Below are 53,982 nucleotides of genomic sequence, written 5' to 3'. Positions count from 1 at the left end.
GCACGTTGTTGGCCGGCCGGCCATCGACGAACTGGCGCGTGTTGCGCTCGATCTTGTCCTTCTGGCCGTCGATCTCCTTCAGATCGGCCAGCCGCATCGCGGCCAGATGGCGCACCGGCTCCAGCACGCCCATGCCCGAGGCGCGCTTGCGATAGCGCCAGGCCACAGCCCGGCTCCAGTCGGGGGCGCCCAGCGGCTGCGGCAGCACCGCCTCGATGCGGGTGATGAGTTGCTCCGCCCGTTCCATCAGGCGCGTCAGGTTTTCAGTCATTTTGGCCTCTGGCGCCCATGCAACAAGCGCCGACAGCTATCAAATCAGTAGTATTTATTCAAGACCGATAGTCGGCGTTGATGCTGACGTAGTCGTGGCTCAAATCGCAGGTCCACACGGTGTCGCTGGCCGCGCCGCGGCCCAGGCCCACGCGCACGGTGATCTCGGCCTGCTTCATCACGCGCTGGCCGTCTTCCTCGCGATACGCGGGGTGGCGCCCGCCGCCGGTGGCCACGTGCACGTCGTCCAGGTGCAGGTCGATGCGGGTCTGGTCGAGATCAAGAATGCCGGCGTAGCCCACCGCCGCCAGGATGCGGCCCAGGTTGGGATCGCTGGCGAAAAACGCCGTCTTGACCAGCGGCGAATGCGCGATGGCGTAGGCCACCTGGCGGCATTCGGCGGTGTCGCGCCCGCCTTCGACGCGCACGGTGATGAACTTGGTGGCGCCTTCGCCGTCGCGCACGATGGCCTGCGCCAGCCGGCGCGCCACGTCGAGCAGGGCCGCCTTCAGCGCCTGGCCTTCGGCCGAGGCCAGCGAGGTGATGGGCGCGTGGCCCGCGCGCTGGGTGGCGATCAGCAGGAAGCTGTCGTTGGTGGAGGTGTCGCCATCCACGGTGACGCGGTTGAACGAGCCCTCGGCCAGCTCGCGCGCCAGCGGCGTCAGCAGCGCCGGGGCGATGCAGGCGTCGGTGGCGACAAAGCCCAGCATGGTGGCCATGTTGGGGCGGATCATGCCGGCGCCCTTGCTGATGCCGGTGACGCTGACCTCGGCGCCGCCGATGCGCAGCTTGGTGCTGAAGGCCTTGGGCACCGTGTCGGTCGTCATGATGGCGCTGGCGGCGCGGCCCCATTGATCGGCGCCCGCCGCGGCGATGGCGGCCGGCAGCCCGGCCTCGATGCGCTCGACCGGCAGCGGCTCCATGATGACGCCGGTGGACAGCGGCAGCACCTGGCGCGGCTCGATGTGCAGCAGGCCGGCCAGCGCCGCGCAGGTGGCGCGCGCGCGCTGCAAGCCGTCCTCGCCGGTGCCGGCGTTGGCGTTGCCGGTGTTGACGACGATGGCGCGGATCGGCGCGCCGCCCGTCAGATGCTCGCGACACACCTGCACCGGCGCGGCGCAAAAGCGGTTTTGCGTGAACACGCCGCCCACGCTGGCGCCCTCGTCCAGCAGCAGCACCGTCAAATCGTCACGGCCGGCCTTGCGCACGCCGGCTTGCGTGACGCCCAGTCGCACGCCGGCGACCGGAAGGAGTTGCGCGGGATCGGTGGCGGTCAGGTTGACGGGCATGGCGGTGGGGTAGAAGAAAAAACGGGAGAAAAGGGCGAATCCTGCGGCTCAGCGGCACAAGGCGCCAGACCAGGGCTCGCCACCGCGCGATCCAATGGCCGCGGAGCAGGCCAGGTCAGCGATCGCCGTGGCCGGGGTCTCCCCGGCCAGAGGCGATGCCCCCTCGAGGGGGCTGAGGTCTGCGGCTCCAGACCTGCCTGCGCAGGTCTGGACAGACCGAAGGGCCGCCGCCTCCGGCGGCGAGCACCGGGCGAAACAACGCGCAGCGTGTGGAGACTGGGGGTGGGTCATGTCAGTGCGCCGTGGCAATGCTTGTATTTCTTGCCGCTGCCACAGGGGCAGGGATCGTTGCGGCCCACGCGCGGCACGGCGGCGGCGCCGGCCGCGGCGGCGGCCGCCGTCATGCCGCGTGCGGCGGCCTCGGGCACGCTTTCGGCCTCGCCGGTTTCGGTGGGCGCGGTGTAGGTGACGTTGCTCAAGCGCTCGCCGCGCGCCTCGAAGTCCTGCGCGGCCTGCTCGATCTGCTCGCTGGACTGGATGCGCACCGTCATCAGCGTGCGCGTGACATCGTTCTTGACCACGTCCAGCAACTGGCCGAACAGCTCGAAGGCCTCGCGCTTGTATTCCTGCTTGGGCTGCTTCTGACCGTAGCTGCGCAGGTGGATGCCCTGGCGCAGGTAGTCCAGCGCGGCCAGGTGCTCGCGCCAGTGCATGTCGATGCTTTGCAGCAGCACCGCGCGCTCGAAGGGATGGTAGTTGTCGGGCCCCACCAGCTCCAGCCGCTGGGCGTAGGCCTGGTTGGCGGCGGCCACCACCTTCTCGACGATGTCCTCGTCGGTGATGGCGCTGGAGGCCTCGACCTCCTGCGCCAGTGGCAGCGCGATCTGCCACTGCTCGGCCAGGGTCTTTTCCAGGCCGGGGATGTCCCACTGCTCCTCGACCGACTCGGCGGGCACGTACTGGCGCACCAGGTCGGTCATGCTGCCTTCGCGGAAGGCGTCGATCTGCTCGGTCAGGTCCTTGGCGTCCAGGATGTCGTTGCGCTCCTGGTAGATCACCTTGCGCTGGTCGTTGGAGACGTCGTCGTACTCCAGCAGCTGCTTGCGGATGTCGAAGTTGCGCGCCTCGACCTTGCGCTGCGCGCTCTCGATGCTGCGCGTGACGATGCCGGCCTCGATGGCCTCGCCCTCGGGCATCTTCAGGCGGTCCATGATGGCGCGCACGCGGTCACCGGCGAAGATGCGCATCAGCGGGTCGTCCAGGCTCAGGTAAAAGCGCGAGGATCCCGGGTCGCCCTGGCGGCCCGAGCGGCCGCGCAGCTGGTTGTCGATGCGACGGCTCTCGTGCCGCTCGGTGGCGATGATGCGCAGGCCGCCCAGGGCGACGACCTGCTCGTGGTCCTTTTGCCACTGCGCGCGCATGTCGGCGGCGCGGGCGGCGCGCGCGGCCTCGTCCAGGCTGGCGTCCTGCTGCAGCGCCTCGATGGCCTTCTCGACGTTGCCGCCCAGCACGATGTCGGTGCCGCGTCCGGCCATGTTGGTGGCGATGGTGATCATCTTCGAGTGGCCGGCCTGCGCCACGATGTCGGCCTCGCGCGCGTGCTGCTTGGCGTTGAGCACCTGGTGCGGCAGCTTGGCCTTGTCCAGCAGGTCGGCGATGATCTCGGAGTTCTCGATCGAGGAGGTGCCCACCAGCACCGGCTGGCCGCGCTCGTAGCATTCGCGGATGTCGGCAATGGCGGCGTTGTACTTCTCGGGCGTGGTCTTGTAGACGCGGTCGAGCTGGTCGTCGCGCTTGGGCGGCTTGTTGGGCGGAATGACCACGGTTTCCAGGCCGTAGATTTCCTGGAACTCGTAGGCCTCGGTGTCGGCCGTGCCCGTCATGCCCGCCAGCTTGCCGTAGAGGCGAAAGTAGTTCTGGAAGGTGATCGAGGCCAGGGTCTGGTTCTCGGCCTGAATCGGCACGCCTTCCTTGGCCTCCACCGCCTGGTGCAGGCCCTCGCTCCAGCGGCGCCCGCTCATCAGGCGGCCGGTGAACTCGTCGACGATCACGATCTCGGGCCCCTGCTCGCCGGGCTGCACCACGTAGTGCTGGTCGCGGTGGTACAGGTAATGCGCGCGCAGTGCCGCGTACAGGTGGTGCATCAGAGCGATGTTGGCCGCGTCGTACAGGCTCGCGCCCTCGGCGATCAGGCCGCGCTCGGCCAGCACGCGCTCGGCGGTCTCGTGGCCCTGCTCGGTCAGGTAGATCTGGTGCGCCTTCTCGTCGACCGTGAAGTCGCCCGGCTTGGTCACGCCCTCGCCGGTGCGCGGGTCGGCCTCGCCCTCCTGGCGCACCAGCAGCGGCGCCACCTGGTTCATCGCCACGTACATGGCGGTGTGGTCCTCGGCCTGGCCGCTGATGATCAGCGGCGTGCGCGCCTCGTCGATCAGGATCGAGTCCACCTCGTCGACGATGGCGTAGTGCAGCTTGCGCTGCACGCGGTCGGTGGTCTCATAGACCATGTTGTCGCGCAGGTAGTCGAAGCCGTATTCGTTGTTGGTGCCGTAGGTGATGTCGGCGTTGTAGGCGGCCTGCTTTTCCTCGCGCGGCATCTGCGGCAGGTTGACGCCCACCGACAGGCCCAGGAAGTTGTACAGCCGGCCCATCCACTGCGCGTCGCGGTTGGCCAGGTAGTCGTTGACGGTGACCACGTGCACGCCCTTGCCCTCCAGGGCATTCAGGTACACCGGCAGCGTGGCGGTCAGCGTCTTGCCCTCGCCGGTGCGCATCTCGCCGATCTTGCCGTCGTGCAGCGCCATGCCGCCCACCAGCTGCACGTCGAAGTGGCGCATCTTCATCACCCGCTTGGAGGCCTCGCGCACGGTGGCGAAGGCCTCGGGCAGGAGCTCATCCAGCGTCTCGCCGGCAGCCAGCCGGTCGCGATACTCCTGCGTCTTGCCGCGCAAGGCTTCGTCGTCGAGCTTCTCGAATTGCGGCTCCAGCGCGTTGATGCGGGCGGCGACTTTGCGATACTGCTTCAGCAGCCGGTCATTGCGGCTGCCGAAAATCTTGGTGAGAAAGGTCGTGGCCATGCGTAAGCGGTCGCCGCCGCGCGCGCAGCGCCCGGGCAGTGGCGACCAGCGGTCCCAGTGAGTTCAAGATGGTGCGAAGATTGGGGCGAAACCGCCGTATACAACATCGGGCAGCGCCCGCCGGCCATCGTCGCGACAAGCTCCCCATTCTACCCATCGGCGACCGCCCGCCCGGGCGCCGCACCCCGACCATGCCCATGCCTCCCAAGTCCCATCGCAGCGCCTCGGTGGGACAAGCCCTGGACGCCGCCGCGGCCCTGCAGCCGCTGCGCGCGCGCCTGGCGGCCTCGGCCGCGCGACTGGACACCATCCGCCCGCTGCTGCCCGCCGCCCTGCGCCGCGCCGTGCTGGCCGGGCCGATCGACGACGAGGAATGGTGCCTGCTGGTGCCGCATTCGGCCGCCGCGGCCAAGATCCGGCAGCTGCTGCCGGCCTTGCGCACGGCGCTGGAGGCCGCCGGCCACCCGCGGCGCGACATCCGCATCCGGGTGCATCAGGACGCGGCGGGACGTTAGTGCGAAAAGATGGTGCCGCCTGTCCGAATCGAACGGACGACCTACCGCTTACAAGGCGGTTGCTCTACCAACTGAGCTAAGGCGGCAAACGGGCGAAATTCTAGAGGACGGGCGCCCGCATCCCGGGCGGCACCCTCACTTGATGCGCTTGAGCGCGGGGCGCTTGCGCGCGTCGGGCGCGGCGGGCCCGGGCGGCTCGGTGTCGTCGGGCCCGCCCTCGGGCGCGCTGGCCTCGACCACGCCGAGCGGGCTGGCGGCGGGCGCGGGCGGCACGCCGGGCGCGGCGGCGGCGCGCGCCTGCAGCGGGAAGGCCATGCCCTGGCCGTTTTCGCGCGCGTAGATGGCCATCACGCGGTCGATGGGCACGATGATCTCGCGCGGCACGCCGCCGAAGCGGGCGCGGAACTCGATGAACTCGTTGCCGATCTTCAGGCCGCTGGTGGCATCGGTGCTGACGTTCAGCACGATCTCACCGTTCTGCACGTACTCGCGCGGCACCTGCACACTGTCGTCGGCAAACACGGCGACGTAGGGCGTGAGCGCGTTGTCCGCGCACCATTCGTACAGCGCGCGGATGAGATACGGGCGGGTGGAGGCGGATTCGAGGGCGTTCATCGTCGTTGCCGCGGCGGGGACCTTACTTGCGCATCACCTTTTCGGAGGGCGTGAGCGCCTCGATGTAGGCCGGGCGCGAGAAGATGCGCTCGGCGTACTTGAGCAGGGGCGCGGCGTTCTTGGACAGGTCGATGCCGTAGTAGTCCAGGCGCCACAGCAGGGGCGCCAGCGCCACGTCCAGCATCGAGAAGTTGTCGCCCAGGATGAACTTGTTCTTCAGGAACACCGGGGCCATCTGGGTGAGCCGGTCGCGGATGTTGCCGCGCGCCTTCTCCAGCGCCTTTTCGTTGCTGCGCGCGGCGCGGTTTTCCAGCACGCTGACGTGCGTGAACAGCTCCTTCTCGAAATTGAGCAGGAACAGGCGCACGCGCGCGCGGTCCACCGGGTCGCCCGGCATCAGCTGCGGGTGCGGGAAGCGCTCGTCGATGTACTCGTTGATGATGTTCGACTCGTACAGGATCAGGTCGCGCTCGACCAGGATCGGCACCTGCCCGTAGGGGTTCATCACGCTGATGTCCTCGGGCTTGTTGTAGAGATCGACGTCGCGGATCTCGAAGTCCATGCCCTTCTCGAACAGCACGAAGCGGCAGCGATGCGAGAACGGGCAGGTGGTTCCTGAATACAGCACCATCATGGCAGGTCAACTCCTTAAAACCGAAGGAGTGGAAGCGCACCGACAGCCGGGCGCGCCCCACTCCGAAAAAATGCCCGGGCGCGGGCGCCCGGATGATTGATGTGCTTTATTTGACGTCTTTCCAGTACGCCGCATTCAGGCGCCACGAAATCAGCGTGAACAGGGCCAGGAAGATCAGCACCCACACCCCGATCTGCACGCGCTTGGACTGGGCCGGCTCGCTCATCCACTTGAGGAAGTTGACCAGGTCGGCCACGGTCTGGTCGTACTGCAGCGGCGTCAGGGTGCCGGGCGTGACCTGCTCCCAGCGGCCGCTGAAGCTGTGCTCTTCCTTGCCGTGCGACTCGACCGTGTGGTAGATCGGCTTGCGCTCGCCCTGCAGCTGCCACAGCGGGTGCGGCATGCCGATGTTGGGGAAAGCCAGGTTGTTCCAGCCCGTGGGGCGCGAGTCGTCGCGGTAGTAGGTGCGAAACAGCGTGTAGAGGTAGTCGGCGCCGGTGCCGCCCGCGCCCGAGCGCGAGCGCGCGACCAGGGTCAGGTCGGGCGGGTTGGCGCCGAAAAAGGCCTTTGCCTCGACCGGGTCGATGGCGGCCTTCATCATGTCGCCGACCTTGCTGCCCACGAACAGCAGGTTGTCCTTGATTTCATCGTCGGTCAGGCCGATGTCCTGCAGGCGGTTGAAGCGCATGAAGGCCGCCGAGTGGCAGCTCAGGCAGTAGTTGACGAAGATTTTGGCGCCGCGCTGCAGCGAGGCGTTGTCGTCCAGCTTGCCGGGCGCCTTGTCCCACGAAATGCCGCCGGTGGACGCCTGCGCGGCGGCGCCAAGTCCCAGCGCCAGAGTCAGCCCGAGGATGATCTTTTTCCACATGGTCATGGTTGTTGTACTCCGGCCGGCATCAATGGGGCTTGAAGGTCACGCGATCGGGCACCGGCTTGGGCGTGCCCAGCTGGCTCCACCACGGCATCAGCAGGAAGAAGCCGAAATACACCAGCGTGCCCACCAGCGCCACGCGCTCGTTGGTCAGCCATTCGAGCGAGGGCTGCGAAAAGATCGGGCCCGGCACCATGATGCCCAGAATCATCAGCACGATGAACCAGATGATGAAGACCGCGTACACCGTCTTGTGCCAGTCGGGGCGATAGCGGATCGAGCGCGCGGGACTGCGGTCCAGCCAGGGCAGGAAGAACAGGATGATGACCGAGCCGCCCATGACGATCACGCCCCAGAACTTGGGATCGAAGGTCTTGAGCAGGACGATGCCGACGATGGCCGCCACGGTCAGGATGATCTTGGACTTCATCGAGCCGCGGCCCTTGAGCCAGGCCAGCACGGTGGCCAGCGCCACGATCAGGCTCAGCACGTTGACCATGGTGTCGGTGGTGGCGCGCAGCATCGAATAGAAGGGCGTGAAATACCACACCGGCGCGATGTGCGCGGGCGTGACCAGCGGATCGGCCGGGATGAAGTTGTTGTACTCCAGGAAGTAGCCGCCCATCTCCGGCGCGAAGAACAGCACCGCGAAGTAGATCATCAGGAACACGCCCACGCCCACAATGTCGTGCACGCTGTAGTAGGGGTGGAACGGAACGCCGTCGGTCGGCGCGTCGGGCGACCAGCGGTTGCCCTTGGGGCCCTTCTTGATCTCGATGCCGTCGGGGTTGTTGGAGCCCACGTCGTGCAGCGCCAGCAGGTGCGCCACCACCAGGCCGATCAGCACCAGCGGCACGGCGATGACGTGGAAGCTGAAGAAGCGGTTGAGCGTGGCATCGCCCACCACGTAGTCGCCGCGGATCAGCAGCGACAGGTCGGGCCCGATGAACGGTATGGCCGAGAACAGGTTGACGATCACCTGCGCGCCCCAGTAGGACATCTGGCCCCAGGGAAGCAGGTAGCCCATGAAGGCCTCGGCCATCAGGCACAGGAAGATGGCGCAGCCGAACACCCACACCAGCTCGCGCGGCTTGCGGTAGCTGCCGTAGATCAGGCCGCGGTACATGTGCAGGTACACCACGATGAAGAAGGCCGAGGCCCCCGTCGAGTGCATGTAGCGGATGAACCAGCCGCCCGGCACGTCGCGCATGATGTATTCGACCGACTCGAAGGCCTTGGCCGCGTCGGGCTTGTAGTGCATCACCAGGAAGATGCCGGTGACCACCTGGATCACCAGCACCAGCAGCGCCAGCGAGCCGAAGAAATACCAGAAGTTGAAGTTCTTGGGCGCGTAGTACTCCGACATGTGCTTGCGGTATTCCGCAAACAGGGTCGGGAAGCGGTTGTCCAGCCAGTTGTACAGCTTGGCACCGGCGGATGCGTTCGGGGAGATTTCCTTGAATTCAGCCATGACCGCCTCTTATGCTTTCTTGTCTTCGCCGATCAGCAAGCGGGTGTCGGACAGGTAGGTGTAGGGCGGCACCAGCAGGTTGGCCGGAGCCGGCTTGTTCTTGAACACGCGCGCCGAGAAGTCGAAGGTCGAGCCGTGGCAGGGGCAGAAGAAGCCGCCCACCCAGTTGTCGGGCAGCGAGGGCTGGGGGCCGGCCTTGAACTTCTCGACCGGCGAGCAGCCCAGGTGCGTGCAGATGCCCACCACTACCAGGATGTCCTTGTGGGCCTCGGGCGCACGGTCTTCGTTTTGCGCCCACACCGGCGTCGGAAAGTCGGTGCGCTTGGACAGCGGGTCGGCCACCTCGCTGTCGGTGGTCTTGAGCGTGGCCAGCATCTCGGGCGTGCGCTTGAACACCCACACCGGCTGGCCGCGCCATTCGACGATCATGCGCTCGCCCGGCTGCAGGGCGGAGATGTCCACCTCAACGGGCGCGCCGGCGGCCTTGGCACGCTCGGACGGCGAAAAGCTCTCGACAAACGGGGTGGCCAGGGCCACGGTACCCACAGCGCCAGCGCAACCCGAAGCAATCAGCCAGGTGCGTTTGCTGCTGTCCATGGGCGCAGGGGTGAAATTGCTGGGTGGAGCGTCACTCATGGCTGTCCTCTGAATCGGCAGGGATGTGTTTTTTTATGCGAACCAGCCAAGGATTGTAGCGGAGCAACTTGGCCCCCCGTGCGGTGTGGCGGCCACATGCGCCGCGCCGGGCCGCCCGGATTGACATTCCCTGACGGCGCGCAATACTGGCCATCCGTTCAACAACTCAGGAGGTTTCACCATGGGCATGATGCAAGAGTTTCGCGAGTTCGCCGTCAAGGGCAACGCCATGGACCTGGCGGTCGGCGTGATCATCGGCGGCGCATTCGGCAAGATCGTCGACTCGATCGTCGGCGACCTGATCATGCCGGTGGTCGGCAAGCTGTTCGGCGGGCTGGACTTTTCCAGCTACTACATCCCCTTGTCGGGCCAGCCCGCAGGCCTGGCGCTGGCCGAGGCCAAGAAGGCCGGCGCGGTGTTCGCCTACGGCAACTTCATCACCATCCTGGTCAACTTCATCATCCTGGCCTTCATCATCTTCATGATGGTCAAGCAGATGAACCGCCTGAAGAAGGAAGAACCCGCGCCCGCGCCCGCCGCGCCGCCGGAGGACATCCAGTTGCTGCGCGAAATCCGCGACAGCCTGAAGCGCTGACAAGGCAAGAGTCAGTCGCCCCTTTATTCATAGCTGCCGGCGCCCGTCCGCTCTGCGCGACGGGCGTTTTTCATTCGACCAGCTGGCGCGCCATGCGCAGCGCCGCCAGCAGGCTGCCGGCATCGGCGCGGCCCGTGCCGGCCAGATCGAAGGCCGTGCCGTGATCGGGGCTGGTGCGCACCAGCGGCAGCCCCAGGGTGACGTTGACGCCGCGCTCCACGCCCAGGTATTTCACCGGGATCAGGCCCTGGTCGTGGTACATCGCCAGCACCAGGTCGAACTCGGCGCCGCCGCGCGCGCGCATGAACACGGTGTCGGGCGCGAAGGGTCCCTGCGCGTCGATGCCCTCGGCGCGGGCGCGGGCGATGGCCGGCGCGATGGCCTCGATCTCCTCGCGCCCGAACAGCCCGCCCTCGCCCGCATGCGGGTTCAGCCCGGCCACCGCGATGCGCGGCGCCCGGTGTAGCGCGGCACCAACAGATTGGTGCGCAATCCGCAGGCTCTGCAGGACGTTGCTTTCGGTTACGAGGGCGATCGCCTCGTGCAGCGACACGTGGATGCTCACCAGCACGGTACGCAGCTCGTCGTTGGCCAGCATCATGCGCACCGGCATGGCCGACACCGGCACGCCCGCGTGCTCGGCCGCCAGCGCCTGCAGCAGCTCGGTGTGGCCGGGGTAGCGTGCATACGGCTCGCCGGCGGCGGCCAGCGCCTCCTTGTGCAGCGGCGCCGTCACCAGGGCCGACACCTCGCCGCGCAGCGCGGCGCGCGCCGCCCACACCACGCAGTCGCCCGCCAGCCGGCCGGCCGCGGCGCTGATGCGGCCGGGCTCGGGCAGGGCCACGGGCGGCCCCGGCTGCAGCACGGGCACGCAGCGCGGCGGCGCCTGCAGGGCCTGCCGCGGCTCGGTGATCTGCGCCACCGGCAGGCTCACGCCGCCGGCCTGCACCCAGCCGGCGGCGCGGCGCAGCAGCGCCACGTCGCCGACCACGAAGCAGCCCGCCAGCAGCTCGGGCGCATCGCGAAAGGCCTTGGCGATGATTTCGGGGCCGATGCCGGCGGCGTCGCCCAGGGTGATGGCGATCGGCCGGGCGAAGCCGGGGGCGGAAGAAGCGGCGCGAGACATGTCCGAAGAAAAAAATCAGGCGGGGTTGTCGATGTCGATGAAGCGATGGGCGATGCCCAACTGCGCCGCCACGTGCGCGCCCAGCGCAGGCGCGCCGTAGCGCTCGGTGGCGTGGTGGCCGCCCGCGTAGAACAGCACCCCGCACTCGCGTGCCAGGTGCGCCTGCGGCTCGGAGATTTCGCCGGTGATGAAGGCTTGCGCGCCGGCGGCAATGGCAGCCTCGAAGTAGCCCTGCGCGCCGCCGCTGCACCAAGCTATTGTTTCAATAGCTGCTTGCGCCTGTCCCACCTGCGTAACAGGCCGATTCAACACGGATTCCAGGCGACGGGCCAGGGCCGCCGCATCCTGCAGCGGCACGCCGTCGGCGGGCCGGCCGATGAAGCCCAGCTCCTGCTCGCCGAAGCGCCCCGTGGCCTGCAGGCCCAGGCGCGCGCCCAGCTGCGCGTTGTTGCCCAGCGTGGGGTGCGCGTCCAGCGGCAGGTGGTAGGCGAACAGGTTGATGTCGTGCGCCAGCAGGCGCTGCAGGCGCTGCTTCATCCAGCCGGTGACGGTGCCGTCCTGGCCGCGCCAGAACAGGCCGTGGTGCACCAGGATGGCGTCGGCGCCGGCCGCGATGGCGGCGTCGATCAGCGCGCGGCTGGCGGTGACGCCGCTGACCAGCGTGCCGATCTCCGCGCGCCCTTCCACCTGCAGGCCGTTGGGGCCGTAGTCGCGAAAGCGCTCGGGCTGCAGTTCGGCGTTCAGGGTGGCGAGCAATTGCGAGCGGGAGACGGTCATGTCGAAGCGGGGCGCGGGCACGGGCGATGCGGGCATTGTCGGCCATGGTGCCCCAGCTTGTGCAGATCGGCGTGGCGGCCCGCGGCCATGCCCCACAATGGCGGCCATGAAACGTCTGTGGCTCCTGTTCGCGCAAGTGGTGACCGTGCTGCTGGCCGCCTTCTTCGTGGTGCTCACGCTCAAGCCGCAGTGGCTGGGCCGCGCGGGACCGATGGCGGGCAGCCTGGGCACCATCTCGATCCTGCAGGCGCCCGAGACGCCGGTGGGCGTGACGGCGCCGGGCAGCCTGAACGCGGCCGTGCGGCGCGCGGCGCCGGCGGTGGTCAGCATCAACACCAGCACCACCACGCACAACCCGCAAAGCAACGACCCCTGGTTTCGCTTTTTCTTCGGCGACCGCGGCGCCGAGCAGCAGCAAAACGGCCTGGGCTCGGGCGTGATCATGAGCCCCGAGGGCTACATCCTGACCAACAACCACGTGGTCGAGGGCGCCGACGCCATCGAGGTGGTGCTGGCCGACGGCCGCAGCGCGCCGGCCAAGGTGATCGGCACCGACCCGGAAAGCGACCTGGCGGTGCTCAAGATCGGGCTGGACAAGCTGCCGGTGATGGTGCTGGGCAACTCCGACCAGCTGCAGGTGGGCGACCGCGTGCTGGCCATCGGCAACCCCTTCGGCGTCGGCCAGACGGTGACCAGCGGCATCGTCAGCGCGCTGGGGCGCAACCAGCTGGGCATCAACACCTTCGAGAACTTCATCCAGACCGACGCCGCCATCAACCCCGGCAACTCGGGCGGCGCGCTGGTCGACGTCGAGGGCAACCTGATGGGCGTCAACACCGCCATCTACTCGCGCACCGGCGGCAGCCTGGGCATCGGCTTCGCCATTCCGGTGGACACCGCCAAGCAGGTGCTGGAAAGCATCATCAAGAACGGCCAGGTGGTGCGCGGCTGGATCGGCGTCGAGCCCGGCGAGCTGACGCCCGAGCTGGCGCAGACCTTCGGCGTGGCCACCGGCCAGGGCGTGATCGTGACCGGCGTGCTGGGCGGCGCCCCGGCCGCGCTGGCCGGCATCCGGCCGGGCGACGTGATCAGCGAGGTGGCGGGCCAGCCGGTGCGCACCGTGTCCGAGCTCTTGAGCCGCATCGCCGCCCTGGTGCCGGGCCAGCCCGTGGCCTTCACCCTGCTGCGCCGCGGCGAAACCAGCCAGGCCACCGTGACGCCGGTGCAGCGGCCGCGCCCGCGCGCGCAGCCACAGCGCTGAATACTATTTAATTGATAGCTGCTCGCGCTTGACTGGAGCGCGCTACAGTCCGATCTGGCTTGAAAATCCGCGCGCCGCTCAGGAGCCGGCCGTCTCGGCCTCGTCCGCCGGCGCGCTGGTGTTCTTGATGAAGGCGCGCGCCGCCCAGATGCCCACCTCGTACAGCAGGCACATGGGAATGGCCAGCGACAGCTGCGACACCACGTCCGGCGGCGTGACGATGGCCGCCACCACGAAGGCCAGCACGATGAAGTAGCCGCGAAAGTGCTTGAGCTGCTCCACGCTCACCACGCCCAGGCGCGCCAGCACCACCACCGCGATCGGCACCTCGAAGGCCAGGCCGAAGGCCAGGAACATGGTCAGCACGAAGCTGAGATAAGCCTCGATGTCCGGCGCCGCCGTGATGCTCTTGGGCGCGAAGCTCTGGATGAAGGCGAACACGCGGCCGAACACCAGGAAGTAGCAGAACGCCACGCCGGCAAAGAACAGCAGGGTGCTGGAGACCACCAGCGGCAGCACCATGCGCCGCTCGTGCGAATACAGCCCCGGCGCGACGAAGGCCCAGACCTGGTAGAGCACCACCGGCAGCGCGATCATGAAGGCGGCCATCAGCAGGATCTTCAGCGGCACCATGAAGGGCGAAATGACCGAGGTGGCGATCAGCGTGGCGCCGTGCGGCAGGTGGGCGATCAGCGGCGCAGCCAGCAGGTCGTACAGATGGCCGGGGCCCGGGTAGATGGCCAGCGCGACGGCGACGATGCCGACCGCGACGATGGACTTGATCAGCCGGTCGCGCAGTTCCATCAGGTGGGCGACGAAGGGCTGCTCGGTGCCGGCGAGTTCGTCTTCGGGGTCTGGCTTTTGGGTCGAGTCGGTCATGCGGGGCCCGAGGGTCGTTCAGGAAGTGGCAGCGCCCGGGCCCGGCGCCGCCAGAAAGGCTCAGCGATTGGTTTTCTTGGGACGAAAGCGCGCCACGCGTGCCGCGCCCGACTGCACCTGGCGGCGCACGCCGTGGCGCGCCTTGTACCACTGCGGGGTGGCGCCGCGCTTGAGGCGCCAGTTCTTGTCGGGGCGGCGGTATTCGGGCGGCGGCGTCCAGCCGCCGTCGGGCAGCGGGTCGTCGGGGTGGCTCAGGCCGGCGGTGGCCTCGTTCCAGTCTTTCTCGAAGTTGGCCGTGGTCTCGCGGATGCCCTTCTCGACGTCGCGCCCGGCCGATTCGACCGTCTCCTTCATCTTGCGCAACTCGTCCAGGTCCATCGCCTGGTTGACCTCGGCCTTGACGTCGGCCACGTAGCGCTGCGCCTTGCCCAGCAGCGTGCCCACCGTGCGGGCCACGCGCGGCAGTTTCTCGGGGCCGATGACGATCAGTGCCACGGCACCGATCAGGGCCATTTTGGAGATGCCGAGATCAAGCACGAATCAACGTCCCGCCCAAGCTGCCGATCAGCTCTTTTCCTTGGCCTCGACGTCGATGGTGTCCTTGTGCGCGGTGGCGTTGGTGACCTGGCCCGCCGGCGCATCGGCGGCGGGCGCGTCGGTCGCACCGTCCTTCATGCCGTCCTTGAAGCCCTTGACCGCACTGCCCAGGTCGGTGCCCATGTTTTTCAGCTTCTTGGTGCCGAAAATCATGACCACGATCAGCAACACGATCAGCCAATGCCAGATGGAAAACGAACCCATGGTGATACTCCTTGCACCGGGCGAAAGCGGCGCGTTGATGTGAATTTTAGACTGCGGGGCGCGCAGGCGGTTCCGGCAGCCGGATGGGGATCAACCCTTGAGCCAGGGGCGCGGCCCGCCGATCACGTGCAGGTGCAGGTGATGCACCTCCTGCCCAGCCTCGGCCCCGGTGTTGACCACCAGGCGAAAGCCGCCCGCCGGATAGGGGTTGCAGCCCTGCTCCATCGCCAGCCGGGGGGCCAGCGCCATCATGCGGCCCAGCAGGCGCTCGTGCTCGGGGCCCACGCTCATCATGGAGCCGATGTGCGCCTTGGGGATGATGAGAAAGTGCACCGGCGCCCAGGGCGCGATGTCGTGGAAGGCGAACAGCTCCTCGTCCTCGTAGACCTTGCGCGAGGGAATCTGCCCGGCAACGATCTTGCAGAAGATGCAGTCGGGGTCGTGGGGTGTGGCGCCGCTCATGCGCGTTCTCCGGTCGGGGCGGTCAGGGGGAATCGATGGCGGTGCCGCGCACGCCCAGATTGCGAAAGTGCGTCTTGATCCAGCGCTGGCCCATGCGGCGGCCGATCTCGAACAGCTGGTGCAGAAAGACGATGTCGGCGCGCATCTTGCTGGCCGAGCCGTAGCCGTGCAGCGCCGCGCCGCCGTCCACCCGGTGCAGCAGCATCTTCTTGTAGCGACCCGGGTCCAGCCGGCCCTCGTCGAGCAGGCGGGCAACGAACTCGATGGCGCGAAACTCGGCCAGCAGCGGCGCGTTGAAGGTGATCTCGTTGACGCGCTCCATGATGTCCTGCGCGTTGGCGTCGGCCTTGAAGGGCACGGCCACCGGGTTGATCTGCACCAGCACCACGTCGTTGCTGCGCGTGTTGTAGATCAGCGGGTAGAGCGCCGGGTTGCCCGAATAGCCGCCGTCCCAGTACAGCTCGCCCTCGATCTCGACCGGCTTGAACATGGTGGGCAGGCAGGCCGAGGCCATCACCGCGTCCACCGTCAGGCGCTTGCCGCTGAACACCTCGCCGACACCGGTGCGCACGTTGGTGGCGCAGACGAAGACCTTCATGGCCTGCGGCGTGTCCAGCAGCTCGAAATCGACCTGGTCGAGCAGCAGGCGCCGCAGCGGGTTGACCCCCAGCGGGTTGGCCTGCGCCGGCGAGATCCATTGCGAAAACCAGGACGCCACCGCCTGCGCCGCCGGCAGCGGCAGCCCGGTGCTGAAGTTGCCCAGCAGGCCCACGTTTTCCCAGAAGCGCTTGAGCGCCTTGCGCCCGGCCTCGTGTACGTCCTGGCCCTTCAGGCCGTCGTGGCGCGCGCGTGCCAGCCCGTGGGCCAGCACCACGGCGTTCATGGCGCCGGCGCTGGTGCCGCTGACGCCATCGGGCACGATGCGGCCGTCCTCCAGCAGCGCGTCCAGCACGCCCCAGGTGAAGGCGCCGTGCGAGCCGCCGCCCTGCAGCGCCAGGTCGACCGAGCGCGGCGCCTCGCCGGCCTTGGCGGCGCCGGTGCGCGCGGCCTCAGGCATCGACGGCCTGGCCGGCGTTCATGCGCACCATGCCCTTGACGATGCGGTACAGGAACCAGATCGAGATGAGGACCCAGGCGATCCAGCCCGGCAGCGCGAACAGCAGCCACAGCGGCGCGGTCAGCACATACCAGAAGCCGGCCCACAGCACCGAGCGGATGCGCCAGCTGAAATGGCTGGCCTGCCAGGTGCCGGCGGCCTCGTCCTTCTTGACCAGGTCGATGATCAGCGCCACCAGCAGCAGGGCGATGCTGGGCTGCGCGCCCGGAAACACCGCGCCCACCGCCACCACCAGGTGCAGGATGTAGCTGACCCAGCCCCAGATGCGCAGGTTGTCGGCCTGCGTCTGGCCCTTGGGCTCGACGTCGATGATGTCGTTGTTGCTCATGCGTGGGGACCTCCGTGCGTGGACTCGCTCTGCTCGCGCTCGCGCACCTTGCGCAGCGCCTTTTCCTCGATGCCCGACAAGCCTTCGCGGCGCGCCAGCTCGGCCACCACGTCGGCCGACGACAGGCCGAAATGCGCCAGCGCCACCATGCCATGAAACCACAGGTCGGCCATCTCGGCCACGATTTTTTCGGGCGCACCGCCATGCTCGGCGTCCTTGGCCGCCATCACCACCTCGGTGGCCTCCTCGCCGATCTTCTTGAGAAAGGCGTCGGGCCCCTTGTGCAGCAGGCGCGCGACATAGCTGGTGTCGGGGTTGCCCCCGGCGGCCGGCTTGCGGCTTTCGATGACGGCGCTCAGGCGCGCCAGGACGTCTTGTTGCGACATGGCCCCTATTTATAGATGGATTCGGGGTCTTTCAAGACCGGATCGACGGCCGTCCAGACGCCGTCTTTCAGCACGCTGAAGAAACAGCTGTGACGCCCGGTGTGGCAGGCAATGCCGGGATCGTGCCCCAGCTGCGTCACCTTGAGCAGCACCACGTCCTGGTCGCAGTCGATGCGGATCTCGTGCACCTGCTGCACGTGGCCCGATTCCTCGCCCTTGAACCACAGGCGCTGGCGCGAGCGGCTGAAGTACACCGCGCGGCCCAGCTCGGCCGTCTTGGCCAGCGCCTCGCGGCTCATCCAGGCGAACATCAGCACGTCGCCCGAGCCGGCCTCCTGCGCGATCACCGGCACCAGGCCCTGCGCGTCCCACTTGACTTCGTCCAACCAGTTCATGCAGGGATTGTGCGCGATTCACCAAGCGTTGTCGGTGCTGCGGAATTTACTATTAAATAAATAGCTATTCGCGCTTGATCAACGGGCATCAGCGCCCGGTTTGACTTGAAAACCTCTACGCGTCGGCGGCGCTCGATCAAGAACGCGTCGAACGGCCGCGGAGCAGGCCCTGCCAGCAGCCGCCGCGGAACCGGCTTTGCCGGGCCGCAGGCGGCGCCCCCTCGAGGGGGGAGGCGCAACATCGCGCAGCGAGTGCAGCAACGGGGGTGGTCAATACACGCCCTGGGCCAGCATGGCGTCGGCGATCTTGACGAACGCGGCGATGTTGGCGCCTTCGACGTAGTTCACGGTGCCGTCCTTGCGCTCGCCATGGCGCACGCAGTTGCCGTGGATGTCCTTCATGATCTCGTGCAGGCGCAGGTCGACGTCGCTGTGCGACCAGGACAGGCGCATGGCGTTCTGGCTCATCTCCAGGCCCGAGGTGGCCACGCCGCCGGCGTTGCTGGCCTTGCCCGGCGCATACAGCGTGCCGGCGGCCAGAAAGGCGTCCACCGCCTCCAGCGTGCTGGGCATGTTGGCGCCCTCGGCCACGCAGACCACGCCATTGGTGATCAGCGTCCTGGCATCGCCCGCTTCCAGCTCGTTTTGCGTGGCGCAGGGCAGCGCGATGTCCACCGGCACGTGCCAGGGGCGCTTGCCGGGCTCGAACTTCAGCTTGTTCTTCTTGCAGAAATCGGCCAGCCGGCCACGCTGCACGTTCTTGAACTCCATCAGGTCCTGCAGCAGGCCGTGGCTGATGCCGTGGTCGTGCACCAGGGTGCCGCCCGAGTCGGACAGCGTGACCACCTTGGCGCCCAGCTCCAGCGCCTTCTCGGCCGCGTACTGCGCCACGTTGCCCGCGCCCGAGATGCTGACCGTGCGACCGTCGAAGCCCAGCTGCTTGCGCCGCAGCATCTCCTGCGCGAAGTACACGGTGCCGTAGCCCGTGGCCTCGGGGCGCATCAGGCTGCCGCCAAAGGCGATGCCCTTGCCGGTGAACACGCTGCTGGCGTTGTTGGCCAGCTTTTTCATCATGCCGGCCATGAAGCCGACCTCGCGCGCACCCACGCCCATGTCGCCCGCGGGCACGTCGGTGTCGGCGCCCAGGTGGCGGTACAGCTCGCACATCAGCGACTGGCAAAAGCGCATCACCTCGCCGTCGCTCTTGCCCTTGGGGTCGAAGTCGCTGCCGCCCTTGCCGCCGCCCATGGGCAGCGTGGTCAGCGCGTTCTTGAAGGTCTGCTCGAAGCCCAGGAACTTCAGGATCGACAGGTTCACGCTGGGGTGAAAGCGCATGCCGCCCTTGTAGGGGCCGACCGCCATGTTGTGCTGCACGCGAAAGGCGCGGTTGACCTGCGTCTGACCCTTGTCGTCCACCCACGTCACGCGAAACTGGATCGCGCGGTCGGGCTCGCACAGGCGCTCGAGCACGCCGTATTCGCGGTACTTGGGGTTCTTTTCGAGAAAGGGCCACAGCGAGATCACGACCTCGCGCACGGCCTGCAGAAACTCGGGCTGGCCGGGGTCGCGGCGCTGGATGGCGCCCATGAAATCTTCAAGGCTTTGGGTGGTCAAAAGAATCTCCTGGAAATGAAACTGGCCATGGCGCGCGTGCAAGCTGCAAGCTACAAGCGCACCGGGATGCCGCGCCCGGCCAGATGCTGCTTGGCCTGCGCGATGGTGAAGGTGCCGTAGTGAAAGATGCTGGCGGCCAGCACGGCGTCGGCGCCGCCGGTCTGGATGCCGTCGGCCAGGTGATCGAGCGTGCCCACGCCGCCCGAGGCGATCACCGGCACGTCGACGGCGTCGCTCACGGCGCGCGTCAACTCCAGGTCGAAGCCGATCTGGGTGCCGTCGCGGTCCATGCTGGTCAGCAAAATCTCGCCGGCGCCATAGTCGGCCATCTGGCGCGCCCAGGCCACGGCGTCGAGGCCGGTGTTCTTGCGCCCGCCGTGGCTGTAGACGTCCCAGCCGGCGCCGCGCGCGGCCAGCTCGCCGCCCGTGCGCCGGCGCGCGTCGATGGCCACCACGATGCACTGCGCGCCGTACTTGCCCGAGGCGTCGCGGATCACCTGCGGGTCGGCGATGGCGGCCGAGTTGAAGCTGGTCTTGTCGGCCCCGGCGTTGAGCAGCCGGCGCACGTCGGCCACGGTGCGCACGCCGCCGCCCACGGTGAGCGGGATGAAGACCTGGCTGGCCACCGCCTCGATGATGGGCAGGATCAGATCGCGCCCGTCGCTGGTGGCGGTGATGTCCAGGAAGGTCAGCTCGTCGGCGCCCTGCTCGTTGTAGCGCGCGGCGATCTCCACCGGGTCGCCCGCGTCGCGCAGCTCGACAAAATTGACGCCCTTGACCACGCGACCGCCGGTCACGTCCAGGCAGGGGATGATGCGTTTTGCCAGCATGAATGGTAGGACGTAAAAAGGATGATCAAAAAATAGGCGGCGAGATATCTGGATTCGCACATTCAGCGACCTCTTCCAGCCCCCAAATAGCTCTCCACGCCCGAAAACCAAGCCGTGGAAATTCAATGTCCAAGCGGTCAACAAAGTAAATCACGTGGCAGATTTCGGTCCCACCAAACTTTGGCCCCCGCAGCCCACGTCCCACCATCTGCTCAAACAAGACGTGACTCACGGTAGGCCGCGCGATAACGACGTGAGTGACCAGCGGAGCATCGAAACCGGTAGTCAAAACTTCACAGTTGCACAGAACCCGCGTCACGCCGTCACGAAACTCCGACACGATCCGGCGTCGTTCGGACCGACGTGAACTACCTGAGATGAAAGCAGCAGGTATGCCCTGCGCTCTCAACATGAACGCAACAATTGAGGCATCGGTCACGCTTGGGCCGAAATACAGAATTCGACTGTTCGGCTCGCGTGCAATTTTGAGAAGCTCCTTGAACACAGTCGAGCGACGCGGAGCATCATCAGCCAACTGCATCAGCCGTCGGTCAATGGATTCCAGCAGCGTGGTCTCGCTAAGCTCCGACTTGGGCGCCAATAGGTCAGAAACACGAAGATTTTTTCGGGTCTCGAATTTGACCTCGATAGGATTGGCTAGAACTTGACGTGTCTGCAGTACTTCGCGGGGATTTTCTCCCAGAGATTCATTTGGTTCCACAATACGCCGAAAAAGTGTGAACAACTCGCGCGTACCTAGTTCAGGAATGCTTCTCAGGTATTCGGCACGAAATGGTGTAGCAGTCAACCCCAAAACACGCGGCTCGGGCCGTTCATGCATCCGAGATCGCGATTCAAAGTACTCGATCAAACGTCGATACTGCGGTGCTGCCGCCCTGTGCGCTTCATCAATGACCATGAGATCAATGCGATCGCACCATGACTCAAACGTTTGGCCGAACGTTTGCTGCCATCTCTTGAAATCGTTCTCTAATCGCTGCGGCGTCGCGACCAAAATCTGAGGGTCATCGTGCGCCCCGAGGAGTTCATCATCTACCCCGTCGCCCCGACCAAACTGCCCAAAACGCCGATCCAGCCGCAAGACCGGAGCGCCCGAAGTCTCACTCCAAACTTGGCGCAAAGCCTCAACTGCCTGCTCCAGTAGTTCCTCTGTGTGAGCGATCCACAAGACAACAGGTCGAACGGCGCCTGTTTGCGGGCGACTCAAGTAGCGCGTGACGTATTCACTTGCCACGCGCGTCTTGCCGCCACCCGTGGGCAAGGTTGCAATCACCCGCGGATGTTTTCGGCCGGGCGCTAGCGACGATTGACATTTTTCGAGCACTTCATGCTGGAAATCGGTCAGTGCCGGTAGCGCAGTACGGCCATTGAACCACTCGACGTCGTCTGGCGTTCGGCCAGCCGGCGAACCTGCGAACGACTCATCGAATCCCGCCAATCTCGCAAAGCTCAGCGCGGCAGCTTTTCCCGCGTGCCAACGAGCAGGGCTGTTAATCCCAATCCGCTTGGCCACAATATCGCGAAGCGACTTGTTCGCAAACAGGTCGGCACCATGCTGCAGGATCAACGCCGCTGCCAAGCTGTCTTTGGTAAGACTGGGAGCTTGCCCCAGCGCGCTTCTCGCCAAACTCCGAAACCCATTCAGTAGGTGCCTCCCAAGTAAACGCTCGAGGTCGTCGTGGCTAAGCACACTCGAGAGGCGACGAGAGCCCGAAAACAGCGGCTCAAGTAGCCCTTCAGAAAGATCAATAGAAGTCTCCACGTCTTTGGCAAGGTCGCGGCTGCGCTGATTCAACCGCGGGTCAGGCGGCCAAGCTGCACGTTGCTCGGAATTCACCATCGTTCTAGAAGATGTGCCGACTCGCCTAGGCGGTGTCGCCCAACTCGTCGGCGCGCTCTTGCGCCGCGGCGAAGTCCAGGTCGCCGGAATAAATGGCGCGCCCGCAGATGACGCCCTCGACGCCCTCGCCTTCGACCGCGCACAGGGCCTCGATGTCGGCCATGCCGGACAGCCCGCCGGAGGCGATCACCGGGATGGACAGCGCCTGCGCCAGCTTGACGGTGGCCTCGACGTTGATGCCCGAGAGCATGCCGTCGCGCCCGATGTCGGTGTAGACGATGGACTCGACGCCCCAGTCCTCGAACTTGCGCGCCAGATCGACCACCGCGTGGCCCGTGAGCTTGCTCCAGCCATCGGTGGCGACCTTGCCGTCCTTGGCGTCCAGGCCGACGATGATGTGGCCGCCGAAGGCGCTGCAGGCGTCCTTCAGAAAGCCGGGGTTCTTGACGGCCGCGGTGCCGATGATGACGTAGCGCATGCCGGCGTCGATGTATTTCTCGATCGTGTCCAGATCGCGAATGCCGCCGCCCAGTTGCACCGGGATGTCGTCCCCCACTTCCTTCAGGATGGCCTTGATGGCGCCCAGGTTTTGCGGCTTGCCGGCAAAGGCGCCGTTCAGGTCCACCAGGTGCAGGCGGCGCGCGCCCTGGTCCAGCCAGTGCGCGGCCATCTCGGCCGGGGCTTCGCTGAAGGTGGTGGCCTGGGCCATGTCGCCTTGCTTGAGGCGCACGCAATGGCCGTCCTTGAGGTCGATCGCGGGAATCAGCAGCATGATCGGTTGAGAGAGAAAATGACTGGTTGCGCTTGATGTGCTTGCGCGAGATGCTATGAAAAAAAGAGTGACCGCCGATCAGGGGTCCCAGTGCAGGAAGTTGCGATACAGCTGCAGGCCCTGCGCCGCGCTCTTTTCGGGGTGAAACTGCGTGGCAAAAATATTATCGCGTGCGATGGCCGAGGCAAAACGCACGCCGTATTCGGTCTCGCCGGCGCCGTGCGCCGCCGCCTTCGGCCGGGCATAAAAGCTGTGCACGAAGTAGAACCACTGGCCGTCGGCCTGCGCGCCCCACACCGGGTGCGGGCGGCTGTGGAACACCCGGTTCCAGCCCATCTGCGGCACCTTGTAGCGGCTGCCGTCGGGTGCGTGCTGGCCGGCCAGCTCGAAGCGCAGCACCTCGCCGGCAATCAGGCCCAGGCCCTTGGTTCCGGCCGCCGTGGGGCCTTCGGCGCTGTGGTCCAGCAGCATCTGCATGCCCACGCAGACACCGAACAGCGGCTTGCTGGCCGCCGCCTGCAGCACCGATTCGAGCAGGCCCGACTCGCGCAGCTCGCGCATGCAGTCGGCGATCGCGCCCTGGCCGGGCAGCACCACGCGGTGCGCGGCGCGCACCTGGGCCGCATCGGAGGTGATGACGGCGTTGACGTGGGTGTCCTGCGTGGCGTGCATCACGGCCTGCGCCACCGAGCGCAGGTTGCCCATGCCGTAGTCGACCACGGCAACGGTTTGGTTGACTCTTGAATTCATAGCTGCTCGCGCTTGCTGGACGCGGGCTGGGGCCCGATTTGGCTTATAGAACCCCTTTGGTGGACGGGATTTGCCCGGCCGCGCGCGGGTCGGGCGCGAGCGCCATGCGCAGCGCGCGGCCGAAGGCCTTGAAGATGGTCTCGACCTGGTGGTGCGCGTTGACGCCCTTGAGGTTGTCGATGTGCAGCGTGACGTGGGCGTGATTGACGAAGCCCTGGAAGAACTCGTGCACCAGCTGGGTGTCCAGGCCGCCGATCATGCCGCTGGAAAAGCGCGCGTCCAGCACCAGGCCGGGGCGGCCCGAAAAGTCGACCACCACGCGCGACAGCGCCTCGTCCAGCGGCACGTAGCTGTGGCCGTAGCGCGTGAGGCCGGCCTTGTCGCCCACCGCCTGGCGCACCGCCTGGCCCAGGGCGATGCCCACGTCTTCCACCGTGTGGTGGCCGTCGATGTGCAGGTCGCCTTTGGCCTCGATGTCGAGGTCGATCAGGCCGTGGCGCGCGATCTGGTCGAGCATGTGGTCGAAAAAGCCGATGCCGGTGGCCAGCCGGGAACGGCCGCTGCCGTCCAGGTCGAGGCGGACATGAATCTTCGTTTCGGCGGTGTCGCGCGAAACCTCGGCGGTGCGGGCTGGGGTCGTCATAGGGCGGCTTGCAGGGCGGCCAGCATCTGCGCGTTCTCGTCGGCGGTGCCCACCGTCAGGCGCAGGCACTGGGCCAGCAGAGCATGCATTTTAGAAACGTTTTTGACCAGCACCCCGCGCGCGCGCATGCCCTCGAAGGCCTTGTTGGCATCGGGCACGCGCAGCAGGATCATGTTGGCCTGGCTGGGAAAGGCGTGCACCCCGGGCAGCCGGGCCAGCGCTTCAAAAAGCAGAGCGCGTTGCGCACGAATGTCCTGGGCTTGCGCGGCAAAAACATCGGAATGTCCGAGCGCGAACAGCGCGCATTCGGCGTTCAGCACGCTCACGTTGTAGGGCGGGCGCACCTTGTCCAGCTCGGCCATCAGCGTGGCCTCGCCCAGCAGGTAGCCGATGCGCACGCCCGCCAGGCCGTACTTGCTGAGCGTGCGCAGGATCAGCACGTGGCGGTGCTGCGCTGGCGCGGCGCGCACGTTCTCGATCCAGCTGCGCGCGGCAAAGGGCTGGTAGGCCTCGTCCATCACCACCAGGCCGCCGGCCGCGCCCTGCGCGGCGATGATGCGGGCGATGGCGCCCTCGTCCCACAGCGTGCCGGTGGGGTTGTTGGGGTAGGCCAGGTAGACGATGGCCGGGCGGTGCCGGGCGATCGCCGCCAGCATGGCCGCTTCATCCAGCTCGAAGTCGGCCGTGAGCGGCACGCCGTGAAAGGCCAGGCCCTGCAGCTGCGCGCTCATCGCGTACATGACGAAGCCGGGCAGCGGCGCCAGGATGGACGCGCCCGGCAGGTCGCAGGCCAGCGCCAGCAGGCTGATCAGCTCGTCCGAGCCGTTGCCCAGCATCAGCGACCAGTCCGCCGGCGGCTGTGCGTGGCCCCACAGCGCGGTCTTCAGCGCATCGATGCGCTCGCCGGGATAGCGGTTGACGGCCACCTGGCCCAGCCGCGCGCCCAGTTCGGCCTGCAGCGCGGGCGACAGCCGGTGCGGGTTTTCCATCGCGTCGAGCTTGATCAGCCCGCGCGAATCCTGCACCGCATAGGCGTGCATGCCCTGCACGTCGTGGCGGATGCGGGCCAGGGGCTTGGGGGTAGCGGAGGAAATCGGAGCGTTCATGTCAGTCTTCCTGGCCCGGGGGCAAGTCGTCCGGGCCGGTTCGAAACGGGTTGAGCACCTGCACGGTCTCGAAGCGCTGCTGGTGCTGCAGGTCCTCGCTCAGCAGAAAGCGGCAACCCTGCTGCTGGGCCGAGGACACGATCAGCGCGTCCCAGTAGCTGAGCGCATAGCGGTCCTGCAACGCCCAGGCACCGTCGATCACGTAGGTGTCCAGGTGCGGCGGCTGCCACTGGCGCAGGTTGCGCACCTGCGCGCGCGCCTGCTGCACCGGCATCACGGCGCGAAACTTGGTGATGGCATTGTTGTAGAACTCGTTGAGCACCTGGGTGCTGATGCGCCCGCTCTGCCGCGTCCAGCACCAGCGAACCCACTCGCGCGCGCGCGCCTGCTTGGGCAGATCGCGCTCGTCCACGGTGTAGAGAAAGACGTTGGTGTCAACGAAAACGAGCGCGCTCATACATCTCGTCGCGGCTCAGGTAAGGCCCGTCGCTCACGCCCCAGGATTCGAAGCGCAAGGCCTCGCGCATGGCCTGCGCGTAAGCGTCTTCCTGACGCATCTTCTCGGCCAGCAACTCGCCCACCATGCGCGACACGCTGCTGCCGCGCTTGGCCGCCTCGATGCGCGCCCATTCGAGCACGCTTTCCTCGACGGTGATGGTGAGGTTCTTCATGCTCACCAGTCTACACGAATTTCGTGTTGCACGAAATTCGTGTTGCCAACCCAAGCGCTAGGGTTTCTGGCGCTGCAGCCCCTCCAGCGCCGCCAGGTCGAGCTGGCCCATGGCGCCGCGCACGCCGTCGATGGGCACGCCGCGGCCTTCCACGCTCACCACCAGGCCGTTCTTCAGGATGGTCTTGGCGTCGGCCTCGCTGCCGTCCTTGCGGTAGTCCTCGTGCAGGGTGCGTCCGCCCGCCTGCCAGGTTTTTTCTATGCGGCCGTCGCTTTCCTTCTCGCCCTGCACCAGGCCGGCCATCTGCGCCAGGCCCGACAGGCCGCCCATGTCGATGATCTCGGCGCGCAGATGCTTGTCGCCGCGGCCGTACTCGGCCTGCGCCTGGCCCATGCTGACGCCCATGGCCTGGTTGTTCTGCACCTCCAGCGCCGTGCGCGGCAGGCCCGCCAGCTGATCGGGCAGCGCGGCCTTGAGCGCCTGCACGTCGACGCTGCCCTGCGCGCCACCCAGCGCGCCCATGGCCACCGCCGCGGCCTGCCCGGCGGCCGCGGCGGCGCTGGCCGGGTTGCCGCTCTTTTGCGCCTGCTCCATCTGGCGCGTGGCCTCCTCCATCTTCTTGCCGGCGGCCGCCAGCGCCGCCGAGTCGATGGCGACCTTGCCCTGCGGCGTGGTGATCGACACCCCGCCGCCCATCATCGGGTGGTGCGGCCGAAACAGCGCCAGCAGCGCGCCGAAGACCACGCCCAGCACGATCGACGCCACGATCAGCACCAGGGTGTAGACCGCCGATTTTTCGGGCGGGTTTTTCATCAGCACCGGCAGCCCGGTGTAGATCAGGTAGATCGAGTACAGCGCCGCCAGCAGCCCCAGCATGGACAGCATGGGCAGCAGGCTGAACACGCCGCCCACCAGCGCGGCCGTGCTGGCGTACACCGTCAGCTTGAGCGCCTGGATGGGGCTTTGCACCCCGCCGAAGCGCGGCGCCAGCGCGTTGGCGATCAGCGACAGCACGTAGATGCCCACCAGGCTCAGCACGTAGGACAGCACCGCGTTGCCCAGCCCCGCCAACGGCGACAGCCGCACCGTGAAGCCGAAGCCGCCCACGCCGATCAGCGACATGCCGATGAAGCCGCAAACCGCCGGAATGGCGGCCAGCCACATCAGGTAGCCCTTGTACAGCCCGGCCGGCGTGGCCGGTTCGGCCTCGATCAGGCCCCAGGTGGGGCGGGGGTTGAGCAAGATGGCCTTGGCGCGATCGGCGATGTTCATGACAGGGCTCCGTCGTGGGAAGAAGGGCACGGTACCCGATTCATCGCCCGCGTCAATGCCCGCCGGCCCGCCGAAAGGCCGTAGACAGTTCAGCCGACCCCCTCCTGCTGAGGGCGGGCCAGGCGCAGCGCGCCGTCAGGGCTTCAGGCGCAGCTCGGCCGCGCGCGCGTGCGCCTGCAGGCCCTCGCCATGCGCCAGCACGCTGGCGATGCGGCCGATCTGCTGCGCGCCGGCCTCGCTGACTTCGATCAGGCTGCTGCGCTTTTGAAAGTCGTACACCGACAGCGGCGAGGAGAAGCGCGCCGTGCCGCTGGTGGGCAGCACGTGGTTGGGGCCGGCGCAGTAGTCGCCCAGGCTTTCGCTGGTGTAGGCGCCCAGGAAGATCGCGCCGGCGTGGCGCAGCAGCGGCTCCCAGCGCTGGGGCGTGCGGCTGGCGATCTCCAGGTGCTCGGGCGCGATGCGGTTGGCCAGCGTGCAGGCCTCTTCCATGCTGCGCGTGTGGATGAGCGCGCCGCGGCCGGCCAGGCTGGCGGCAATGATCGGCGCGCGCGCCAGCGTGGGCAGCAGGCGGTTCATGGCCGCCTGCACCTGCTCGATGTAGTCGGCGTCGGGGCAAAGCAGGATGGCCTGCGCCAGCTCGTCGTGCTCGGCCTGGCTGAACAGGTCCATCGCCACCCAGTCGGGCGGCGTGCTGCCGTCGGCCAGCACCAGGATTTCGCTCGGGCCGGCGATCATGTCGATGCCCACGGTGCCGAACACGCGCTTCTTGGCGCTGGCCACGTAGGCGTTGCCGGGACCGGTGATCTTGTCGACCTTGGGAATGGCGGCGGTGCCGTAGGCCAGCGCCGCCACGGCCTGCGCGCCGCCGACGGTGAAGGCACGCGTGACGCCGGCCACGTGGGCGGCGGCCAGCACCAGCGGGTTCTTGTCACCCTTCGAGTCCTTCGACGAGCCGTCCCTGCGGGCCGGCGTGGGCACCACCATGATGATCTCGCGCACGCCGGCCACGTGCGCGGGGATGGCGTTCATCAGCACGCTGCTGGGGTAGGCGGCCTTGCCGCCGGGCACGTAAATGCCCACGCGGTCCAGCGGCGTCACCTTCTGGCCCAGCAGGGTGCCGTCCTCGTCGCGGTACATGGCGGTCTCGCCGCCCTGGGTCTTTTGCCACTCGTGAAAGCGGCGGATGCGACCGGCCGCGGCCTGCAGCGCCTGGCGCTGCTCGGCGGGCAGGCCGTCGAAGGCGGCGGCCAGCTCGTCGGCCTTGAGCTGCAGCGCGCCCATGCTGGCGGCCTGCACACCGTCGAAGCGCGCGGTGTACTCCAGCACCGCCGCGTCGCCGCGCGCGCGCACGTCGGCCAGGATGGCGGCCACGCGCTCCTCGATGGCGGCGTCCTGCTCGGCGCTCCAGTGCAGGCGCTGCTGGAATTTTTGATCGAAATCGGCCTCGGCCGTTGACAGGCGGGCGGGAGCAGCTACCAAATTCATACCACCTCCGGCGACACCGCGGCCGCAAAGGCGTCGATGATGGGGCGCATGGCCGCGGTCTTGAGCTTGAGCGCCGCCTGGTTGACCACCAGGCGCGAGCTGATGTCCATGATGTGCTCGACTTCGACCAGGTGGTTGGCCGCCAGCGTCTTGCCGGTGCTGACCAGGTCGACGATGGCCTCGGCCAGGCCGGTGAGCGGCGCCAGCTCCATGCTGCCGTACAGCTTGACCAGGTCCACGTGCACGCCCTTGTCGGCAAAAAAGCGCCGCGCGATGGTCGGGTACTTGGTGGCCACGGTGATGCGGCTGCCCTGGCGCACGGCGCTGGCGTAGTCGAAGCCCTCGGGCGCCGCCACCGCCATGTGGCAGCGCGCGATGCGCAAGTCCAGCGGCTGATACAGGCCCGCGCCGCCGTGTTCGATCAGCGTGTCCAGCCCGGTCACGCCCAGGTCGGCGCCGCCGTATTCGACATAGGTCGGCACGTCGGTGGCGCGCACCAGCACCACGCGCACCTCGGGCCGGTTGGTGGCCAGGATGAGCTTGCGCGAGGTTTCCGGGTCCTCCGTCACCGTGATGCCGGCGGCCGCCAGCAGCGGCAGGGTTTCATCGAAGATGCGGCCCTTGGACAAAGCAAGCGTGATCACGATTGCGTCTCCTTTTTTTCAAGCGTGATCACGATTGCGCCTCCTGTGTTTCAAGCGTGATCATGCGGCGACCCTCTCGATGTCGGCGCCCAGGCCGCGCAGCTTTTCTTCCATCTGGTCGTAGCCGCGGTCCAGGTGGTAGATGCGGTCGACCACGGTCTCGCCCTCGGCCACCAGGCCGGCGATGACCAGGCTGGCCGAAGCGCGCAGGTCGGTCGCCATCACGCGCGCGCCCGACAGGCGGGCGCCGCCGGCCACGGTGGCGACGCGGCCGTCGACCATGATCTCGGCGCCCAGGCGCATCAGCTCGTTGACGTGCATGAAGCGGTTCTCGAAGATGGTCTCGGTCACGCTCACCGTGCCCTGCGCCACCAGGTTCAGCGTCATGAACTGCGCCTGCATGTCGGTCGGGAAACCCGGGTACTCCATGGTGCGAAAGCCCTGCGCCTTCAGCCGGGCGCCGCCGCCGCTGGCCACGCGGAGGCCATCGGCCTCGGCCGTGACCTGCACGCCGGCGTCGCGCAGCTTGTCGATCACCGCCTCCAGGTGGTCGGCGCGCGCGTGCCGCAGCAGCGCCTGGCCGCCACAGGCGGCCACCGCGCACAGGAAGGTGCCGGCCTCGATGCGGTCGGCCACCACGCGGTGCGTGCAGCCGTGCAGGCGATCGACGCCCTGCACGCGGATGTGGCTGGAGCCTTGGCCCTCAATGCGCGCGCCCATCTTGATGAGCAGCTCGGCCAGGTCGCTCACCTCGGGCTCCTGCGCGGCGTTTTCGAGTACCGTCTCGCCCTCGGCCAGGCAGGCGGCCATCAGCAGGTTCTCGGTGCCGGTGACGGTGACCATGTCGGTGGTGATGCGCGCGCCGGTGAGGCGCGTGCGGCCGGCCGGCAGGCGCGCCTCCATGTAGCCGTGCTCGACGGTGATCTCGGCGCCCATGGCCTGCAGGCCCTTGATGTGCTGGTCGACCGGGCGCGAGCCGATGGCGCAACCGCCGGGCAGCGACACCCGCGCGCGGCCGAAGCGCGCCAACAGCGGCCCCAGCACCAGCACCGAGGCGCGCATGGTCTTGACCAGCTCGTAGGGCGCCTCGGGCTCGAGCGTGTCGGGCGCGGCAAAGCCCATGCCGCCGCGCTCGCCATGGGTTTCGACGAGCACGCCCATGTGCTCGAGCAGGCGGCGCATGGTGCGCACGTCGTGCAGGCGCGGCACGTTGGTGAGCTGCACCGGCTCGCTCGTCAGCAGCGCCGCGCACATTTCGGGCAGGGCGGCGTTCTTGGCGCCCGAGATCGTCACCGTGCCCGAAAGCGGGCGTCCGCCGTGGATGAGCAATTGATCCATCGTGACCGTTATTCTTCAGTCAAATCGGCCTCCAGCGCCCGTCAATCAAGCGCCATCAGCTATCAAATATATAGTATTACTGGCCCTGCGCCGCCCATTCGGCGGGCGTGAAGGTGCGCATGGACAGCGCGTGCACCGCCTCGGACTGCATCTGGCTTTCCAGCGTGGCGTAGACCAGCTGGTGGCGCGCGATGGTGCGCTGGCCCTCGAACCGCGGCGAGACGATGACGGCGAACCAGTGGCGGCCGTCGCCCTCCACCTGCAGGTGCTCGCAGGGCAGGCCGGCGGCGATGATCTGTTGGATTTGTTCAGCGTCCATGAGGGTCAGTTTCTGAGTTTGTAGCCGGTCTTCAGCAGGTGCAGCGTCAGCGCCGACACCGCCAGCACGCTGACCACCGCCACGCCCAGGCTGAACCAGGGCGAGACGTCGCTGACGCCGAAGAAGCCGTAGCGAAAGCCGTCGATCATGTAGAAGAACGGGTTGAAGCGGCTCACCGTCTGCCACACGGCGGGCAGGGTGTGAATGGAGTAGAACACACCGGCCAGAAAGGTCATGGGCATGACGATGAAGTTCTGGAACACCGCCATCTGGTCGAACTTGTCGGCCCACAGCCCGGCCAGCAGGCCCAGCACGCCCATCAGCAGCGCGCCCAGCACGGCAAAGGCAAGGATCCAGCCCAGTGCCGCGGCCTGCGGCGGCGCATACCACAGGGTGACCAGGTACACGCCCACGCCCACCATCAGCCCGCGCAGCACGGCGGCGCCGACGTAGGCGATGAACCAGTGCCAAGCGTTCAGCGGCGTCAGCAGCAGGAACACCAGGTTGCCCATGATCTTGCTTTGCACCAGGCTGGAGGCGCTGTTGGCAAAGGCGTTCTGCAGCACGCTCATCATCACCAGGCCGGGCACCAGGAAGGCCACGTAGCCCACGCCCGGATAAACCTGCACGCGCCCCTGCAGCACGTGGCCGAAGATCAGCAAATACAGCACGCTGGTCAGCACCGGCGCGGCGATGGTCTGGGTGGCGACGCGCCAAAAGCGCAGCACCTCCTTGGTCAGCAGCATCTTCCAGCCGTCCTCGGGGGCCGGCAGGGCGTGCAGGTGGGGGGCGCCGGGGTGCGCGGCGGGGGTGATGGCCTGTTCGGTGCTCATTGCGCATGCTCCAGTGCCGGCACCGCCGCCGGGGCCGGGCCGCTCATCAGCTGGATGAACACGTCCTCCAGGTCGGCCTTGCGGATTTCGAGGTCCTCGATGCGCACGCCGGCCTCGCGCAGCGCGGCCAGGTGGTGCTCCACCTCGGCCGCCATGGGCGCGGGCAGCTCGACGATGCGCCCGGTGACGCGCGCCTGCGCCGCCAGCGCGGGCGGCAGGGCGTCGTCGGTCTTGAAGTGCAGCACCTTGGCCGCTGCCTTGGCCAGCAGCGCGCTGGTGCGGTCCAGCGCGATCACGCGCCCCAGCTTGAGCATGGCGATGCGCTGGCACAGCGCCTCGGCCTCCTCCAGGTAGTGCGTGGTCAGCAGCACGGTGTGGCCGCGCCGGCTGAGGTTGGAGATGAACTGCCACAGGGTCTGGCGCAGCTCGACGTCGACGCCGGCGGTGGGCTCGTCTAGCACGATGACGGGCGGCTTGTGCACCAGCGCCAGGCCCACCAGCACGCGCCGCTTCATGCCGCCCGACAGCTGGCGCATGTTGGCGCCGGCCTTGTCGGACAGGCCCAGGCCGTCGAGCAGCTCGTCGATCCAGTCGTCGCTGTGGCGCAGGCCGAAGTAGCCGGCCTGAAAGCGCAGCGCCTCGCGCACGGTGAAAAAGGGGTCGAACACCAGCTCCTGCGGCACGATGCCCAGGTGCCGGCGCGCCGCCACGAAGTCCTTCTGCACGTCGTAGCCATGCACCAGCACGCGCCCACCGCTGGCGCGCGCCAGGCCGGCCAGGATGGAAATCAGGGTTGTCTTGCCGGCGCCGTTGGGGCCCAGCAGGCCAAAGAACTCGCCCTCCTCGATGTCGAAGCTGACGTCGTCGAGGGCCTTGAACGGGGGTGGGGCGTGTTTCCCGGTGCTGGCGTAGACCTTGGAAACCGATTGAAAGCTGATCGCGGGCATGAAGCCCTCGATTGTACGATTTTGGGGGTTTTCAGACCGGGGTTGCGGCCTCGGGCAACAAGGCGCCCACGCCGTACAGGCCGGCCAGGGTGCGCAGCCGCGGCGCCAGGCCGCGCACGGCCAGGGTGTGGCCGGCGTGGCGGCAGCTGCGGCGCAGGCCCAGCAGCACGGCCAGGGCGGACGAATCGAAGCGCTCCAGCGCGGTGGCGTCGACCACCACCTCGGGGCCGGGCTCGACCGCCGCCGCCTGGCGCAGCATCGCCAGCGCGGCGCGGGCCTGCACGTGGGTCAATTCGGCCGGCAGCACCAGCATGGTTAGCGCTTGTCGGCAGAGGCCGTGGCGTTGGCCTGGTTGCGCTCGTCCAGCGCCTTGATCAGGCCGTCGATGCCCGACTTGTTGATCTGCTCGGCGAACTGCGAGCGGTAGTTGGCCACCAGCCACACGCCCAGCACGTTCAGGTCGTAGATCTTCCAGCCCGCGCCCTGGCCGGGCGTGCGCTCCAGCCGGTAGTCCAACTCGATCGGGTCGCCCCGGCCGATCACCTCGGTGCGCACCGTCACCTCCTTGTCGTCGGCGCCGGCGCGCAGCGGCTTGACCTCGACCTTCTGGTCGCTGACCTGCTTGAGCGCACCGGCGTAGGTGCGCACCAGCAGCACCTTGAAGGCGGTCTGCAGCTGCTGGCGCTGCTCGGGCGTGGCGCGGCGCCAGGCCGGGCCGGTGGCCGAAGCGGTCATGCGCACGAAGTTGACGTTGGGCATGATCTTGCTGTCGACCACGCTGATCACGCGGTCGATGTCGCCGTTCTGCAGCGCCTTGTCGCTGCGGATGAGGGCCAGCACCTCGTTGGACAGGCGGCCGATCATGGCGTCGGGCGCCTCGTCGGCGGCCCAGGCGCCGCTCGCGCCCGCCAGCAGCGCCAGGGCGGCGGCGGAAGATTGCAGGAAACGGCGGCGTTCGGTCAGGCTCATGTTCATCGTCGGTATCGTCGGGCGCCACGCAGGGCGGATCGGTCAAGCATAAACCGGGCACCCGGGCGCGGGGTGACAAGGCGTTGCACGCGCCGCGCCCCCTTATTGGGCGGGCGTGGCGGGCGGCGCGCTGGCGGGCGGCTCGTCGAGGTCGTAGCGCTCCTCGTCGACCGGCTCGCCGTCGCGCACGTCGTTGCGGCGCTTTTGCAGGAAGGCGTCGCGCTGGAAGCTGTAGGGGTCCAGCGCGGCCTGGTTCAGCAGCTGCTCCACCCCCAGCAGGCGCGCGCGCGTGTCGACCGCCTCCAGCACCGTGAGCGAATTGCGCACCGGCACGTCGTTGATCTGCCCCTGCGGGCGGCCCAGGTAGTCGACCGGCAGGGCGATGGTGTCGCGCAGGGTGGACGGGCCCAGCAGGGGCAGCACCAGGTAAGGGCCGGAGTCGGCGCCCCAGTAGCCCAGCGTCTGGCCAAAGTCCTCGCGGTGGCGCACCAGGTGCATCTCGGTGGCCGGATCGAACAGGCCGCCGATGCCGATGGTGGTGTTGACCACCACGCGCCAGAACGAATGCAGCGCGCCCTCGGGCTTGGCCTGCAGCACGTTGTTGACGAAGGACCAGACGTCGCCCAGGTTGCCGAAGAAGTTGCCCACGCCGGTGTGCACCGGGCTGGGCAGCACCTCCTTGTAGACGGTGGCCACCGGCTTGATCACCGCCTTGTCCACGCCGTCGTTGAAGCTGGTCATGGCGCGGTTGTAGCTCTCCCACGGGTCGCGCGGGTCGGGGTGCGCCACGGTGGCGCAGCCGGCCAGCAGCAGGGCGGCCAGCAAACCCGCCGCCGCACCCAAGCGGCGCAGGGCCGTCGCTGTGTTGAATGTCATGTTTGAAATCTGCCCATCTGCCGGCGCGCACCGAGGTTTGGCGTGCCGGCCCTCACTCTTGAACCGTCTATTTGCCCTTGCCGGGCGCCGGCTTGCCACCCGCCTCGGAAGAGCTGCCGCTGGCCGCGCTGTTGTAGAGAAACTGGCTGATCAGGTTCTCCAGCACCACCGCCGACTGCGTGTTGCTGACATTATCGCCAGCCTTCAGGTTGGTGTCCGACGCGCCCGCCTCGATGCCCACGTACTGCTCGCCCAGCAGGCCGCTGGTCAGGATCTTGAGCGAGCTGTCGCTGGGAAACTTGTAGCGCGTGTCCATGTCGAGTGCCACCTGCGCCTGAAAGCGCTCGTCGTCGAAACCGATCGAGGCCACCCGCCCGACCACCACGCCGGCGCTCTTGACCGCCGCCTTGGGCTTGAGGCCGCCGATGTTGTCGAAATGCGCCGTCACCCGATAGGTGGACTGCCAGCTCAGCGACAACAGGTTGGCCGACTGCAGTGCCAGAAACACCAGCGCTGCCAGCCCCAGCATCACGAACAGGCCGACCCAGACGTCATTCTTACTGCGTCCCATGATGGCGTACCTTCCCCGATTGAACGTCACGAAATGAAATATTGATTGCCTCTGACTGCTGTCCGATCGGCAACGCACGAAACCCAAAGAGCCCGAGGGCCGCGGAGCAGGCCGCGCCAGGGCAGCCGTGGCCGGGGTGTCCCCGGCCACCGGGTGCGCCCCCTCGCAGGGGGGAGGCGCAACAACGCGCAGCGTGTGGAGACTGGGGGTGGGTCATTTCAATAACTGAACATCAGCGCGGTCAGGACAAAGTCCAGCCCCAGCACCGCCAGTGAGGCCATCACCACCGTGCGCGTGGTGGCACGCGACACGCCCTCGGCCGTGGGCTTGGACTCGTAGCCCTGCAGCAGCGCCACGAAGGTGACGGCGACGCCGAACACCACGCTCTTGAGCACGCCGTTGCCCAGGTCGGCCCACACGTCCACGCCGCCCTGCATCTGGCTCCAGAAGGCGCCCGGATCGACGCCGATCATCCACACGCTGACCACCCAGCCGCCCAGCACGCCGACCGCGTTGAACACCGCCGTCAGCAGCGGCATGGTGATCACGCCGGCCCAAAAGCGCGGCGCCACGATGCGGCGCATCGGGTCGATCGCCATCATCTCCATCGCCGACAGCTGCTCGCCCGCCTTCATCAGGCCGATCTCGGCCGTGAGCGAGGTGCCCGCGCGCCCGGCAAACAGCAGCGCCGTGACCACCGGCCCCAGCTCGCGCAGCAGCGACAGCGCCACCATCAGGCCCACCGCCTCGGACGAGCCGTAGCGCTGCAGGATGTTGTAGCCCTGCAGCGCCAGCACGAAGCCGACGAACAGCCCCGACACCGCGATGATGGCCAGCGAGTAGTTGCCCAAGAAGTGAATCTGGTCGCGCACCAGCGAAAAGCGCCGCAGCGTGGGCCCCAGCAGCGCCAGCAGGCGGCCGAAAAAGCGCGCCCCCTGCCCCATGGCGGCCAGGCGCGAGCGCACCGCGAAGCCGACGTCGGACGGGCGCCACCAGCTCATCGCGCCACCTCGGCGTCGAAGTCTTCTTCCACCGTCGGCCCCGGGTAATGAAAGCGCACCGGCCCGTCCTGGGTGGCGCCGATGAACTGGCGCACCAGGGCGTTGCTGCTGGCGCGCAACTCGGCCGGCGTGCCGCTGGCGGCCACGCCGCCGTCGGCCAGGATCACCACCTGGTCGGCAATGGCGAAGGTCTCGGCCACGTCGTGCGACACCACCACGCTGGTGATGCCCAGCGCGTCGTTGAGCTGGCGGATCAGCCGCGCGGCGGTGTTCATCGAGATCGGATCCAGCCCGGCGAAGGGCTCGTCGTACATCACCAGCTCCGGGTCGTGCGCGATGGCGCGCGCCAGCGCCACGCGCCGCGCCATGCCGCCCGAAATCTGCGCCGGCATCAGATCGCGCGCGCCGCGCAGGCCGACGGCGTCCAGCTTCATCAGCACGATGTCGCGGATCAGCTCCTCGGACAGGTCGGTTTGCTCGCGCAGCGGAAAGGCCACGTTGTCCAGCACCGACAGGTCGGTGAACAGCGCGCCGAACTGAAACAGCATGCCCATGCGCCGGCGCGCGGCGTACAGCGCGGGCTCGTCCATGCGGCCCACGTCCTGGCCGTCGAACAGCACGGCGCCCTGCTGCGCGCGCTGCTGGCCACCGATCAGGCGCAGCACCGTGGTCTTGCCGCCGCCCGAGGCGCCCATCACCGCCGTGACCCGGCCGCGCGGGACGGCAAAGGACACGCCCGACAGCACCGCGCGCTCGCCGTACCCGAAGGTGACGTCGCGCAGTTCGACCAGGGCTTGGGGGTGGGGCGGTGCGGGGTCCATGAAAAACAAAAACCGGCCACCGAGGCCGGACCTTGCATGATACCGGCTTGCCCCGGATGCCGTCGGACGGCGCGATTTACTATTATTTACATAGCTTGCCGCGCTTGTTCTACCTGGGCCAGAGCCCGATTTGGCTTGAATTTTTCGCACGGGCGGCGGCGCCGGCTGAAGCGGACCGGCTGATGCCCCGTCCGCCCGCAGTTTCGGCCATCAGGGCGCAGCCGCGGCGCGCGAGGGCACCACCAGGCGCCAGCTCTGCGTGACCAGGGGCTCGCCGGCGGCATTGGTGGTCGTCACCTTCAGGTCCATGAAGCCGCGCTCGGGCCGGCTCTTCGACGGCCGGATCGCCAGCACCTCGGCGCTGGCGCGCAGGCTGTCGCCGGGGCGCATGGGCGCATGAAAGCGCATGTCCTTGAACTCGGCGCCGACGATGGGCGTGCCGCCCAGCAGGCGCGCGTCGACCAGCAGGCGCATGGTGAGCGCCAGGGTCTGCCAGCCGCTGCCCACCAGCTCGCCGAACACGGTGCCCTGCGCGGCGGCTTCGTCCAGGTGCATGGGCTGCGGGTCGTACTGCTGGGCAAAGGCGCGGATCATGTCTCGTGTCACGGTGACGGCGTCGGTCTCGATGCGGTCGCCAACCTCGAAGTCTTCGAGACAGCGCGGCTCGGTGGCGGGCATGTCGATGTCCTTGCGGTCTGGATGCGATGTACGCTATAGTAACTTCAATTTTTGAATGGAGTCAACATGGGCTGGTCCGAAGTGGGCGACACGGTGTGCCCCATCGCACGCGCGCTGGCCGTGGTCGGCGACCGCTGGACGGTGCTGATCCTGCGCGAGCTGTTCCTGGGCGTGAAGCGCTTCGAGGAGTTCCAGCTGCAGACGGGCATGTCCTCGCACCTGCTGTCCACGCGCCTGAAGCGCCTGGACGCCGAGGGCATCGTGGCCCGGCGCCCCTACAGCGAGCGGCCCGTGCGGCACGAGTACCGGCTGACCGACAAGGGGCTGGACTTCTATCCGCTGCTGCTGAGCCTGAAGGCCTGGGGCGAGAAGTGGGGCGGCCGCGCGTCCAAGGCCAGGCCCGCGCTGAGCATCGTGCACCGCCATTGCGGGCACCCGGCGCAGATCCGGCTGACCTGCCCCTCGTGCGAGGAGCCCTTCGGGCCGAAGGACGTGAGCGTCACGCTCGGCCACGCCTTTGAGGCGGAGCGACAGGCCCGCCGCGCGCGCGCCTGAGCCGGCGCGCCGAACGCTCTGCGCGCGCATCGTTCATTCAACTCACCGAGAAACCCATGTTCGATACCAAGATCGCCATCGTCGTGCGCGACGATCTGGCCACCTGGCAAAAACTCAACGTCACGGCCTTCCTGATGAGCGGCATCACCGGCGCCGCGCCCGACATCCTGGGCGAGCCCTATCGCGACGCGGCCGGCAACAGCTATCACAGCCTGTGCATCCAGCCCGTCATCGTGCTGGCGGCCGACGGCGAGACGCTGAAGGCCATCCACCGGCGCGCGCTGGAGCGCAAGGTGCCGCACGGCCTGTACATCGAGGAGATGTTCTCCACCGGGCACGACGCCGCCAACCGCGCGGTGTTCGCGCAGCACGGGCCCGACGGCGCCCAGGTGGTCGGCCTGGCGCTGCGCGAAGACAAGAAGATCGTCGACAAGATCACCAAGGGCGCGCGCATGCACCCCTGATCGATCGGGTCCTCAACGAGGCAAGTCGCTCGACCCCATCAGGAACTCATCCACCGCGCGCGCCGCTTGGCGGCCCTTCGCGCCACGTGCGCGATCAGCGCGCGTGTTCTTCGGTCGCCCAGCGGGCGGTTCGCGAGGGCCGCACCCCGAGACATCAACGAGGCAAGTCGCTCGACCCCATCAGGAACTCATCCACCGCGCGCGCCGCCTGGCGGCCCTCGCGAATCGCCCATACCACCAGCGACTGTCCGCGCCGCATGTCGCCGGCGGCGAACACCTTGTTCACGTTGGTGGTGTAGCAGCCCTTGAGGTCGGTCGTGGCCTTGGCATTGCCGCGCGCGTCCTTGGCCACGCCGAAAGCCTCCAGCACGCTGGCCACCGGGTTGGTGAAGCCCATGGCCAGCAGCACCAGGTCGGCCGGCCATTCCTTTTCGGTGCCAGGCACCTCGTTGAACTTGCCGTCCTGCAGTTGCACCTGCACGGTCCTGAGGGCCTTGACCTTGCCGGTCTTGCCGCCCTTGCCGTCGCCGACGAAGGTCTTGGTGGCGATGGCGAACTCGCGCTGCACGCCCTCTTCGTGACTGGAGCTGGTGCGCAGCTTGATCGGCCAGTAGGGCCAGGTGAGCGGGCCGTTCTCGTGCTCGGGCGGCATGGGCATGACTTCGAACTGCATCACGCTCAGCGCGCCGTGGCGGTTGCTGGTGCCCACGCAGTCGCTGCCGGTGTCGCCGCCACCGATGACGATGACGTGCTTGCCCTTGGCGCTGATGGCCTCCTGCACCTTGTCGCCGGCATTGGCGCGGTTTTGCTGCGGCAGCATTTCCATCGCGAAGTGGATACCGTCCAGCTCGCGCCCCGGGACCGGTAGGTCGCGCGAATGCTCGGCGCCGCCGGCCAGCACCACGGCGTCGAACTCCTGCATCAGCTGCGCGGCCGAGACGGTCTCGCGCGACAGGTTGGTGACCTTGGCGCCCGGGCCCTCGCCGGGCAGGCCGCCCACCAGAACGCCGGTGCGAAACACCACGCCCTCGCCCTGCATCTGCGCCACGCGCTTGTCGATGTGCGACTTGTCGAGCTTGAAGTCGGGGATGCCGTAGCGCAGCAGGCCGCCGATGCGGTCGTTCTTCTCGAACACCGTCACCGCATGGCCGGCGCGCGCGAGCTGCTGCGCCGCCGCCAGGCCCGAGGGGCCCGAGCCGACCACCGCCACCGCCTTGCCGGTCTTGCGCGCGGCCGGGCGCGGCACCACCCAGCCCTCGGCCCAGGCGCGGTCGATGATGGCGTGCTCGATGCTCTTGATGCCCACCGGGTCGCTGTTGATATTGAGCACGCAGGCGGCCTCGCAGGGCGCGGGGCAGATGCGGCCGGTGAACTCGGGAAAGTTGTTGGTCGAGTCCAGCACCGTGAAGGCGTTCTTCCAGTCGTTGCGGTAGACCAGATCGTTGAAGTCCGGAATGATGTTGTTGACCGGGCAGCCGCTGCTGCAAAAGGGCGTGCCGCAGTCCATGCAGCGCGCGCCCTGCTGGCGCGCCTGGTCCTCGGTCAGGCCGATGACGAATTCCTTGTAGTTGGTGACGCGCTCGGCGACGGGCGTGTGGCCCTCCTCGATGCGGTCGAATTCCAGAAAGCCGGTGATCTTTCCCATGGTGTGATTCCTTGATCCTGTGCCAGCGCCTCACTTGGCCGCGGATACTTCTTTTTTGATAGCTTTCGGCGCTTTGTGCGCCTGGGCCGCAGCCGATTTTTTCTCGTGCATGTGATGCAGCGCGCGCTGGTACTCGGTGGGCAGCACCTTGACGAAGCGCGCGCGCGTGGCGGCCCAGTCGTCCAGCAGTTCGCGCGCGCGGCGGCTGCCGGTGCGGCGCAGGTGCTCGTCCATCAGCGCCTTGAGCTGCTCCTCGTCGGTCTGGCCGCGGTGCCAGTGGCCGGGCTCGCCGCCGGCCTTCTGCTCGGCCGCGGGCAGCACCTTTTCCAGCGCGACGGTGGCGCGGTTGCAGCGCTGGGCGAACTGGCCGTCCTCGTCGTACACGTAGGCCACGCCGCCCGACATGCCGGCGGCGAAGTTGCGCCCGGTCTTGCCCAGCACCACCACGGTGCCGCCAGTCATGTATTCGCAGCCGTGGTCGCCCGTGCCCTCGACCACCGCCGAGGCGCCCGACAGGCGCACGGCAAAGCGCTCGCCGGCCACGCCGGCAAAAAAGGCCTGGCCGCTGGTGGCGCCATACAGCACGGTGTTGCCGACGATGATGTTGTCGTGCGCCTTGCCGCCGAAGTCCAGGCTGGGACGCACGGCGATGCGCCCGCCCGACAGGCCCTTGCCGGTGTAGTCGTTGGCGTCGCCGATCAGCTGCAGCGTGATGCCGCGGCACAGGAAGGCGCCGAAGCTCTGTCCGCCCGTGCCCTCCAGCTGGATGCGGATGGTCTCGTCGGGCAGACCCTCGGGGTGCACCTTGGTCACCGCGCCCGAGAGCATGGCGCCCACCGAGCGATTGACGTTGCGCGCCGTGTCCATGATCTTGACCGCCTCGCCGCGCTCGATGGCGGGCTGGCATTTCTCGATCAGGCGCACGTCCAGCGCATGCGCCAGGCCGTGGTCCTGCTTCTCGACGTGGTGGCGCGCCACCTCGGCCGGCGCCTGGGGCTGCGCCAGCAGGCGCGAAAAGTCCAGGCCCCTGGCCTTCCAGTGGGCGATGCCCTCGCTCATGTCCAGCAGATCGCTGCGGCCGATCAAATCATCGAACTTGCGGATGCCCAGCTGCGCCATGATCTGGCGCACTTCCTCGGCGACGAAGAAGAAGTAGTTGACCACGTGCTCGGGCCGGCCGGTGAAGCGCTTGCGCAGCACCGGGTCCTGCGTGGCGATGCCGGTGGGGCAGGTGTTGAGGTGACACTTGCGCATCATGATGCAGCCCTCGACCACCAGCGGCGCGGTGGCGAAGCCGAACTCGTCGGCGCCCAGCAGCGCGCCGATGGCGACGTCGCGGCCGGTCTTCATCTGGCCGTCGGCCTGCACGCGGATGCGGCCACGCAGGCGGTTCAGCACCAGGGTCTGCTGCGTTTCGGCCAGGCCGATCTCCCACGGGCTGCCGGCGTGCTTGATGCTGGACCAGGGCGATGCGCCGGTGCCGCCGTCGTGCCCGGCGATCACCACGTGGTCGCTCTTGCACTTGGCCACGCCGGCGGCGATGGTGCCCACGCCCACCTCGCTCACCAGCTTGACGCTGATGTCGCTGTGCGGCGCCACGTTCTTCAAGTCGTGGATCAGCTGCGCCAGGTCCTCGATCGAATAGATGTCGTGGTGCGGCGGCGGGCTGATCAGGCCCACGCCGGGCACGCTGTGGCGCAGCCGGCCGATGTAGTCGCTGACCTTGCCGCCGGGCAGCTGGCCGCCCTCGCCCGGCTTGGCGCCCTGCGCCATCTTGATCTGGATCTGGTCGGCGCTGGCCAGGTATTCGGCCGTGACGCCGAAGCGCCCCGAGGCCACCTGCTTGATGCGGCTGCGCAGGCTGTCGCCGTCCTGCAGCGGCACGTCGACCTCGACCACGTCGGGGCCGATGACCGAGGCCAGGGTCTCGCCCTTCTTGATGGCGATGCCGCTCAGCTCCTTGCGGTAGCGCGCGGCGTCCTCGCCGCCCTCGCCGGTGTTGCTTTTGCCGCCGATGCGGTTCATGGCCACGGCCAGGGTGGCGTGCGCCTCGGTGCTGATCGAGCCCAGCGACATGGCGCCGGTGGCGAAGCGCTTGACGATGTCCTTGGCCGGCTCGACCTCGTCGACCGGGATCGCCTTGGCGGGATCGACCTTGAACTGGAACAGGCCGCGCAGCGTCATGTGGCGGCGGCTCTGGTCGTTGATGATCTGCGCGTATTCCTTGTAGGTGTTCCAGTTGCCGCCGCGCGCGGCGTGCTGCAGCTTGGCGATGGCGTCGGGCGTCCACATGTGCTCGTCGCCGCGCGTGCGCCAGGCGTAGTCGCCGCCGGTCTCCAGCATGGTGGCCAGCGTGGGGTCGCCGCCAAAGGCGGCGCGGTGGCAGCGGATGGCCTCCTCGGCGATCTCGAACACGCCGATGCCCTGCACGCGGCTGGCGGTGCCGGTGAAGTATTTGTCCACCGTGTCGCTGTTGATGCCGATGGCCTCGAACAGCTGCGCGCCGCAGTAGCTCATGTAGGTGGACACGCCCATCTTGGACATGATCTTGGACAAGCCCTTGCCGATCGCCTTGACGTAGTTGGCGATCGCCTTGTGCGCGCTCAAGTCGCCCGGCAGGTCCTTGTGGATGGCGGCCAGCGACTCCATGGCCAGCCAGGGGTAGACGCCCTCGGCGCCGTAGCCGGCCAGCACGGCGAAGTGGTGCACCTCGCGCGCGCTGCCGGTCTCGACCACCAGGCCGGCGTTGGTGCGCAGGCCCTCGCGGATCAGGTGCTGGTGGATACTGGACAGCGCCAGCAGCGCCGGAATGGCCACGCGCTCGCGGCCCAGCGCGCGGTCGCTGATGATGAGGATGTTGTGGCCGCCCTTGATGGCGTCGACCGCCTGCGCGCTCAGGCTGGCCAGGCGCGCCTCCACGCCGCGCGCGCCCCAGGCCAGCGGGTAGGTGATGTCGAGCACGGCCGAGCTGAACTTGCCCTGCGTGTGCTTGCGAATATCGCGCAGCTTGGCCATGTCGGCGGCGTCCAGCACCGGCTGGCTCACTTCAAGCCGCATCGGCGGGTTGACCTGGTTGATGTCCAGCAGGTTGGGCTTGGGGCCGATGAAGCTGACCAGGCTCATCACGATGGCCTCGCGGATCGGGTCGATCGGCGGGTTGGTGACCTGCGCGAACATCTGCTTGAAGTAGTTGTACAGCGGCTTGTTCTTGCTGGAGAGCACGGCCAGCGGGCTGTCGTTGCCCATCGAGCCGATGCCCTCCTCGCCGTTAGCGGCCATGGGGCTGAGCAGGAACTTGACGTCTTCCTGCGTGTAGCCGAAGGCCTGCTGCAGGTCGAGCAGCGCGCGCGAGGTGCTTTCGACGCCGCTGGACTGCGGCTCGGTCTCGTCGATCGGCAGCTCGTAGGCGTCGGCGCCGGCCACCGGCTTGACGACGTCGTCCAGGCGGATGCGCAAGTCCTCGATCCAGCGCTTGTAGGGCTTGGCGTTGGCCAGCGTGGCCTTGACCTCCTCGTCCTCGATCATGCGGCCCTGGTCCAGGTCGATCAGGAACATCTTGCCGGGCTGCAGGCGCCATTTCTTGACGATCTTGTGCTCCGGAATCGGCAGCACGCCGGACTCGGAGCCCATGATGACCAGGCCGTCGTCGGTGATGCAGTAGCGGCTGGGACGCAGGCCGTTGCGGTCCAGCGTGGCGCCGATCTGGCGGCCGTCGGTGAAGACGATGGAGGCCGGACCGTCCCATGGCTCGAGCATGCTGGCGTGGTATTCATAGAAGGCGCGGCGGCGCTCGTCCATGGTGGTGTGCTGCTCCCAGGGCTCGGGAATCATCATCATCATGGCCTGTGCCAGCGGGTAGCCGGCCATGGTGAGCAGCTCCAGGCAGTTGTCGAAGATGGCGGTGTCGGACTGGTGCGGAAAGCTGATCGGGTAGAGCTTTTGCAGGTCGGCGGCCAGCACCGGCGAGCTCATCACGCCCTCGCGCGCGCGCATCCAGTTGTAGTTGCCGCGCACGGTGTTGATCTCGCCGTTGTGCGCGATGTAGCGGTAGGGGTGCGCCAGCGGCCACTCGGGGAAGGTGTTGGTCGAAAAGCGCTGGTGCACCAGGCCCAGGGCCGAGACGCAGCGTTCGTCCTGCAAGTCCAGATAGTAAGTGCCCACTTGATCGGCCAGCAGCAGGCCCTTGTAGATCACCGTGCGGCTGCTCATGCTGGGGACGTAATACTCCTTGCTGTAGCGCAGCCCCAGCGCCTGGATGTGGGCGCTGGCCGTCTTGCGGATGACGTAGAGCTTGCGCTCCAGCGCGTCCTGCACGATCACGTCGTGGCCGCGGCCGATGAACACCTGGCGGATGATCGGCTCCTTGTCGCGCACCGTGGGCGACATCGGCATCTCGCGGTTGACCGGCACGTCGCGCCAGCCCAGCAGCACCTGGCCCTCCAGCTTGATGGCGCGCTCCAGCTCTTCCTCGCAGGCCAGGCGGCTGGCGTGCTCCTTGGGCAGAAAGATCATGCCCACGCCGTATTCACCGGGCGGCGGCAGCTCCACCCCCTGCTTGGCCATCTCGGCGCGGTACAGCGCGTCGGGCAGCTGGATCAGGATGCCCGCGCCGTCGCCCATCAGCGCATCGGCGCCCACCGCACCGCGGTGATCCAGGTTCTGCAGGATCTTGAGTGCGTTGCCGATGATGGCGTGGCTTTTCTCACCCCGGATGTGGGCCACGAAACCGACCCCGCAGGCGTCGTGCTCATGCGCCGGGTCGTACAGGCCACGGGCGCGCAAATGTTCTTGTTCAGTCGGCGTGGACATCGAGGGCTCCATCAATCGCAACACAAAAGGAACCCGAGCATATTGCGCCGCAGCAAAATTGCCAAGCACTTTAAATGGGGTCAGATCACAATTAATTTTTTATTTCTGACAATGACTATTAAGTGGGGACATATCAATTTATGGCGCGCCATCTCCGTCACGATGCTGAATGCGCAGCCTCACCCCGCCGCCCTGGGTGGCCGCCCGCGGCGGGCCTGCTGCAAGCGGCGCTTTGTGCGGCGTTCCAGATCGGCGATGAAGGCGGCATCGCCCAGCGCACGGCCCGCATGCACGCCCTGCGCCAGTTCCGCCTGGACGGCCGAGCCCTGCGCCGCCTCCACCAGTTGCGCATAGGCGCGCTCGCGCTCGAACGGGGTGTTGCCCAGCGCCCAATACAAGGGGTGGGGCGAAATCAGCGGATCGACGCGCAGGCCCACCAGATGGCCGTAGCTGGACCAGGGATAGTCCGCCGCGCCGGCCACCATGCCGGCGCGCACCGGGTTGAGGTCGATGTAGGCCATGCACGCCAGCAGGTAGCGCTCGGACTCGATCAGCGTGCTGCGGTAGCGCCCCTCGAACAGCGTGCCGCTGCGCTCATGGCGGCGGTTGAACTGCCGCACATAGCTGCGCCCCAGCGCCTGCATCATGCGCGGCACCCCTTCGGCCGTGGCCGGCGTCACCAGCAAATGCAGGTGGTTGCTCATCAGCACGTAGGCGTGCACCGCGACCTGCGCCGCCGCGCCATGCTCCTGGATGCCCTCCAGCAGGCGGCGCCGGTCCTCGTCGTCCAGCACCACCGCCTGTCGGTTGTTGCCGCGCTGGATGATGTGATGGGCATAGCCGGGGACGGTCAGTCGGGCTTGGCGGGCCATGAGGCACCTCGGGTCAAAAATGTTGATCTGACCCCAATTATCGCCCCGTGATCACGCGCCACGGATCCGGCCCGGCCGGCAGGCGCGCCAGCAGGGATTCGGCCTGACTCAGCCCCAGCTTGCGGTAGCTCTCCCACTGCGCGTCGTCGAAGAACTGGTCGGCGGTCGACTCCTGCGGAAAGTCCGGGTGCGTGGCCTGGTATTGCACCAAATCCAGGCTGGCGTCCTGCGTCAGGCGGGGCTTGACGAACACCAGGGTGCAGATGGCGGCCGGCACGTCGCCCGCGGCCGGCAGCGCCACCCGGTAGCCAAGCAGGTACTGGCGCCCCTGGCGCGAACCGCGCTCGAAGCCGCCCGGATTGCCGAACAGCTCGACCATCTCGGCCGGCGGCACGAGCGGCTCGAACACCGCGCCGAAGTCCACGCGCGCCAGCCGCATCAGGTTGGCGACGTCGGCGAAGTGATAGTCGGGGTCGGCGCCGTTGTCCAGCGCCAGGATGAAGTCGACGCGCCGGCGCAGCAGTTCGTAGACGGCGGTGTTGTCGAAATGCCCGCCATCGGTGAGATACCAGAAGCGCTCGCCGGTGCCGAAGAACTGGCCACGCAGCTCGCGGTACAGGTGCAGCTGGGTCGCGAACACCCAGGCGCCGACATCGTGGGCGCGCGCGGCGGCGGCCCGCCACCAGTAGCCCAGGCGCATGTTCAGCAGCACCGCCAGCAGCGCGCGCTCGGGCGTGGTTCCGCGCCCCAGTCCCGGCGCGAACGCGGCGCCCGAGACCCCGATCCAGCGCCCCAGCGACAGGCGCTCGAAGCCGCCCGGCCCGGCGTCGCTGCGAGCGTGCAAGCGGCCGTCGACCAGATAGCCCGCGGGCGTGACCGCCAGCGGCAGGCCCTTGCGGTCCTGATAGACCAGCGCACTGCGGGACACCACCGTGTCGTTGATCGTGACGTTGATCAGGTGCAGCGGCGCCAGAGAGCAGGGCTCGCCGCCCGGCTTGCCGTAGTACTGGTCGAGCGACATGTCGTCGCGCGGATGCGCCTCGGTGATGGCGGCGCCGCGCGCAGTGGCGGCGCGCCCCGCGTTGCTGGCGCCCAGGTAGGCGCGCACGATGCGGGCCGTGTACAGATTCTGCAGCGTCGACAGATTCAGAAACTGCAGGGTCACGCCGGTGATCAGCCCCAGCGCCAGCAGCACCCCCAGCGCCGGCCAGGGCACCCGCTGCAGATCCTCGCCCGCCAGCCACACCGCGGCCACGCCCCACATCAGCAACAGCCACAGCCCCAGCAGCAGCGCCAGCAGCATGGGCACCACGCGCATCAGCATCCGCTTGGCACCGGCATCCGGCGCCGCTGCGCCACCGGACGGCCAGAGTTTCTGCAGGCTGAGCAGCACGGCCGCAAACGCGGCCACGCTGGCGCCGTTGGGGCCGGGCCCCGACTCGATCCAGCGCCAGGCGGCCGTGGCCGCGACCAGCACCAGCGCCACCGCCAGCAGCGACAGTGCGATGCGTGTGGCGCGCGTCAGCCACTGCGTCAGCCGCGTGCGCGTCACCCGCATGGCTTCGCGCGCACCGCCGCCGTCCGGCGCCAACGCGCCGCACGTCCAGCCAATGGCAAACCACAGCCAGCCCAGCCAGGCCACCACGCCGGCCAGCACCGCCCACCGGGCCCAGGCCTGGCCCCAGCCGGCGCCGGCAATCACCGGCCCGGCAACGAACGCGAGGATCGACGAGCGCGTCAGCAGCCCCGCCGCCCAGCGCGCCGCGGCCGAGCCACCCGCGCGCGCCGGCAACTCGGTGCACCAGTAGCCCACCCCCAGCGGCAGCACCGCCAGCAGCGCCACCGCCAGCGCGAGCCACAGATACAACGCGCCAGCGGCCCACGCGCCCGGCAGCGCGGGCAGCCACCTGGCGAGCACCGGCGCCGAGGCCAGGTTCAGCACCGCCAGCAGCGCCAGCGGCAGCAGCAGCGAGATGCCGATCACGTAGTGCACCGCAACGAGGTTGCGCAGCCACAGCACCAGCATGTAGAAGTAGTCGCCGCCGCCATTGGGCGCCAGGTAGCGGCCGCTGTCGCGCAGCCATTCCAGCGCGCCTGCCTCGGATGCCCGGCTGCCTTCGAGGTCCTCGGCGCGCTGCTCGACCGCGGCCAGCCGCGCCAGCGCGTCGGCGCGCGCCTGCATCAGCTCGTCCGGCGACGGCGGCGTGCTGGCGCCGCGGCGCACCGCGTCCGGCGTGAACAGGCTGCCCATGAAGCTGCCGGCATAGCCGCCGCCCGACACGGTGGACAGGTAATCGAAGCCGTCGAGCCGGCCGGCGCGCGCCAGCGCCTGCAGCGCGCCCAGCGAGAGCGTGGCGCTGCGAATGCCGCCGCCCGACAGGGCCAGCCCCGCATGCGGCGCATCGGCCGGCTGCCCGATCCGCTCGCGCCGCCAGCGCAGGCGCGCGGCCTCGGCACCTCGCCAGTCGGCGTCATCGGGCGCGGGTCGGTGGCTTCGCACGTCGATCTCCTGGGCGCCGCGCGGGTCGGCCCGCGGCAGCGCGATTCAGTGTGACGCACCCCTGGGTGCCTGACAAGCCCTGCTTCGCCGGCAGGGCCGCTTGCCCGCCTCGTGCAAGCTGGATCTCGGAAGTCCCCGCCATCGGGCGCCGGCCGCCGCCACCACCCCATAATGACCGCATGCCCCGCCCCAGCCAGCTTCTGCATCCCCAGCGCGAACCCGCGCCCACCCGCCCCGCCGCCACCGTCCTGCTGCTGCGCGATGCCGCCGATGGGCTGCAGGTGCTGATGACGCGGCGCTCGAAAACGGCCAGCTTCGCGCCCGGCGCCTACGTGTTTCCGGGCGGCGGGATCGACCCGCAGGATGCCGTCGCGCACCCGCTGGCCACGCGCCGGCCGACGCAGAGCGACGCGCACCTGACGCAGGCCATCGCCGCCATCCGCGAAAGCTTCGAGGAGCTGGGCGTGCTGCTGGCGCACCGGGCCGACGGCCACCTGGCCACGCCCGCGGACATCGCCGCCCTGCAGCGCGAGCAGCCACTGGCCGCCCAATGTGCCGCGCGCGGCCTGACCTTGGCCGCGGCCAACGTCTACGTGCTGGCGCACTGGATCACCGACCGTGACCTGCCGCGCCGCTTCGACGTGCCCTTTCTGGTGGCCCGCATGCCCCCGGGGCAAACGCCGGTGGCCGACGAGGCCGAGCAGTTCGAGCCGGTGTGGGTGCGCCCGCAGGACGCGCTGACGCGCCACGCGGCGGGCGAGTTCTTCATCATCTTTCCCACCATCCGCACGCTGGAGCGCCTGCAGAAGTACGCGACGGTGGACGCCGTGCTGGCCGCCTGCGCGGGCGAGCAGCCGCTGTGGACCAGCTGCCCGCGCGCCGGCTTCCTCGCCGGCAAGGAGGCGCGCTACATGGAGCACGAGATGCCCTACGGCGAGCTGCAGCTGGTCAGCCCCGACGGGCAGATCGTGCACGCGCTGGACTGGCAGACCGAACGCCCGGTGCCGCTGCTGAAGAACCTGCAGCGCCTGACCGCGCCCAATCCCGGCTTCATGACCGGCCCCGGCACCAACAGCTACCTGGTGGGCGACCCGCGCACCGGCCACATCGCCATCGACCCCGGCCCGGCCGACGCCGCCCACATCGAGCGCCTGTGGCGCGCGGCGGGTGGCGACATTCGCGCCATCGTCTGCACCCACTCGCACCCCGACCACGCTCCCGGCGCCCCGCTGCTGCAGCGCCTGTGCGCCGGCAAGCCGCCCATCCTCGGCCTGCCCTCGCAGCCCACGGCGCGCGCCAACAGCGCCTTCACGCCCGATCGGTCGCTACAAAACAATGAGCTGATCGCGCTTGTCGGACAAGGGCCGGAAGGCGAAATCACCCATACCCTGCGCGTCATCCACACGCCCGGCCACGCCGCCAACCACCTGTGCCTGCTGCTGCAGGAGGACGCCCTGCTGTTCAGCGGCGACCACATCCTGAACGGCAGCACCACCGTCGTCGACCCGCCCGACGGCGACATGACGGCCTATCTGGACTCGCTGGATCGGCTGGATGCCGCCTGCGCCGAACACGGCGTCGACTTCATCCTGCCCGCGCACGGCCACGTGCTGGGCTTTGCGCGCCGCGTCATCGCCAACCTCAAGGCGCACCGCCTGGCGCGCGAGGCCAAGGTGCTGGCCACCATGCGCGCCGACCCCGACGGCACGATGGACGACTGGGTCGCCAAGGTTTACGACGACGTGCCGCCGCAGGTGTGGCCCGTGGCCAAGCGCTCGCTGCTGGCGCACGTCGAGCGCATCCAGGCGACGGCGCCGGGCAACGATTGACGGGTTTCGGGCGTTGGACACGCCGTCGGCCGGGATGTGCGCCCGGCGGCGCAGTCCCTTTCTTTGTCTCGCCAAAGAAAGGAACCAAAGAAAGGCGACCCCAAGTCTGCGACCCCTGCGCTTCGCTTCGGGGCAAACCTGCGGCGCGGTGCTTGCGGGGTGCGCGGTGGAACTCGCTGCGTTCACTGCGTTCTCTCCGCTCAGACAACCCCCGCGAGTCAGACCACGAAGCGCGTGCATCCTGCGGTGCACGCGCCACCCCGCAAACGCCGCGCCGCAGGCGCAGCCACAGGGGGTTTCATTCGGGCCATCGCTGCGCTCGGCCCCAGGATCAGGCCGAGCGCAGCGATGGCCCGTGTTGGCTTTGGGTCCCCTCTGGCCGTGCCGAGAAGCGCAGCGGCTGGGGCGGGCATGGGCAGCGCAGCATGCCCATGCAACGTGTTCTGACTTGCTGCGGTTGTCTGAGCGAAGTGAACGCAGTGAACGAAGCGAGTTCCGCAGCACCGCCCCAGGCGCGAGCATCGCAGGTTGCCCGCAGCGAAGCGAAGGGACGCGGCCAGTGGGGTCGCCTTTCTTTTGCCTTCTTTTCTTTGGCGACGCAAAGAAAAGAAGGTGCGCCGCCGGGCGCATATCCCGGCCGACGACGCATCCAAAGCCCCGCGCCCCGAAGAAGCGAGGGGAGAAAAAAGTGAAGCCCACCGATACGCCGGATTCTGTGCGCACCGGTTGCCCGGCACGTGACCGCCATCAATCTGGGCCGCCGGTCGCCCGGACGGCTCGGTGCCACCTACCCGCCAGCTCCTCGGGTCAAGTCAACGCTGGCCTACTTGGTGTTGCTGCGCGCAGAGATTGCCCGTTTCACCCGCACGGGTTGCCCCGCACGACTCGTCTCTGTTGCTCTGATCCTCACCTCACGGTGGACAGCCGTTAGCTGCTGCGCTGCCCTGTGCAGTCCGGACGTTCCTCCAGCGCGCCCTTTCGGGACTTGCGCCAGCGGCGGTCTGGTGAGCTTCACGGGCTGCATTATCGCGGCTGCGCATAACCATCGGGGTGACGGTGTCGCCTTCGCCGGCCACAATGCGCGCTTTCAGCCACGACACGGGACCGAACGACCATGAAATTCGACAACATCCTGCAGACCATCGGCCGCACGCCCGAGGTGCGCATCAACCGCCTGTTCGGAGCCGGCCACCAGGTGTGGATCAAGTGCGAGCGCGCCAACCCCGGCGGCTCGCTGAAGGACCGCATCGCGCTGGCCATGGTCGAGGCGGCCGAGCAAAGCGGCGCGCTCAAGCCGGGCGGCACCATCATCGAGCCCACCAGCGGCAACACCGGCGTCGGCCTGGCGATGGTCGCCGCCGTCAAGGGCTACCAGATCGTGCTGGTGATGCCCGACAGCATGAGCATCGAGCGCCGGCGCCTGATGCTGGCCTATGGCGCCACGTTCGACCTGACGCCCAAGGACAAGGGCATGAACGGCGCCATCGCCCGCGCGCAGGAGCTGGCAGCGCAGACGCCGGGCAGCTGGATTCCGCAGCAGTTCGACAACCCGGCCAACGCCGACGTGCACGAGCGCACCACCGCGCAGGAGATATTGGCCGACTTTCCCGAGGGGCTGGACGTGCTGGTGACCGGCGTGGGCACGGGCGGGCACCTGACGGGCTGCGCGCGCCTGCTCAAGGCCAAGTGGCCGCAGCTGAAGGTGTTTGCCGTCGAGCCCAGCGGCTCGCCCGTGATCAGCGGCGGCGCGCCCGGCCCGCACACCATCCAGGGCCTGGGCGCGGGTTTCATCCCGAAGAACCTCGACACCAGTTTGCTCGACGGCGTGATCACCATCGACAACGACGAGGCGCGCGAGTGGGGCCGGCGCAGCGCGCGCGAGGAAGGCCTGCTGGTGGGCATCAGCAGCGGCGCCACGCTGGCGGCCATCGCCCAGAAGCTGCCCGAACTGCCCGCGGACAGCCGCGTGCTGGGCTTCAACTACGACACCGGCGAGCGCTATCTGTCGGTGGACGGCTACCTGCCCGCCTGACGTCGTCTTGCGCCGCGCACCCGTCGGTCAGGCGCGCTCGGCCGGCCGGGGATAAACCCAAGGCCCCAGGCGGGCGCCGTCGAAGGGCTGCCACCGGCCCTCGGGCTGCGCCAGGCGGTCGGCCAGGGCATACAGCACGGCGGGGTGGACAGCCATGCCCAGGTGGCTGGCCAGCACCTCGATGTTCTCGGCCCGCGCGCCGGCCTTTTCGAGGCTGCACTGCCAGGCCACCACGCCGTCGCTGCGGCTGTAGATGGAGGTGGTGGGCACGCGCGGCGTGGGGCGCACCTGGCTCCACAGCGCCTCGTCTTCGGCGCTGCGGCCGCTCACCGCCTCGTAGATGTGCCAGGCGTTGGTGGCGCGGCCGCTGCCGGCGAAGGGACTGCCCAGGGTGACGACGTCGCGCACCTCGCCGGTGTGCTCGGCCGCCAGCATGCGCGCGTACATGCCGCCCAGGCTCCAGCCCACCAGGCTGACCTTCTGGCCGCTGTCGTCGGCCAGCTTTTTCAGCAGGTCGGCCATGCCCTTTTCGACACCCGGGCGCGGGCCCAGGTTGCGGCCCTGGCCCCAGCCGTGCACCTCGTAGTTGCGGTAGCGCAGGTAGCGGCGCAGCAGGCCGGTGGAGGCGTCGCTGGCCACCAGGCCCGGCAGCACCAGCACCGCGTGGCCGTCGCCCTTGGGTGCCAGGCGCAGCAGCGGCCACCAGGCCACGCTGGCGGCGGCTTCCCACAGGGCACGGCCTTCGGCCAGCAGCAGCAGGCGCGAGGGCGGTGCAATCGGTCGGTCGTACGTGACAGCGCTCATGAAGCTTCCCCTTCAGGTCAAGACGGTACAACCCGGTTATCCGAGGTATTTGCTCTTCAGGTAATCCAGATAAGCCCGCGATTCGCCGGAAATGTAGGGCGACACCAGGGTCAAGGTGTAGAACGCGGCCAGGCCGGGGTTGGCGTCGCGCCCGTCGCGCCCGGGGATGAAGCCCTCGAAGGACAGCCAGCAGGTGGTGGTGAAGACGATTTGCAGCGCCAGGATGCGCGCCTGCTCGTGGCTGGCCTGCAACACCCCGGCCGCCATCAGCTGCGCCACCAGCGCCTGCGCCGACAGCAGGTTGCCCGCCGTCAGGGCCTGGGTGCGGCGGCCCAGTTCGGGGTATTCGCGCGCCAGGTGCGCCATGTCGCGGTAGATGAAGCGCGACTCGGCAATGGTCTCGTAGTGCAGGTGCAGCGCCAGCCAGAAGTCGTCCACCGCCGCGATGCGCTGCGTGCCGCTGCCCAGCGCCTGCAGCTTGTGCTCGAAGCGCGCGAACAGCACGGTGACGATCTGCTCCTTGGTCTTGAAGTGATAGTGCAGGTTGCCGGGGCTGATGCCCAGCTCGGCCGCGATCTTGTGGGTGGACACCGTGGCCAGCCCCTCGGCGTTGAACAGCGCCAGGCAGGTGGCCAGGATGCGCTCGCGGGTGGAGGTGGCCATGGCGGCGCGCGGCGGCGGGCGATCAGTCCTTGGCGCGCCCGGCGCGCGGCGCGGTCTTGGCGGCGGGCTTGCGCGGCGCCTTGCGCAATTGCGCCAGCTCGGCCTTCAGCTGGGCGATCTCGGCGCGCAGGGCGGCCACGTCGTCGGGGCCGGGCCAGCCCAGGCGCTGCAGCGCGCCGGCCACGCGCTGGTCGAACACGTCCTCGAACTTGCGAAAGCCGAAGCTGTCGAGCGAGGGAAAGCCCAGGCCCGGCGCGGGCGCCGGCGCCCCCGTGGCCTTGGCGTGCTGGCCCAGGCCCAGCAGGT

The 53,982-nt window shown here is 68.4% G+C and carries 55 protein-coding genes, 1 tRNA gene and 1 other RNA gene (2 of these 57 cut by a window edge); 7 read left to right on the top strand and 50 right to left on the bottom strand.

The window, feature by feature from the left end; all coding sequences use genetic code 11:
• The 3 genes from ACWHMB_RS03980 to secA all read right to left on the bottom strand — a co-directional run.
• Window positions 1–271, bottom strand: the 5' end (the start) of a protein-coding gene (locus tag ACWHMB_RS03980) for an ATP-binding protein (protein ID WP_377482472.1). 602 nt of this gene lie to the left of the window's left edge; the window shows 271 of its 873 coding nt (coding positions 1–271); the start codon lies at window positions 269–271; its stop codon lies off the left edge, out of view.
• A gap of 58 nt (window positions 272–329) precedes the next feature.
• A complete protein-coding gene (argJ, locus tag ACWHMB_RS03975) occupies window positions 330–1,559 on the bottom strand; it encodes a bifunctional glutamate N-acetyltransferase/amino-acid acetyltransferase ArgJ (RefSeq protein ID WP_377482470.1) in 1,230 nt (409 codons plus the stop codon).
• Between the two features lie 287 nt (window positions 1,560–1,846).
• Window positions 1,847–4,633 (bottom strand): preprotein translocase subunit SecA, encoded by a 2,787-nt coding sequence (gene secA, locus ACWHMB_RS03970; RefSeq protein ID WP_377482468.1) that lies wholly within the window; start codon window positions 4,631–4,633, stop codon window positions 1,847–1,849.
• A 197-nt stretch (window positions 4,634–4,830) separates the two neighbouring features.
• On the opposite strand from secA, the gene ACWHMB_RS03965 reads away from it, so the two are divergent.
• A complete protein-coding gene (locus tag ACWHMB_RS03965) occupies window positions 4,831–5,148 on the top strand; it encodes a hypothetical protein (RefSeq protein WP_377482466.1) in 318 nt (105 codons plus the stop codon).
• A gap of 10 nt (window positions 5,149–5,158) precedes the next feature.
• Here ACWHMB_RS03965 and ACWHMB_RS03960 read toward each other — a convergent pair.
• The 6 genes from ACWHMB_RS03960 to petA form a co-directional block, all read right to left on the bottom strand.
• Window positions 5,159–5,234: transfer RNA gene (locus ACWHMB_RS03960), tRNA-Thr, on the bottom strand.
• Between the two features lie 49 nt (window positions 5,235–5,283).
• A complete protein-coding gene (locus ACWHMB_RS03955) occupies window positions 5,284–5,763 on the bottom strand; it encodes a ClpXP protease specificity-enhancing factor (RefSeq protein WP_377482464.1) in 480 nt (159 codons plus the stop codon).
• Between the two features lie 22 nt (window positions 5,764–5,785).
• The gene (locus ACWHMB_RS03950; RefSeq protein WP_377482462.1) at window positions 5,786–6,397 is read right to left on the bottom strand and encodes a glutathione S-transferase N-terminal domain-containing protein; all 612 of its coding nucleotides are present in this window, start codon (window positions 6,395–6,397) and stop codon (window positions 5,786–5,788) included.
• Window positions 6,398–6,503: 106 nt separating this feature from the next.
• Window positions 6,504–7,271: a cytochrome c1 gene (locus ACWHMB_RS03945; RefSeq protein WP_293220129.1), complete on the bottom strand. Its 768-nt coding sequence runs from the start codon at window positions 7,269–7,271 to the stop codon at window positions 6,504–6,506.
• A gap of 22 nt (window positions 7,272–7,293) precedes the next feature.
• The gene (locus tag ACWHMB_RS03940) at window positions 7,294–8,739 is read right to left on the bottom strand and encodes a cytochrome b (RefSeq protein ID WP_377482460.1); all 1,446 of its coding nucleotides are present in this window, start codon (window positions 8,737–8,739) and stop codon (window positions 7,294–7,296) included.
• Between the two features lie 9 nt (window positions 8,740–8,748).
• Complete coding sequence (gene petA / locus ACWHMB_RS03935) at window positions 8,749–9,336, bottom strand: ubiquinol-cytochrome c reductase iron-sulfur subunit (protein ID WP_377482458.1); 588 nt, start codon at window positions 9,334–9,336, stop codon at window positions 8,749–8,751.
• Between the two features lie 220 nt (window positions 9,337–9,556).
• Here petA and mscL point away from each other — a divergent pair, with 220 nt between their 5' ends.
• The gene (gene mscL, locus ACWHMB_RS03930) at window positions 9,557–9,970 is read left to right on the top strand and encodes a large conductance mechanosensitive channel protein MscL (protein ID WP_293220138.1); all 414 of its coding nucleotides are present in this window, start codon (window positions 9,557–9,559) and stop codon (window positions 9,968–9,970) included.
• Between the two features lie 70 nt (window positions 9,971–10,040).
• Here mscL and pdxA read toward each other — a convergent pair whose 3' ends face one another.
• Window positions 10,041–11,096, bottom strand: a complete 1,056-nt coding sequence (pdxA, locus tag ACWHMB_RS03925) for a 4-hydroxythreonine-4-phosphate dehydrogenase PdxA (RefSeq protein ID WP_377482456.1) — start codon at window positions 11,094–11,096, stop codon at window positions 10,041–10,043.
• A 15-nt stretch (window positions 11,097–11,111) separates the two neighbouring features.
• Window positions 11,112–11,873 (bottom strand): Nif3-like dinuclear metal center hexameric protein, encoded by a 762-nt coding sequence (locus tag ACWHMB_RS03920; protein ID WP_293220144.1) that lies wholly within the window; start codon window positions 11,871–11,873, stop codon window positions 11,112–11,114.
• A 106-nt stretch (window positions 11,874–11,979) separates the two neighbouring features.
• Between ACWHMB_RS03920 and ACWHMB_RS03915 the strand changes: the two genes are divergently transcribed.
• The gene (locus ACWHMB_RS03915; RefSeq protein ID WP_377482454.1) at window positions 11,980–13,134 is read left to right on the top strand and encodes a S1C family serine protease; all 1,155 of its coding nucleotides are present in this window, start codon (window positions 11,980–11,982) and stop codon (window positions 13,132–13,134) included.
• Between the two features lie 78 nt (window positions 13,135–13,212).
• On the opposite strand, the gene tatC is transcribed toward ACWHMB_RS03915, so the two are convergent.
• The 31 genes from tatC to ACWHMB_RS03760 all read right to left on the bottom strand — a co-directional run bounded on the left by tatC (window position 13,213) and on the right by ACWHMB_RS03760 (window position 37,503).
• Window positions 13,213–14,013 (bottom strand): twin-arginine translocase subunit TatC, encoded by an 801-nt coding sequence (tatC, locus tag ACWHMB_RS03910; RefSeq protein ID WP_377482452.1) that lies wholly within the window; start codon window positions 14,011–14,013, stop codon window positions 13,213–13,215.
• A gap of 60 nt (window positions 14,014–14,073) precedes the next feature.
• Complete coding sequence (gene tatB, locus ACWHMB_RS03905; RefSeq protein WP_377482450.1) at window positions 14,074–14,550, bottom strand: Sec-independent protein translocase protein TatB; 477 nt, start codon at window positions 14,548–14,550, stop codon at window positions 14,074–14,076.
• A gap of 27 nt (window positions 14,551–14,577) precedes the next feature.
• Window positions 14,578–14,814, bottom strand: a complete 237-nt coding sequence (tatA, locus tag ACWHMB_RS03900; protein WP_293219774.1) for a Sec-independent protein translocase subunit TatA — start codon at window positions 14,812–14,814, stop codon at window positions 14,578–14,580.
• Window positions 14,815–14,904: 90 nt separating this feature from the next.
• Window positions 14,905–15,276, bottom strand: a complete 372-nt coding sequence (locus tag ACWHMB_RS03895) for a histidine triad nucleotide-binding protein (protein WP_293219771.1) — start codon at window positions 15,274–15,276, stop codon at window positions 14,905–14,907.
• A 22-nt stretch (window positions 15,277–15,298) separates the two neighbouring features.
• On the bottom strand, window positions 15,299–16,333 hold the full coding sequence (locus ACWHMB_RS03890) for a patatin-like phospholipase family protein (RefSeq protein WP_293219768.1): 1,035 nt from the start codon (window positions 16,331–16,333) through the stop codon (window positions 15,299–15,301).
• Window positions 16,326–16,721 (bottom strand): DUF4870 family protein, encoded by a 396-nt coding sequence (locus ACWHMB_RS03885; RefSeq protein ID WP_377482448.1) that lies wholly within the window; start codon window positions 16,719–16,721, stop codon window positions 16,326–16,328. Before ACWHMB_RS03885 ends, ACWHMB_RS03890 begins: the two co-directional genes overlap by 8 nt.
• The gene (locus ACWHMB_RS03880) at window positions 16,718–17,107 is read right to left on the bottom strand and encodes a phosphoribosyl-ATP diphosphatase (protein ID WP_377482446.1); all 390 of its coding nucleotides are present in this window, start codon (window positions 17,105–17,107) and stop codon (window positions 16,718–16,720) included. Before ACWHMB_RS03880 ends, ACWHMB_RS03885 begins: the two co-directional genes overlap by 4 nt.
• A gap of 5 nt (window positions 17,108–17,112) precedes the next feature.
• On the bottom strand, window positions 17,113–17,502 hold the full coding sequence (hisI, locus tag ACWHMB_RS03875; protein WP_377482444.1) for a phosphoribosyl-AMP cyclohydrolase: 390 nt from the start codon (window positions 17,500–17,502) through the stop codon (window positions 17,113–17,115).
• Window positions 17,503–17,772: 270 nt separating this feature from the next.
• Window positions 17,773–19,116: an NADP-specific glutamate dehydrogenase gene (gdhA, locus tag ACWHMB_RS03870; RefSeq protein WP_377482442.1), complete on the bottom strand. Its 1,344-nt coding sequence runs from the start codon at window positions 19,114–19,116 to the stop codon at window positions 17,773–17,775.
• A 50-nt stretch (window positions 19,117–19,166) separates the two neighbouring features.
• Window positions 19,167–19,946, bottom strand: a complete 780-nt coding sequence (gene hisF, locus ACWHMB_RS03865; RefSeq protein ID WP_377482440.1) for an imidazole glycerol phosphate synthase subunit HisF — start codon at window positions 19,944–19,946, stop codon at window positions 19,167–19,169.
• A gap of 25 nt (window positions 19,947–19,971) precedes the next feature.
• Window positions 19,972–21,807 carry a DEAD/DEAH box helicase gene (locus tag ACWHMB_RS03860; protein WP_377482438.1) on the bottom strand — a complete coding sequence of 612 codons (1,836 nt, stop codon included), beginning with the start codon at window positions 21,805–21,807 and terminating at the stop codon, window positions 19,972–19,974.
• Between the two features lie 25 nt (window positions 21,808–21,832).
• On the bottom strand, window positions 21,833–22,579 hold the full coding sequence (hisA, locus tag ACWHMB_RS03855; protein ID WP_377482436.1) for a 1-(5-phosphoribosyl)-5-[(5-phosphoribosylamino)methylideneamino]imidazole-4-carboxamide isomerase: 747 nt from the start codon (window positions 22,577–22,579) through the stop codon (window positions 21,833–21,835).
• A 78-nt stretch (window positions 22,580–22,657) separates the two neighbouring features.
• The gene (hisH, locus tag ACWHMB_RS03850; RefSeq protein WP_377482434.1) at window positions 22,658–23,329 is read right to left on the bottom strand and encodes an imidazole glycerol phosphate synthase subunit HisH; all 672 of its coding nucleotides are present in this window, start codon (window positions 23,327–23,329) and stop codon (window positions 22,658–22,660) included.
• A 43-nt stretch (window positions 23,330–23,372) separates the two neighbouring features.
• Entirely contained in the window at window positions 23,373–23,972 is a 600-nt protein-coding gene (hisB, locus tag ACWHMB_RS03845; protein ID WP_377482432.1) for an imidazoleglycerol-phosphate dehydratase HisB, read from the bottom strand.
• Window positions 23,969–25,078 carry a histidinol-phosphate transaminase gene (gene hisC, locus ACWHMB_RS03840; protein ID WP_293221092.1) on the bottom strand — a complete coding sequence of 370 codons (1,110 nt, stop codon included), beginning with the start codon at window positions 25,076–25,078 and terminating at the stop codon, window positions 23,969–23,971. The genes hisB and hisC overlap by 4 nt, the downstream gene beginning before the upstream one ends.
• A gap of 1 nt (window position 25,079) precedes the next feature.
• A complete protein-coding gene (locus ACWHMB_RS03835) occupies window positions 25,080–25,535 on the bottom strand; it encodes a PIN domain-containing protein (protein ID WP_293221091.1) in 456 nt (151 codons plus the stop codon).
• Window positions 25,513–25,749, bottom strand: coding sequence for a DUF6364 family protein (locus ACWHMB_RS03830; RefSeq protein WP_293221089.1), 237 nt, complete (start codon window positions 25,747–25,749; stop codon window positions 25,513–25,515). The genes ACWHMB_RS03835 and ACWHMB_RS03830 overlap by 23 nt, the downstream gene beginning before the upstream one ends.
• A gap of 57 nt (window positions 25,750–25,806) precedes the next feature.
• Complete coding sequence (locus tag ACWHMB_RS03825; protein ID WP_377482429.1) at window positions 25,807–27,021, bottom strand: Yip1 family protein; 1,215 nt, start codon at window positions 27,019–27,021, stop codon at window positions 25,807–25,809.
• Between the two features lie 135 nt (window positions 27,022–27,156).
• Window positions 27,157–28,506, bottom strand: coding sequence for a histidinol dehydrogenase (gene hisD, locus ACWHMB_RS03820; RefSeq protein WP_293221085.1), 1,350 nt, complete (start codon window positions 28,504–28,506; stop codon window positions 27,157–27,159).
• Complete coding sequence (hisG, locus tag ACWHMB_RS03815; protein ID WP_377482427.1) at window positions 28,503–29,150, bottom strand: ATP phosphoribosyltransferase; 648 nt, start codon at window positions 29,148–29,150, stop codon at window positions 28,503–28,505. The genes hisD and hisG overlap by 4 nt, the downstream gene beginning before the upstream one ends.
• 60 nt (window positions 29,151–29,210) lie before the next feature.
• The gene (murA, locus tag ACWHMB_RS03810; RefSeq protein WP_293221081.1) at window positions 29,211–30,488 is read right to left on the bottom strand and encodes a UDP-N-acetylglucosamine 1-carboxyvinyltransferase; all 1,278 of its coding nucleotides are present in this window, start codon (window positions 30,486–30,488) and stop codon (window positions 29,211–29,213) included.
• A gap of 76 nt (window positions 30,489–30,564) precedes the next feature.
• Window positions 30,565–30,807, bottom strand: a complete 243-nt coding sequence (locus ACWHMB_RS03805; protein ID WP_293221079.1) for a BolA family protein — start codon at window positions 30,805–30,807, stop codon at window positions 30,565–30,567.
• 5 nt (window positions 30,808–30,812) lie between these two features.
• A complete protein-coding gene (locus ACWHMB_RS03800) occupies window positions 30,813–31,553 on the bottom strand; it encodes an ABC transporter permease (protein ID WP_293221096.1) in 741 nt (246 codons plus the stop codon).
• An 83-nt stretch (window positions 31,554–31,636) separates the two neighbouring features.
• Entirely contained in the window at window positions 31,637–32,587 is a 951-nt protein-coding gene (locus tag ACWHMB_RS03795) for an ABC transporter ATP-binding protein (RefSeq protein ID WP_293221077.1), read from the bottom strand.
• Window positions 32,588–32,618: 31 nt separating this feature from the next.
• Window positions 32,619–32,900: an STAS domain-containing protein gene (locus ACWHMB_RS03790; protein WP_293221075.1), complete on the bottom strand. Its 282-nt coding sequence runs from the start codon at window positions 32,898–32,900 to the stop codon at window positions 32,619–32,621.
• A gap of 2 nt (window positions 32,901–32,902) precedes the next feature.
• Window positions 32,903–33,562, bottom strand: a complete 660-nt coding sequence (locus ACWHMB_RS03785) for an MlaC/ttg2D family ABC transporter substrate-binding protein (protein WP_293221073.1) — start codon at window positions 33,560–33,562, stop codon at window positions 32,903–32,905.
• A gap of 96 nt (window positions 33,563–33,658) precedes the next feature.
• Window positions 33,659–34,432: an MlaA family lipoprotein gene (locus ACWHMB_RS03780; RefSeq protein ID WP_377482424.1), complete on the bottom strand. Its 774-nt coding sequence runs from the start codon at window positions 34,430–34,432 to the stop codon at window positions 33,659–33,661.
• 67 nt (window positions 34,433–34,499) lie between these two features.
• The gene (gene mlaD, locus ACWHMB_RS03775) at window positions 34,500–35,003 is read right to left on the bottom strand and encodes an outer membrane lipid asymmetry maintenance protein MlaD (RefSeq protein ID WP_293221069.1); all 504 of its coding nucleotides are present in this window, start codon (window positions 35,001–35,003) and stop codon (window positions 34,500–34,502) included.
• Between the two features lie 218 nt (window positions 35,004–35,221).
• Window positions 35,222–36,004 carry a lipid asymmetry maintenance ABC transporter permease subunit MlaE gene (gene mlaE, locus ACWHMB_RS03770; RefSeq protein ID WP_293221067.1) on the bottom strand — a complete coding sequence of 261 codons (783 nt, stop codon included), beginning with the start codon at window positions 36,002–36,004 and terminating at the stop codon, window positions 35,222–35,224.
• The gene (locus ACWHMB_RS03765; protein WP_377482422.1) at window positions 36,001–36,825 is read right to left on the bottom strand and encodes an ABC transporter ATP-binding protein; all 825 of its coding nucleotides are present in this window, start codon (window positions 36,823–36,825) and stop codon (window positions 36,001–36,003) included. The genes mlaE and ACWHMB_RS03765 overlap by 4 nt, the downstream gene beginning before the upstream one ends.
• A gap of 210 nt (window positions 36,826–37,035) precedes the next feature.
• Window positions 37,036–37,503 carry a MaoC family dehydratase gene (locus ACWHMB_RS03760; protein ID WP_377482420.1) on the bottom strand — a complete coding sequence of 156 codons (468 nt, stop codon included), beginning with the start codon at window positions 37,501–37,503 and terminating at the stop codon, window positions 37,036–37,038.
• A 66-nt stretch (window positions 37,504–37,569) separates the two neighbouring features.
• On the opposite strand from ACWHMB_RS03760, the gene ACWHMB_RS03755 reads away from it, so the two are divergent.
• Together ACWHMB_RS03755 and ACWHMB_RS03750 are read left to right on the top strand one after the other, a co-directional pair.
• A complete protein-coding gene (locus tag ACWHMB_RS03755; protein WP_377482418.1) occupies window positions 37,570–38,058 on the top strand; it encodes a winged helix-turn-helix transcriptional regulator in 489 nt (162 codons plus the stop codon).
• 56 nt (window positions 38,059–38,114) lie between these two features.
• Entirely contained in the window at window positions 38,115–38,522 is a 408-nt protein-coding gene (locus ACWHMB_RS03750) for a DUF2000 family protein (protein WP_293221059.1), read from the top strand.
• 154 nt (window positions 38,523–38,676) lie between these two features.
• On the opposite strand, the gene ACWHMB_RS03745 is transcribed toward ACWHMB_RS03750, so the two are convergent.
• From ACWHMB_RS03745 to ACWHMB_RS03730, 4 genes are all read right to left on the bottom strand, one after another.
• Window positions 38,677–40,167, bottom strand: coding sequence for a glutamate synthase subunit beta (locus ACWHMB_RS03745; RefSeq protein ID WP_377482416.1), 1,491 nt, complete (start codon window positions 40,165–40,167; stop codon window positions 38,677–38,679).
• A 30-nt stretch (window positions 40,168–40,197) separates the two neighbouring features.
• Window positions 40,198–44,976: a glutamate synthase-related protein gene (locus ACWHMB_RS03740; protein WP_377482414.1), complete on the bottom strand. Its 4,779-nt coding sequence runs from the start codon at window positions 44,974–44,976 to the stop codon at window positions 40,198–40,200.
• A gap of 179 nt (window positions 44,977–45,155) precedes the next feature.
• On the bottom strand, window positions 45,156–45,848 hold the full coding sequence (locus ACWHMB_RS03735; RefSeq protein ID WP_377482412.1) for a transposase: 693 nt from the start codon (window positions 45,846–45,848) through the stop codon (window positions 45,156–45,158).
• A gap of 37 nt (window positions 45,849–45,885) precedes the next feature.
• Window positions 45,886–48,348, bottom strand: coding sequence for a hypothetical protein (locus tag ACWHMB_RS03730; protein ID WP_377482410.1), 2,463 nt, complete (start codon window positions 48,346–48,348; stop codon window positions 45,886–45,888).
• Window positions 48,349–48,527: 179 nt separating this feature from the next.
• On the opposite strand from ACWHMB_RS03730, the gene ACWHMB_RS03725 reads away from it, so the two are divergent.
• On the top strand, window positions 48,528–50,177 hold the full coding sequence (locus ACWHMB_RS03725) for an MBL fold metallo-hydrolase (RefSeq protein ID WP_377482408.1): 1,650 nt from the start codon (window positions 48,528–48,530) through the stop codon (window positions 50,175–50,177).
• Window positions 50,178–50,863: 686 nt separating this feature from the next.
• Here ACWHMB_RS03725 and rnpB read toward each other — a convergent pair.
• Window positions 50,864–51,190, bottom strand: an RNA gene (rnpB, locus tag ACWHMB_RS03720) — RNase P RNA component class A.
• Between the two features lie 101 nt (window positions 51,191–51,291).
• On the opposite strand from rnpB, the gene cysK reads away from it, so the two are divergent.
• Window positions 51,292–52,209: a cysteine synthase A gene (gene cysK, locus ACWHMB_RS03715; RefSeq protein WP_377482406.1), complete on the top strand. Its 918-nt coding sequence runs from the start codon at window positions 51,292–51,294 to the stop codon at window positions 52,207–52,209.
• 27 nt (window positions 52,210–52,236) lie between these two features.
• Here cysK and ACWHMB_RS03710 read toward each other — a convergent pair whose 3' ends face one another.
• The 3 genes in view from ACWHMB_RS03710 to ACWHMB_RS03700 are tightly spaced (at most 36 nt apart) and all read right to left on the bottom strand, a layout consistent with a single transcriptional unit that may run on beyond the window.
• On the bottom strand, window positions 52,237–53,013 hold the full coding sequence (locus ACWHMB_RS03710) for an esterase/lipase family protein (protein WP_377482404.1): 777 nt from the start codon (window positions 53,011–53,013) through the stop codon (window positions 52,237–52,239).
• Between the two features lie 36 nt (window positions 53,014–53,049).
• A complete protein-coding gene (locus ACWHMB_RS03705) occupies window positions 53,050–53,676 on the bottom strand; it encodes a TetR/AcrR family transcriptional regulator (protein WP_447648440.1) in 627 nt (208 codons plus the stop codon).
• Window positions 53,677–53,698: 22 nt separating this feature from the next.
• Window positions 53,699–53,982, bottom strand: partial view of a phasin family protein gene (locus tag ACWHMB_RS03700; protein ID WP_377482402.1) — the 3' portion only. 157 nt of this gene lie beyond the right edge of the window; only the last 284 of its 441 coding nucleotides appear in the window; its start codon lies off the right edge, out of view; the stop codon is at window positions 53,699–53,701.

The organism is Ottowia pentelensis (assembly GCF_964341695.1).
Note: the sequence above shows the minus strand (reverse complement) of the source record. Positions and strands in the feature narration are given on the sequence as shown.

Excerpts from the sequence above, each read along its gene's own strand:
- mlaD (WP_293221069.1), bottom strand. The coding sequence starts at position 35,003 with ATGGGACGCAGTAAGAATGACGTCTGGGTCGGCCTGTTCGTGATGCTG.
- cysK (WP_377482406.1), top strand. The coding sequence starts at position 51,292 with ATGAAATTCGACAACATCCTGCAGACCATCGGCCGCACGCCCGAGGTG.
- ACWHMB_RS03760 (WP_377482420.1), bottom strand. The coding sequence starts at position 37,503 with ATGCCCGCCACCGAGCCGCGCTGTCTCGAAGACTTCGAGGTTGGCGAC.
- hisI (WP_377482444.1), bottom strand. The coding sequence starts at position 17,502 with ATGAACTGGTTGGACGAAGTCAAGTGGGACGCGCAGGGCCTGGTGCCG.
- pdxA (WP_377482456.1), bottom strand. The coding sequence starts at position 11,096 with ATGTCTCGCGCCGCTTCTTCCGCCCCCGGCTTCGCCCGGCCGATCGCC.
- ACWHMB_RS03710 (WP_377482404.1), bottom strand. The coding sequence starts at position 53,013 with ATGAGCGCTGTCACGTACGACCGACCGATTGCACCGCCCTCGCGCCTG.
- ACWHMB_RS03945 (WP_293220129.1), bottom strand. The coding sequence starts at position 7,271 with ATGACCATGTGGAAAAAGATCATCCTCGGGCTGACTCTGGCGCTGGGA.
- ACWHMB_RS03835 (WP_293221091.1), bottom strand. The coding sequence starts at position 25,535 with ATGAGCGCGCTCGTTTTCGTTGACACCAACGTCTTTCTCTACACCGTG.
- ACWHMB_RS03735 (WP_377482412.1), bottom strand. The coding sequence starts at position 45,848 with ATGGCCCGCCAAGCCCGACTGACCGTCCCCGGCTATGCCCATCACATC.
- ACWHMB_RS03725 (WP_377482408.1), top strand. The coding sequence starts at position 48,528 with ATGCCCCGCCCCAGCCAGCTTCTGCATCCCCAGCGCGAACCCGCGCCC.
- ACWHMB_RS03800 (WP_293221096.1), bottom strand. The coding sequence starts at position 31,553 with ATGCTGCTGACCAAGGAGGTGCTGCGCTTTTGGCGCGTCGCCACCCAG.
- ACWHMB_RS03740 (WP_377482414.1), bottom strand. The coding sequence starts at position 44,976 with ATGTCCACGCCGACTGAACAAGAACATTTGCGCGCCCGTGGCCTGTAC.
- hisC (WP_293221092.1), bottom strand. The coding sequence starts at position 25,078 with ATGAACGCTCCGATTTCCTCCGCTACCCCCAAGCCCCTGGCCCGCATC.
- secA (WP_377482468.1), bottom strand. The coding sequence starts at position 4,633 with ATGGCCACGACCTTTCTCACCAAGATTTTCGGCAGCCGCAATGACCGG.
- mscL (WP_293220138.1), top strand. The coding sequence starts at position 9,557 with ATGGGCATGATGCAAGAGTTTCGCGAGTTCGCCGTCAAGGGCAACGCC.
- ACWHMB_RS03895 (WP_293219771.1), bottom strand. The coding sequence starts at position 15,276 with ATGAGCGGCGCCACACCCCACGACCCCGACTGCATCTTCTGCAAGATC.
- ACWHMB_RS03830 (WP_293221089.1), bottom strand. The coding sequence starts at position 25,749 with ATGAAGAACCTCACCATCACCGTCGAGGAAAGCGTGCTCGAATGGGCG.
- murA (WP_293221081.1), bottom strand. The coding sequence starts at position 30,488 with ATGGATCAATTGCTCATCCACGGCGGACGCCCGCTTTCGGGCACGGTG.
- tatA (WP_293219774.1), bottom strand. The coding sequence starts at position 14,814 with ATGGGTTCGTTTTCCATCTGGCATTGGCTGATCGTGTTGCTGATCGTG.
- ACWHMB_RS03885 (WP_377482448.1), bottom strand. The coding sequence starts at position 16,721 with ATGAGCAACAACGACATCATCGACGTCGAGCCCAAGGGCCAGACGCAG.
- ACWHMB_RS03780 (WP_377482424.1), bottom strand. The coding sequence starts at position 34,432 with ATGACATTCAACACAGCGACGGCCCTGCGCCGCTTGGGTGCGGCGGCG.
- ACWHMB_RS03745 (WP_377482416.1), bottom strand. The coding sequence starts at position 40,167 with ATGGGAAAGATCACCGGCTTTCTGGAATTCGACCGCATCGAGGAGGGC.
- tatC (WP_377482452.1), bottom strand. The coding sequence starts at position 14,013 with ATGACCGACTCGACCCAAAAGCCAGACCCCGAAGACGAACTCGCCGGC.
- ACWHMB_RS03860 (WP_377482438.1), bottom strand. The coding sequence starts at position 21,807 with ATGGTGAATTCCGAGCAACGTGCAGCTTGGCCGCCTGACCCGCGGTTG.
- hisH (WP_377482434.1), bottom strand. The coding sequence starts at position 23,329 with ATGAATTCAAGAGTCAACCAAACCGTTGCCGTGGTCGACTACGGCATG.
- argJ (WP_377482470.1), bottom strand. The coding sequence starts at position 1,559 with ATGCCCGTCAACCTGACCGCCACCGATCCCGCGCAACTCCTTCCGGTC.
- ACWHMB_RS03825 (WP_377482429.1), bottom strand. The coding sequence starts at position 27,021 with ATGAACATCGCCGATCGCGCCAAGGCCATCTTGCTCAACCCCCGCCCC.
- hisF (WP_377482440.1), bottom strand. The coding sequence starts at position 19,946 with ATGCTGGCAAAACGCATCATCCCCTGCCTGGACGTGACCGGCGGTCGC.
- ACWHMB_RS03890 (WP_293219768.1), bottom strand. The coding sequence starts at position 16,333 with ATGCCTGAGGCCGCGCGCACCGGCGCCGCCAAGGCCGGCGAGGCGCCG.
- ACWHMB_RS03785 (WP_293221073.1), bottom strand. The coding sequence starts at position 33,562 with ATGAACATGAGCCTGACCGAACGCCGCCGTTTCCTGCAATCTTCCGCC.
- hisA (WP_377482436.1), bottom strand. The coding sequence starts at position 22,579 with ATGCTGCTGATTCCCGCGATCGACCTCAAGGACGGCCATTGCGTGCGC.
- ACWHMB_RS03750 (WP_293221059.1), top strand. The coding sequence starts at position 38,115 with ATGTTCGATACCAAGATCGCCATCGTCGTGCGCGACGATCTGGCCACC.
- ACWHMB_RS03955 (WP_377482464.1), bottom strand. The coding sequence starts at position 5,763 with ATGAACGCCCTCGAATCCGCCTCCACCCGCCCGTATCTCATCCGCGCG.
- hisB (WP_377482432.1), bottom strand. The coding sequence starts at position 23,972 with ATGACGACCCCAGCCCGCACCGCCGAGGTTTCGCGCGACACCGCCGAA.
- ACWHMB_RS03880 (WP_377482446.1), bottom strand. The coding sequence starts at position 17,107 with ATGTCGCAACAAGACGTCCTGGCGCGCCTGAGCGCCGTCATCGAAAGC.
- ACWHMB_RS03950 (WP_377482462.1), bottom strand. The coding sequence starts at position 6,397 with ATGATGGTGCTGTATTCAGGAACCACCTGCCCGTTCTCGCATCGCTGC.
- ACWHMB_RS03790 (WP_293221075.1), bottom strand. The coding sequence starts at position 32,900 with ATGCTGGTGCTGCCGGCCGAATTGACCCACGTGCAGGCCCGCGCCGCG.
- ACWHMB_RS03920 (WP_293220144.1), bottom strand. The coding sequence starts at position 11,873 with ATGACCGTCTCCCGCTCGCAATTGCTCGCCACCCTGAACGCCGAACTG.
- ACWHMB_RS03915 (WP_377482454.1), top strand. The coding sequence starts at position 11,980 with ATGAAACGTCTGTGGCTCCTGTTCGCGCAAGTGGTGACCGTGCTGCTG.
- hisD (WP_293221085.1), bottom strand. The coding sequence starts at position 28,506 with ATGAATTTGGTAGCTGCTCCCGCCCGCCTGTCAACGGCCGAGGCCGAT.
- ACWHMB_RS03805 (WP_293221079.1), bottom strand. The coding sequence starts at position 30,807 with ATGGACGCTGAACAAATCCAACAGATCATCGCCGCCGGCCTGCCCTGC.
- ACWHMB_RS03765 (WP_377482422.1), bottom strand. The coding sequence starts at position 36,825 with ATGGACCCCGCACCGCCCCACCCCCAAGCCCTGGTCGAACTGCGCGAC.
- ACWHMB_RS03755 (WP_377482418.1), top strand. The coding sequence starts at position 37,570 with ATGGGCTGGTCCGAAGTGGGCGACACGGTGTGCCCCATCGCACGCGCG.
- ACWHMB_RS03940 (WP_377482460.1), bottom strand. The coding sequence starts at position 8,739 with ATGGCTGAATTCAAGGAAATCTCCCCGAACGCATCCGCCGGTGCCAAG.
- mlaE (WP_293221067.1), bottom strand. The coding sequence starts at position 36,004 with ATGAGCTGGTGGCGCCCGTCCGACGTCGGCTTCGCGGTGCGCTCGCGC.
- ACWHMB_RS03795 (WP_293221077.1), bottom strand. The coding sequence starts at position 32,587 with ATGCCCGCGATCAGCTTTCAATCGGTTTCCAAGGTCTACGCCAGCACC.
- ACWHMB_RS03705 (WP_447648440.1), bottom strand. The coding sequence starts at position 53,676 with ATGGCCACCTCCACCCGCGAGCGCATCCTGGCCACCTGCCTGGCGCTG.
- ACWHMB_RS03965 (WP_377482466.1), top strand. The coding sequence starts at position 4,831 with ATGCCTCCCAAGTCCCATCGCAGCGCCTCGGTGGGACAAGCCCTGGAC.
- petA (WP_377482458.1), bottom strand. The coding sequence starts at position 9,336 with ATGGACAGCAGCAAACGCACCTGGCTGATTGCTTCGGGTTGCGCTGGC.